Origin of the sequence: Amycolatopsis sp. 195334CR, from assembly GCF_017309385.1 — a bacterium.
Lineage (GTDB): Bacteria > Actinomycetota > Actinomycetes > Mycobacteriales > Pseudonocardiaceae > Amycolatopsis.
On record NZ_JAFJMJ010000001.1, the window covers coordinates 955,524 to 1,011,032 of the forward strand.

Sequence of the window (55,509 nt, forward strand, 5' to 3'; positions counted from 1 at the left end):
ACAAAACCAGAATGCTGTCGTAATGCTGACATCGACAGAATCCTTCCCGGAAGGTTGCCTTTTCAACTTCTTCGCCGCAGTGCGCCTTGGCGACAAGCAAGAAAACCAATGGATATATGATTTTGAACATCAACGTAAGGTTCTTTTCTCCAGCAACGAGGAAGCTCGTCCCGAGGAGTTCTTATTTCTCGGTGTGTCACATGGTCGACATTCACCCTTGCCTAGCGACCGGATTCATGAGCAAGAAGTGGTAGCGAATCCAGTTTCGACAGCTGAACCAGCTGCGCGACTAATAGGCTCGAAGTTTGAAGTCAGTCAGTCCCTGTGGCTCACCCCTTTGCCAAACCGTGAAGCGGTACAGGTGGTCACTGAGTGGCCGAAGGTAAATTTCGGCTTCCATGAGACGCTTGTTGACGGCGCCGAGTTGCATCGAGCAGCAAGCGAGGCGCGTCCATTCTGGACATGACTTCTTTAGCGGCTGCTACGACCAGATTCTCACGCTCAGCCCGGGATCGACCGTGCCCGTGCTGAAAACCATCCTGGCCGTCGGCGTCCTTGCAGAGTGTGATCGACGCCGTTGCGCTGACGCTGCGGTCAAGGTAGTCCTCGTGCTCGACCGGCAGTTGGTGCTCCAAGGCGACGCCGGCGTGGGGAAAGGCGAAGTCGAGAGACTTGCCATAGCCGATCGCCCTCCAGCGCGGCGTGCATCCAACGTCCGCCCGGACGTGCTGGTCAGGCTTGAATATGAGCTCAGTAGCGCACCCGCAGGGCGCGGTCGGCTCATTCCAGTGTGGTCCCGGGTTCTCGGCTCATATGAGGGTCAAGGGCAGGGCCTGGGCCACCGCCAGCAGCAGTCAGGCCTGCTCGTAGTGGCAATGTGACGGTGACCGGCGCTGCCGTGGCCCACGACTGCGCAGCCTCGGCCAGGACACGGTCCGGCGGGAGACTGGGCCGTGGATGTCATGCCCGGCGCGTCCCGGCTTCCTGGCCGCGATCGTGGTCGCCGCGCCTAGCCGAGCGCGCCGGGCTCAGAGGAACACATCTCCGGGTGCATCTCTCGCGGTTATCAGGCTTTCGGGTGGTCCGGACACTACTTCTACGTGCCGAAACGCCGCTGTGACACCTGCCGCCTGATCGTCAAGTTCGACCCGGCGCGCTCGCCTGCGGCGGTTTACTTGCTCGCGGCCACTCCGACCGCGCCGATCTACGAGAAGATCCCGCCTGGTGAACGTGTCAAGCCGGACAGCGCAGGCGAGGTGCAGGTGGCTTTCAAGCACCTCGGGATCGGCTACGGCTGCGGGATCCGGTGGACGGACTCCTAGGCCATTCCGGCGAGGTGGGACCGGATTCGGGCCGCTTGGGGTGTACCCAGTGCCTCGAAAACGGCCAGAGCCTTGAACCAATTGTCCCTTGCCTTACCGAGGTCTCCGCCGACGAAGGCGATCTTGGCCAAGCCGTCCAAAGCCCGCGCCGACTCGTAGCGGTTGTCCCCATCCGCGGCGATGGTCATCGCACGGCGGTAGTGTTCGGCAGCCTCGCCGTAGCGCTCGACGCTCGCCAACGTCGTGGCAAGGTCGTTGAGGATCTCCGCTTCGAGGCCACGGTCCTGGGATTGGACGCTTATGGTGAGCGCCTCTTCGTGATAGGCGAGCGCTTCTTCGCTTCGCCCAGTTTCGCGGTAGGCTGAAGCCAGGTTGTTGGTGATCGACGCCTTGCTAGCTACATCACCCACCTGGTCGGTCAATTCCTTGGCTCGCCGGAGTTCGATCAACGCCCCTTCGTCGCGCTCAAGGCTCATCAGCGTCGCACCGATGTTGGCCAGAGTATTGGCCTCGCCCAGTTTGTCTCCAATGGAGCGCTTGAGGTCCAAGCTGGCTCGATACCCCTCGAGCGCCTTCTCGAAGTGACCCAGTCGGTAGTTGACGTTCGCGATGTTGTTCAGCGTGCGTCCAAGGCCTGCCACGTTCTCGCTGGAGGCATACGCCTGCGTCGCTTCGGCGAAGTAGCCGAGCGCATCCTCGTACTTCCCCATCGACTCCAACACGTTGCCGAGGTTGGCGCACGAGTTCGCGATATCCTCGTCGTCCCCGTCCGTCCTGTGTAGACGAAGAGCCTCCACGTAGCTCTCGTAGGCCTCCGGGAATCTTCCTGCTCGCTCGAACACCAGCCCCTTATTGCCCAGCGCCCGTGCCTCGCCGTCAACGTTGCCCAATGTCCGATTTCCATCGAGGACACTCTCGTAGTGTTCGAGCGCCTGAGGGAGATCGCCCACTCGAAGCCAGGTGGTGCCGATACGCATCTCGGCGGCCAACCGCGACTCTTCGTCGCCGCTCCGCTCAGCCACGGCCAATGCACTCCGCTGCACTGTGAACTGGTCCTCGTAGTAACCGTTCGCATCGAAATAGCGGTGCATGGTGGCTGAGAACGCCGCTGTGAGATCGGCATCCTCGTTTTCGGCAAGCCATTCGCACACCAGGACTGTGTTCTCGCGCTCAAGGGCGAACCACTTGATCATCTCCGGCTTTCCGCGAAACGGCTCCGCACGGCCCTTCGCGGCCGTCACCCGACCCACGTGTTTCGTCGCGTACAAGACGTCGGAGGCCACGGCGCTGTGCCATATCAGGTGCTCGGCAAGCCGCTGCACACTGCGCACGCGATCACCGGGGGCGTCGATGGACTCCGCCAACTCTTTGCCGTACTCACGCAGGAGGTCATACAGCTCGAAACGGTTCGCCGACACCTCCTTGATCAGACTGGCGCGCAGCAGTGCGTTGATGCGATGGCCAGACTCGGGCACTTCGGCGTCCGTCACCGCCGCGAACCCGACCGCGTCGAAACTTCTACCTGGACTGAATCCAATCAGGCGGTACACCGCCTGTAACTCCCTGGGCAGGTGCCCGTAGGACCAGGAGAACACCGAGCGCACGGCGGTGCGCGGATCGTTTTCGACCTCGAACATGTCGAGCCGTTGCTGCTCCTCCATCAACTCATCGACCAGGTCCGTCAGATTCGCCTGCCGGCGTACCGCTACCAGTTCACCGGCAATCCTCAATGCGAGCGGCAGCCGAGCACAACGCTCGGCGAGCCTCACAACGGCTTCCGGGGCGTCGCCAGCGCGTGGGCCGATGAGCCGGCGGAGAAGCTCCTGGGCTTCCTCGGGGGAGAGCACGTCGAGAAAGATCCGCTTCACACCGTCCCGCTGCACCAGTCCACTCAGGGCGTCCCGGCTCGTGATGAGCACGAGCGAACGAGTCGTCCCTGGCAGAAGTGGCCTCACCTGCTCGGGGGCGTTCACGTTGTCGATCACAACAAGCATCTTCTTGTTCCGCATCGTCGATCGAAACAGCTTCGCGCGTTCGTCGCGCGCGTACGGGATTTTCTTGACGCCGAGTGCCCGCAAGAACTCGCCGAGCGCCTCGGCAGGCTCGACAGCGTGTTCCAGGTCATAGCCCCGCATGTTGACGTACAGAGTTCCGTCGGGAAATCGCGACTCGGCCTGACTGGACCAGTGCACGGCAAGCGCAGTCTTCCCAACTCCCGCAGTGCCGGAGACAGCCGAGATGAGGGCGATGTCCGCCTTCCTGGTGCCGAGGGTAAGCAGCTTGTCGAGGCTCTCGAGCTCGGCCGACCGACCGACAAACTCCTGGGGACCGAAGGGCAGCTGACGTGGAACATCCTTTTTGACCGTTTTCGCACCGTACGCGCGGTCGTACAGGTCCGTCAGCCTGCCAAGCTCCGTGCCTTCGGCGCCGAGCATCTGCAGGTATGCGTCGATCATGTTCGCCGATGGGCGCCTGCCTCGGTGCCAGTTCCGCACGGTCTGGTCGCTGACACCGAGCCTCTCAGCTCGCAAAGGCACTGAGAGCGCGTCACTCCTCCGGCTGTACCTGCTCGCCAGCTCGTTCAGCTCAGTTGTCCAAGTAACGACAGGGTCTGGGTCCGGCACGGGAGGCTCCAAGCTCTGGTAGCGGATGACGAAGCGTAATCCAAAGCGAAGCCAAACAGAGCAAAAGATCGGCCTTGGAACGAGCGCCACTCCGCCACGCTTCCCCTCGTCCGAAACGCAACGAGCCACCCAGAGGTGGCGGGCGAAGGAAGGAGGCACCCATGCAGCCCGACCTTGTCACCATCAGCGAATCGATGCTGCTGGGCGAACGTCACGCGGTCGGCCGACAGCAGGCCCGGGTTGTGTCAGCACTTCCGTCCTACTTGCCGTCCGCCCTGCTGCTTGATGCTCGGTGCAGCTCCTCGACCAGCAGGGGTGGAGACGGAGGCCGACACCATGAGCGCTCATAGCCACCACCCGCCGCACCCGGACAGCGCGGACCAGCCGCACTGCCTGTCGTCCGCGGCCACGGCTAGCAGGCGCACCGGTGTCATCTCCCCGACCAGAGAAGGGATGTGGCGGCGGTGATCGAGTTCCTCGAGTTCGAGCAGCAGATGACGTTCTGCACCAAGAGCGACGGCTAGCCGGAACCTACTCGAGATGATAGATGGAGGAGGGTGTCGTGTATCGCCCGCGAATCAAGTCGAAGCATCAGCCAGTGCGGCTCGGTAACGGCCAGATCCGAATCGGCGGGACTATCCCGGGGATTGAGTCGAGGATCGCGGATCCGGATGGCTGGGTGTGGGCGCTGCTGGGCACCCTTGATGGCACACGGACGGTGGATCAGGTCGTCACCGAGCTGGTCCACCGTTTCCCCGGCAAGGCCACGAACGAGGTCGTGCGCGAGGTCGGCCGTGACCTGGGGGCGCTGATCCGGGCTGGGTACGTCGAGAACGCCGCCGAGTCCGCGCCATCGGCGTTGTCCGCTCGGGAGCTGGAGCGCTACGGCCGTGGCCGGGAGCTGTGGCGGTGGATGGCGCGGATTGAACGCCGGTCGAGCTGGGACACCCAGCTGCTGCTGCGCCAGGCTCGGGTCGTGGTCATCGGTGTCGGTGGCACGGGCAGCACCGCCGCGCTGGATCTGGCGCTGTCCGGGGTAGGTGAGTTGCACTGCGTGGAACCGGACGTGGTGGAACTGTCCAACCTCGCCCGGCAGGTCCTGTTCACCGAACGGGACGTGGGCCGGTCGAAGGTGGCGGCCGCGGTGCGGGAGCTGCGGGCGCGCAACTCCGACATTCAGGTCACCGGGGAGGCGCTGACCATCACCGGCCCGGCGGCGCTGCTGGCGCTGGCGGCCCGGTTCGACCTCGTCGTCCTGGCCGCGGACCAGCCGGCGCAGATCCGGACCTGGACCAACCGCGCGTGCTACGCGACGGGCACCGCGTGGGTGCACGCCGGTTACCACGGCCCGCAGGTCAATTACGGCTTGTACCGTCCCGGCACGGGGCCCTGCTACGACTGCATCGACACAGCGGAACGGGAACAGCGGTCCGAGTTGACAGCCCTGACCCTGGGAGCCGCATTGGAGCGGATCCAGGCAAGCAATGCGATCACCGCCGGTGTGTCGGGGAATCTCGCCGCGCACGCGGCGATGAGCCTGATCACCGGCGTCCCCGCGCTGAAGGCCAACCGCGAGTACGCGTTCAATGTCGTCACCCTCGAAGGAGGCCCAGTGTCCAATCTCGCTACGCCGCGGCCGGACTGCCCGACCTGCGGGCCGCCCACCGCAACCGCCTCAGCCTGACAGCCTGGCTCTCGCCCCTGACCGCCCCGGTCAGGGGCGAGAGCCAGTGGTGATCCGGGTTTGCAGACTGGTCAGGCGCGCGTGTGTCTCCGCGGCGCGCGGGTCCTCCAATGCGGTCAGCACGGTGAACGCCTCGGAGAGAGCCTGCGCGGCCGCGGGGAGGTCACCGAGGTGCTCCAGTGACGTGGCCAGGGGCAGGAACGTGTCCGCCAGGTCGACGCCGGCGAATCCGAGTGTCTGGTAGCTGGCGATCGCCTGTCGGCACAGGCTGACCGTGTCGTCATGGCGGCCTAGGCCCTGCGAGGCCAGCGCTATATCGACCAAGGCGCCGACCTCGCCGATCGGGTCGTCGACCTGACGGCGCAACTGCAGCCCACGTTCGGCTTCCTCGAGCGCTCGCTCGAACTCGCCCAACTGAACACTGATCCAGCTGAGGTTGCACAACGCCATGGCTTCATACCGTGTCAGTCCCGTTTCGCGGGCAACCGACGAGGATTGCTCGTAGCGTTCCCGCGCTTCTTGTAACTGTCCCTGAATGAGGCGAACACGGCCCAGCCCTAAGAGACCGGCGACCAAGCATGCGGGATCGTTAGTCTCCTCAGCTAGGGTCAGAGTGCGCGAAATGATGACCTCGGCCTCCTCCAGACGCCCTATCTGGCGCAACGTGACTGCCTGCATATCCAGCAACAGCGCTTCGGCGGCCTGGTCTCCTACAGCGACTGCGGACGCCACACCCACTCCGCTGACGTCCAAGTGCAAGGAGGACCACGCGGCACCTCCGACTGTCAGGAATCTGCACGACACCGCCAGAGACATCGCCAGCACATCCAGCCCCGCTGCGGCCGCGCGGCGGACGGCGGAGATCAGGTTGGCGCGCTCGAGGTTTAGCCAGGTCATTGCTGCGGCCCGGTCGGTGAACACGACCTCAGGCCCGAGCGGGGCGACCTCGCCGAGAGTGACGCCGGGCAGCGCCGGCCAGGCGGTCCGGTCGGCTTGCTGTGCTGTGCGCGCATACCAGGCCAGCACCCGCCGTACCGCCTCCTGGTGGTCGTCGGAGGTGTCGTCGAGTTCGGTGCGAAAGGTGGCGTAAGTGTGCAGCAGGTCGTGCATCCGGTACCGCTTGCGCCCCGCGGGTTCGACCAGGTGCAGCTCAGCCAGAGATTCCAGGCACCGATAGACCGTGACCGGATCGAGCCTGGTGAGCGCGGCGGCCGCATCTACCCCGAACTCCGTGCCCGGATGCAACCCCAGGCCCCGGAACACCCAGGCCTGCTCGGGTGACAGCTGGGAGTAGGACCAGTCGAAAACCGAGCGCACCGCGCCACCGAGAACTCCCTCGCCGAACGCGGTACCAGGACCGGATGCCTGTTCCTCGCTGATGTCGGCGACCACGTCAGCGAGGCTGTACCGGGGACGGGCGGCGGCGCGGGTCGCGGCCACCCGTACAGCCAGCGGCAACCCACCACACAACCGCACCAGCTCGGCCACCGCGGCAGGTTCGGGATCGGCCCGAGCAGGCCCGACAACGCCACGCAGCAAGTCCCGGGACTCGGCTGTGGTGAACAACTCGAGGTCAACCCGGTGCGCGGCGACGGCAACGACCAAATCGGTGAGGCTGGCGCGGCTGGTCACCACCACCATGCACCCCGAGGCACCCGGCAGCAGCGGCCGCACCTGCGCGGCGTCGCCGGCGTTGTCCAGCACCACCAGAACCCGCCGCCCGGCCAGCAGCGACCGGTACAACCCGGCCTGCGCATCCAGCTCCGCCGGGATCTGTGCCTCCGGCACGCCGAGCGCAGCCAGAAACGACGCGAGAACGATCTCCGGTGTCAGCGGCGCGCTCGGCCCGTACCCGCGCAGATTGACGAACAACGTCCCGTCCGGGAACTCGGCCTGGACCCGATGAGCCCACTGCACAACCACGGTGGTCTTCCCGCCACCGCCGGTGCCCTCCACCACCGCCACCACCGCCGCGCCCCCAGCGGACTCCGACGTCTGCAGGAGCGCGTCCAGCGCGGCAAGCTGCTCCTCGCGGCCCACGAAATCCCGCAGACCTGCAGGCAACTGCCGCGGCACCGGCAGAGCCTCCTGCCGCGCTGGTGACAACACAACCTGCTGAATGCTGCCCGCCTGAACCACCGAACCGGCCACAGTGCCGCTGATCGCGTTCCCCACATTTTGGCTGTCGGTCACACCAGGCAGTCTGTCGCCCACGCGCCAGCCACACGACCCGATCGCGCGACCTCACCCTGATGGAGCACCGCGAACCGCGGCAGAACCCAAACCACGCCCCGCCGACCACGAGCACCCACGGCGGGCAGCCTGCCCGCGTCAGAACGTGATTCCGCCTTGAATATCCCGAGCTTGCACCACGTTGCCGCCCACCTGCCCGGAAACCTGGTTGCTCACGCCTCCGGACTCGGCGTGCTGCTCGACCGTGGCCCGTTCCCACTCCTGCCGCAATCGCTCACCGAACTCCTGATCAGCGGCCTGCTTCTCCTCCAGCGTGGCGGCGAGTTCGCGCACCTCCGCAGAGTCCTCCGCCGCACCTTCAGCCGCCTCGAGGACCGCAGACGCCTCGGGATCGTCAGCGAACTTGGCCTTGATCAACTGGTACAACCCAATCACCGCACGGCCTGCGGCGGCCGCGGCAATGGATACAAGCACAGGCTCAGACATAGCAAGCAACCCCTCCACGGCATGCTGACAGCACCTCGTTTCTCCGACGAGCATAGGTGGCGCAGAGGCCTGCGCAACGACGGCAGCTCCAGCACAGGCATCGGATGGCTGTGAGTGCACTGGCATGCCTGCGCCAAGACCATCCGCCCTCGCCAGGCCCGTAGCCACTGGCGAAGCGGCCCGTAGCGCTCCAGACCTCGCATGGGGGGAAGGCCGTCCTGGCTCTCGGCGAACACCTGTTAGCCATCGGTCGACCGGGCGCAAAGCGACAGTGTTTCGCGGTCACGCGGCCGAGGGAGCTTCCAAGCGTCCCTGCTACGGGGGTGGTTGTGGGCGCTCGTGGTGTCGGTCCCCGTCTCTGCTCCCGGCTGGCCGAGGAGCTGGTCAGAGCATGGGGCGGCCGGGCGGACAGCGGGTTAGGACGCCGATACGGGCAACACGAGATATCGCTGTAGACCGATTGGGGATATCGAGTCTGTTAGGCCGAAGGTGGATTCTCGTCACCCTATCGACCTAATACGGAATGCTGGGCAGCAGCATGCTTTTGTTTTATTCGCCGCAAACGAGTGCTGGAGCGACACAGCCGAGTGATGGCCTGGGAAAACGGTCTTGCCCGCCAAAGGATACTCGGCACACTAGCGGTCATGGCCGGGACCGCGAGCACGCAGATCCAGTTGCTGGGACCGGTCGGTATGCGCACCGGCAGCGGCGAGATGCTCATCCCATCCAGGAAAGCGGTGAGATGCCTGCTCGCCGTGCTCGCCATCGAAGCAGGCAAGCCGGTCAGCGAAAGCGTTCTCCTCGACCGCATCTGGAGAGAGGACAGCACCAAAGAACCAGCTCCGGGAACGCTGCGGCGCAACATCGACTGGCTACGCGACTCGCTCGTAGCGGCCGGGGGCAGCCGTGATTGGGTGACCTGGAGCCAGGGCTCTCGAAGCTGGACTCTCGCGGTGAAACCCAGCGCGGTGGACTACCACCGCTTCATCGACGAGATCACTATCGCCTGCGACGACGCCGACTGGGACCGGCTGCGGCACCTGCTGGCCACCCGACACCAGAAACCATTGTCCAATGTAGATAGTCGATGGGCTGACGGTGTCCGCCACACCCTCGCCCGGCGCCGCCAAGCAGCGCTGAAAGGGCTGTTCACCTATCTGCTCGACGCGCGCCGCTTCGACGACCTGATCGCCTTGCTCGGGCCGTACGAGGATGACCTTGTTCTCGACGAGGACCTGTTGAAGCTGGGTGCCAAGGCGCTCGCCGCGGTGGGACGTCACGCCGAAATCGGGGCGTGGGCGGCCCACATCGGCGACCGCGCCCACGACGAGCACGGTGTGGGCCGCTCCGCCGTCACGCACGCCGCCATCGAGGACCTGATCGCCGACCCGCCCGGACCGTCCCCGCGCCCCGCCGCCCCGCAGGCACTGGCCCTGCCCCGCGACATCGCCGACTTCACCGGCCGCGACCACGAACTCGCCACCCTGATCGCCGCGGTCGAAAACGCCGCCGACACCGGCGCCACCACCATCGCCATCCACGCCATCGACGGCATGCCCGGCATCGGCAAAACCGCCCTGGGCATCCACGCCGGCCACCGGCTCGCGCCCCGCTTCCCCGACGGCCAGTTACTGCTTCAACTGCACGGTCACGCCCCCGGCCAGAGGGCCGTGAGCCCGTTCGACGCGCTGCACTCCCTGCTCACCGCCCTGGGCGTGCACGCCAGCGTGCTCAACACCCACAAGGACGCGGAGCAGCGGGCGCGGCTGTGGCGCACCCTGGCCGCCGACCGCACCATGCTGCTGTTCCTCGACGACGCCGCCACCCACGACCAGGTCGCGCCCCTGCTACCCGGCGCACCACGCTGTCTGGTGATCATCACCAGCCGCAACCGGCTGCCCGAACTCGACGACGTCCACCCCATCTCCCTTGACATCGTTAGCCCCGAGGAAGGCGCGCTCATGCTGCTGCGCCGGGCCCGTCGCAGCCCGGACAACACTCACGCCGACCAGGTCGCCCGAGTAGTCGAACTGTGCGGCTACCTGCCGATCGCCATCGCGATCGCCGCCTCCCAGCTACGCACCCACCCCGGCTGGAGCGTGCGCTACCTCGCCGATCAACTCGCCGACGCCTACGACCGGCTCGACGAACTGCAAGCCGGTGAACGCTCCGTGCGCGCCGCATTCGACACCTCCGTCCAAGACCTGCCCGCCGAGCAACGCGACCTGTTCACCCTGCTCGGCGTCCACCACGGCCCCGACATCGACCCCCACGCCACCGCCGCCCTCACCGACACCACCCCCACCCGAGCACGCCACCTACTGCGCGCCCTGCACACCCGCAACCTCGTCCAGGAGACGAGCCCCGACCGCTACCGCCTCCACGACCTACTCCGCATCCACGCCCACACACACGCCAACGCTCTCCACCCCGACCACCGCCACCACGCCACCACCAGAGTCCTGGACTACTACCTGCACACCGCCCACACCGCCACCAGCCACCTCCCGGCCTATAGGACCCCCACCAACCCCATCACTCCGCCCTCACCCCAGCATCCGCGGACCATCACGGACACTAGCGACGCTAGGGCCTGGCTGGGCACCGAACTACCCGTGTTGGCCACCGCGATCGACCACACCCACCTCAGCCACCCCACCCACACTCTCCACCTGTCCACCACCCTGCACCGCTACTTCCGCGCGGCCGGACAGTTGAACCACGCCCACACCATCCACCACACCGCACTCGACGTCGCTACCCAAACCAGCGACCCCCGCGCGCAAGCCACCGCCCTCAACGACCTCGGCATCGTGCACCGGTTACGGGGTGACCTGGGCGCGGCCGTGGAGGCACAGACCCGCGCACTGCAACTCTGCACCGACACCGGCAACTTGCTGGGGCAGGGCCACGCCCTCAACGAACTCGGCTACGTGCACCGGTTACGGGGTGACCTGGGCGCGGCCGTGGAGGCACAGACCCGCGCACTCCAGCTCTACACCGACACCGGCAGCCTGCTGGGGCGGGGCTACGCCCTCAACGACCTCGGCCGCGTGTATCGGCTGCGGGGCGATCTAGGCGCGGCCGTGGACGCACAGACCCGCGCACTCCAGCTCTACACCGACACCGGCGACCTGCTGGGCCAGGGCAGTGCCCTCAACGACCTCGGCCGCGTGTATTGGCTGCGGGGCGATCTAGGCGCGGCCCTCGACGCACAGACCCGCGCACTCCAGCTCTACACCGACACCGGCAGCCTGCTGGGCCAGGGCACCGCCCTCAACGACCTCGGCGTCGTGCATCGGCTGCAGGGCGATCTAGGCGCGGCCCTCGACGCACTGACCCGCGCACTCCAGCTCTTCACCGACACTGGCAGCCTGCTGGGGCAGGCCAACGCACGCCTACATATCGGCATCGTTTACCACGTGAAGGGAGCGTATGGCCTAGCCGCCACGCATCTCACCCATGCACTGCGCCTGTTCACCCAAGTCGAAGACACCGACGGCCAAGCCGAAACCCACAACGCACTCGGCGACCTCACCCTCGACCACCCCAATGCAGGCGACCCGCACACCCACTTCACCACCGCACACACACTCGCACTCCAATGTGAAACAAAACTCCACGAGGCCAACGCCCTCGTCGGCCAAGCCAAATACCTCCACCGCACCGGAGACACCCCCCAAGCGGTCACCCTCCTACGCCAAGCCCTCACCATCCACCGCGCCATCCACGCCCCCGAAGCAACCCACACCGCCGACCTACTCCGCGCACTCGACCCCACTCAGCGCTGACAACGACAGCAAACGCGCTCGCCCAGCGGCACGCCCATTTGTTTCCGCCCACTAACCTCCACCCGCCCGCCTTCGTCCCATTGGCCAGCCGGTACTGCCAGCTGTCGAATCCCGTACCGCGCAGGAGGAAGCCCCTCCAGCTCACCCTCGTATTCCAGCCGTCTTGAGCACAGCAGGAAGAACGGAGACACAACGGAGCCCAGAACAACCGTTAGCGACCGCAAACATGATCTTGAAGTCCAAGAAACGCAGGTAGGAGCCCTGAACCCGGAGCCCGTTACAAGATCATCGCGATCGATCACGCGGGCTTTTAATCCGCAGGGCCGAGATCACCACCACATTGAGCGCGCAGTGCGACTTACCGCAGGCTCCTGGTCCCCAGATCACTGGCCCGGTCCTCACCAGACAACCATGGACTCCTCCCGGCGGGCAGCCGCCCCAAGCCCGACGGAATCCACCCAGTTGGGCGACACAACTGGAGCAACTTCTGCGACCCCATTTCGACCGGCGCCGACGTCTGCTCCAGTTCTGCTCCACCTACTGAACGGTAACTGAAGGACGCCACGCCGAAATCTCGACTTCGGTTGCCCACAAAAAACGCCTGGCCTGCATCAACAAGCAGGCCAGGCGATCTTGAAAACTGTGGAGCTAAGGGGACTCGAACCCCTGACCCCCTCACTGCCAGTGAGGTGCGCTACCAGCTGCGCCATAGCCCCGGAGCGGAGGTGAACTCCGCATCTCGTGTGTCTATAAGGTACATGACCCCCGGATGGCCGTGCGCAGGGGGGTCCTCACCGGTCCGACCTCAACGAAGAGGGGCCAGGTCATCCACCCGACGCGAGCGGGCGCCGGCAGGCCCGAGATCTGCTCGATCAGCGAGCCCAGCCGCTCAGCGCCCCAGTTCGCCGCGGTCGGGGTCGGCAGCTTCCCCCGCGCGTCGACCGTCACCTCCATCGTCTGGGCCACGTCGTGCGCGGTGCCCGTCGACTGCACCATCAGGGCTTCTACCTGCGACAACGCTTCCGAACGGGCGCGCGTCCGCTCGATCGGCCACCGCGTGTCCCCCGCCCGCCGCGCACGGCGTCAGCTTGCCGCCCGGCTGATGTCGAACTCCGCCACCCGCAGCCTCCCTGAACTCGAAAATCAGCCGGTCGGACGGGAGAAACCGACGAACGACTGCCCGTGCTCAGCCCGCAGAGACCAGCTTCGTCAGCCATTCCGCGTCGGCGGTGTTCACCGGTTTGCCGCCCGCCATCACCGTCGGTGTGCCGAAGCCCTTGCTCCCGTTCGGGAACTCCTGGTGCAGCGCCGGGTCCTCGGTGACGCGCTTCAGCTCGGCGTCCAACTGCTGGTTGTAGGTGCCGCCCTCGACGCAGGCGGGGAACGCCGGGTCGGCGACGCCGACGGCCTGCCCCAGCGCGGTGAGCTGCCCCTTGTCCCACCCGCGCTTGCCCTCTTCCGGCTGGGCCGCGAACAGGCTGTCGTGGAACGGGGTGAACACGCCGGCGTCGGCGGCGCACAGGCCCGCGTTCGCCGAATCGAGCGAGTAGCCCTCCGGGTCGCTCTGCGCGCTCAGCATCGGCACCATGTGCGTGCGCAGCACCAGGTTGCCCGCCGCGACCTGCTCCTCGATCTGCTTGCCGAAGCGCTTCTGGAACTCACCGCAGGCCGGGCAGAGGAAGTCCGCGTAGACGTCGAGCGTGGCCTTGGCCGACGGCGAGCCGGAGACGACCACCAGGCCGTCGCGCTGCTCGGCCCAGGCCGGGGCGCCCTTGGCCACGGCCGCAATCGTTTGCCCCTCGGTCTGGTTCTTGTCGGCCTGGTACCAGACGATGCCGCCGACCACGGCCGCGGTGACCACGACCACCGCCACGACCACGCCGACCATCCGCTTGTCGACGCCCCGCGCCGGAGCCGGCGTCGGCTTCGCGGCCTGCTGCCGCTGCTGCTCCTGCCGCTTCTTCCGCGCGGTGCGCTCCGCTCCACCCACTTGCCTCAGTTCCTTCCCACCCGGCTCACGTCGGGCCTTAGGCTATTCAGACGACCTGAGAAAACCGTGAGGCCAGGAGGACGCCGATGCGCGGCAGGCGGGCGCTCGCCACCCTGGCCGCGATCGGCTTCACCATGATCAACTCCGTTGCCTGCACCACCGCCACCGACGCCGACTCGCTGGTCAAACGGGCCGACGTGCGCGGGCACCTGACCGTCGGCACCCGCTTCGACCAGCCTGGCATCTCCCAGCGCACGCTCGACGGGCGGCTGGTCGGTTTCGACGTGGAGGTGGCCGCCTACGTGGCGAAGGAGCTGGGTGTGGCCCGCGAGGACATCACCTGGCGGGAGACCGCGACCTCCAGCCGCGAGGCCGATCTCGCCTCGAACTCGGTGGACATGGTGGTGGCCACCTACTCGATCACCGAGAAGCGCCGCCAGCAGGTCACCTTCGCCGGGCCCTACTTCGAGACCGGGCAGGACCTGCTGGTCCGCACGCAGTCGACGGACATCACCGGGCCCGAGACGCTCAACGGCAAGCGGCTCTGCTCGACCACCAACACCACCTCCGCCGAGCAGGTGCGTGACCGGTTCGCCCAGCAGACCGAGCTGGTCGAGTACCCGCGCTACCCGGAGTGCATCAGCGCGCTGCTGTCCGGGCAGGTGGACGCGGTGACCACGGACGCGGTGATCCTGGCCGGGTACGCCGCCCAGCAGCCCGAGCTGCTCCGCGTGGTCGGCACGCAGTTCGCGCCCGAGCGCTACGGCATCGGCCTGCGCAAGGGCGACACCGAGGCGCAGCGCGCGGTCAACAACGCGATCCGCAAGATGATCAGCAGCGGCGAGTGGACCAAGGCCTTCGACGCGCACATCGGACCGTCCGGTTACCCGCCGCCCTCACCGCCCCAGGTCACCGAGCAGTGAGCGCCGAACTGCCGGTCACCGCGGTGCTCGGTGACCTCGGTGACGCGCTGGCCGAGCACGGCACCGCGGTGCTGGTCGCCCCACCCGGCACGGGCAAGACCACGCTGGTGCCGCCGTCGCTGGCCGAGCGGACCGACGGCCGGGTCGTGGTCGCCGAACCACGACGGCTCGCCGCCCGCGCGGCCGCCGCCAGGATGGCCTCGCTGCTCGGCGAGCCCGTCGGCGAGACGGTCGGGTACTCGGTGCGCGGCGATCGCCGGGTGTCGAAGCGCACCAGGATCGAGGTGGTCACCTCGGGCCTGCTGGTGCGCCGCCTGCAACACGACCCCGAACTGCCCGGGGTGTCCACCGTGCTGCTGGACGAGTGCCACGAACGCCACCTCGACGCCGACCTGCTGCTCGCGCTGCTGCTGGACGTCCGCGCCGGGTTGCGCGACGACCTGCGGTTGCTGGCCACCTCGGCCACCGTCGCCGCCGACCGGCTGGCCGCCCTGCTCGGCGGGCCCGTGCTGACCGCGCACGCCCGCACCTTCCCGATCGAGCACGTGTACTCGCCGCCCTCCCGCAACGAGCGCATCGAGGCCTGCGTGGCCAGGACGATCCACAAGGCACTGTCCGAAGCGGACGGCGATGTGCTCGCCTTCCTGCCCGGCGCGGCGGAGATCGGCCGGGTGTCGAAGCTCCTGTCCGGTGTCGACGTCTTCCCGCTGCACGGGCGGCTGACCGCAGCGCAGCAGGACGCCGCGTTGCGCCGGGGCGACCGGCGGCGGGTGGTGCTGGCGACGGCCGTCGCGGAGTCGAGCCTGACCGTGCCCGGGGTGCGGATCGTGGTGGATTCCGGACTGGCCAGGGTGCCGCGCGTGGACCACCGCCGGGGGTTGCCGGGGCTGGCCACCGTACGCGTGTCGGCCGCGGTGGCCGATCAGCGCGCCGGTCGTGCGGGCCGCGAGGGGCCGGGGCGGGTGTACCGCTGCTGGCCGCAGCACGAGCAGGCCTCCCTGCCCGCCTACCCGGAACCCGAGATCCGCACCGCCGAACTGGCCCGGCTCGCGCTCGAACTGGCCTGCTGGTCCACTCCGGACGGCAGTGGGCTCGCCTGGTGGGACCCGCCCGGCGAGGGCGCGCTCGCCGCCGGGCAGGCCGTGCTGCGGGCGCTCGGCGCGACCGGCGAGTCCGGTGAGGTCACCGAACGCGGGCGCCGGATGGCCGCGCTCGGCCTGCACCCCCGGTTGGCCAGGGCACTGCTGGACGGCGCTCGCGAGGTCGGTGCCCGGTCGGCGGCCGAGGTGGTCGCCCTGCTGGACAACGGCGCGTCGCTGACCGATGTGGACGCCGAACTGCGCCGCCTCCGCGACACCGGCGACCAGCGCTGGCGCCGCGAGGCACAGCGACTGGCGAAGCTGGTGGAAGGCGGACCGGAGAAACCCGAATCCGCGCTGGTCGTGGCGCTCGCGCACCCCGAACGCCTGGCCCGCCGCCGCGCGGCCGGATCGCCGGTGTACCTGATGGCCGGTGGCACCGCGGCGGAACTCGGTCCGGGCAGCGGGCTCGCCGACGCGGAATGGCTGGCGATCGGGGAAGCGACCCGCGATCCGGGACGTACCAACGGGCTCATCCGGCTCGCCGCGCGTGCCGACGCCGAACTGGCCGAGAGCGCCGGCGCGCAGCTGCTGTCCGAATCGGACGAAGTGCGCTGGGCGGACGGCGATCTGGTCGCCCGCCGAGTGCGCTGCCTCGGCGCGATCGTGCTCAGCGAACGGCCCCTGCGCTCCCCCGATCCGGCGCTGGTGCACGAAGCGGTGGTGGCCGGGCTGCGGACCGAAGGCCTCGGCCTGCTGAAGTGGACCGAGGACGCCACCCGGTTGCGGCAGCGGCTGGACTTCCTGCACCGCGCCATCGGCGAACCGTGGCCGGACCCCACCGACGAGACCATTCTGTCCACTGTGGATCTCAGCCACGTGCGGAAGCGCGCCGACCTGGCCCGTGTCGACGCCGGAACCGCGGTACGCGCGTTGTTGCCGTGGCCGGAAGCGGCCAAACTGGACGAACTGGCCCCGGACCGGCTGGAAGTGCCGTCCGGCTCGAAGATCCGCGTCGACTACCGCGACGAGCCGGTGCTCGCGGTCAAACTGCAGGAGACCTTCGGCTGGCGCGAAACCCCGAAGCTGGCCGGTGGCCGCGTGCCGGTGGTGCTGCACCTGCTCTCGCCCGCCGGCCGCCCGGCCGCCGTGACCGCCGACCTGGAGTCGTTCTGGCGCAACGGGTACCACGCCGTGCGTGCCGATCTGCGTGGTCGCTACCCGCGGCACCCGTGGCCGGAGGACCCGATGACCGCCGAGCCGACCCGGCGGGTCAAACCGCGCGGTTGAGGCCCTGCGGCGGCACGGGCAGCTCCTTCGCCAACTCCTCGTCGTCGCCGCTTTCCTCGTGCAGCCCCAGTTGCACCGCCTCGCGGATCTGCTCGCGGTTCTCCCGCACCACGTGCGCGAAGAAGTCGTCGATGCGCGGGTCGGTGAGCACTTCGAGGGTGATGCGCATGACCGTGTCCACCACGCTGCGCACGATCTCGTCGTGGAACGGCAGTCTGGACAGGCGGCCGGCCTGCGGGTCCGCCTTCATCTTCTCGGTGACGATCTGCCGCAGCATTTCGCGGTTCTCCCCGAGCGAGCGAGCCAGGTTCTGCGGGTAGTTCCCGGTTTCCAGCACCTTGACCACCTCGTCCAGCACGGCCACCGTGATCGGCTTCTTGATCGCCAGCACGATCGGCCGGGACAACCGCTCCACCAGCCGCTGGGTGAACTTCTCGCCGAACGCGCGATCGGCGGTCCGCGCCAGGCGCACCAGCACCACGATGATCCGCAGCAGCCGGAACCCGCGCAGCGCCGGGTGCGCCACCGGGATCATGCCGAGCACCTCGTACCAGTTGCGCAGCGGGAACCAGCGTTCCCAGCCCGCCTGGCGCCACCGCCACAGGAACTCGAGGAAGAACACGCCGCAGATGCAGGTGTCGATCACGAAGATGAGGTGCGCCGTCTGCTCCGAGTGCGGCCAGAACATCACGTAGACCAGCAATCCGACCGAGACGATCGCCAGCACCAGCATGGCCAGGTCCACCGGGGCGACCCGGCGCCGCCGGATCGTGCCGCTCGCCGTCATGGCCCGCATTGTGCCTGCCCGCCCGTCGTGCCGCCGAACGAACCCTGCCGAAAGTAGGGGTCGATCCCTGCCCTGCGCCCACTGCCCCGGCCCCCGGCGGCGCGCGAACCTCGGTGCCGGACAAGGGAGGAAACATGATCACGCTTCGCGGCCTGACGAAGCGCTACGGCGAGAAGACCGTGGTGGACCACCTCAGCCTGGACGTGGCAACCGGCCGGGTGACCGGCTTCCTCGGCCCCAATGGCGCCGGGAAGTCCACCACCATGCGGATGGTGCTCGGGCTCGACCACCCGAGCGGGGGCCACGCGCTGGTCAACGGCAAGCCGTACCGCGAGCTGCGCCACCCGCTGCGCGAGATCGGCGCCCTGCTCGACGCGAAGGCACTGCACCCCGGCCGGACGGCGCGCTGGCACCTGCTGGCGATGGCCCGCAGCAACGCCATCCCGGACCGCCGGGTCGACGAGGTGCTGGCCACCGTCGGGCTGACCGACGTGGCGGGCAAGCGCGCGGGCGCCTTCTCGCTCGGCATGGGGCAGCGGCTCGGCATCGCGGGCGCGCTGCTCGGCGACCCCGGCGTGCTGATGTTCGACGAACCGGTGAACGGCCTCGATCCCGACGGGGTGCGCTGGGTGCGGCAGCTGATGCGCTCGCTGGCCGACGAAGGCCGCACGGTCTTCGTCTCCAGCCACCTGATGAGCGAGATGCAGCTGACCGCGCACGACCTGGTGGTGATCGGCAAGGGGAAGCTCCTGGCGAACGCCCCGGTCGCGGAGTTCATCGCGGGCAACTCCCGCACCGCGGTGGTGGTGCGGGTCCCGCGGGCCACCGACCGGCAGCAGCTTTCCGCGCGCCTGCGTGCCGACGGACTGTCCATTGAGGACCTTCCGGTCGAGCTGGTGGTGCACGGCGCCACGGTGCAGCGCGTCGGTGAGGTCGCCCACGAACTCGGCGTGCTGCTGCACGGGCTGGCCGAACGCACCGCCTCGCTGGAACAGGCGTACATGGAGCTGACCGCGAGTTCGGTCGAGTACGGGGTGCACGCGTGAGCCAGGAGCTCTACGACCTGATCACCGGCGTCGCCGCGGACAGCCCGTGGCTGGTCCAGGCGCTGTTCGAGGTCGGCACGAACGGTGCCATCCTCGCGCTGATGGCGCTCTCGGCCCTGCTCCTCTGGCGCGCCAGGAACGACCGCCTGGTACTGGTGTCGATCCTGCTCACCGCGGTGGCCACGGTGCTCGCCTACCTGCTCAGCGAACTGCTGAAGGTGCTCGTCACGCAGGACCGCCCGTGCCGGGGTTCGGCGGTCGCGCTGGAGCAGTGCCCGCCGGTCGGCGACTGGTCGTTCCCCAGCAACCACACGGTCATCGCCACCACCATCGCCGTCGGACTGCTGACGCTGTGGCGTCGGCACCCCGGCACCGCCGGACTCGCCCTGCTGCTCGGCGCCTTCGCCGGGTTCTCACGGGTGTTCGTCGGCGTCCACTACCCGCACGACGTGCTCGCCGGCATCGGGCTCGGCACGGTGGCCGCACTCGCCGTGGTGCTGCCGCTCCGCGAGCGCGTCCCCAGTTATTCGAGGAGCAGCCGATGAACCCCGCCATCCACGCCGAATGGACCAAGTTCCACTCCGTACGGTCGACCTGGTGGAGCGTGGCCGCCACGGTCTCGCTGATGATCGGGTACGCCGGGCTGGCCGCGCTTTCGGTCCGGCTCGGCGGCGACGAGGAACTGTCCGCGCAGGGCGCCATCGTCGGCGGCACCTTCTACCTCGGGCAGTTCGCCGTGGTCACGCTCGCCACGCTGGTCATCACCAGCGAGTACGCCACCGGTGCGATCCGCTCGACGCTGCAGTGGTTGCCCCGGCGCGGCGGCGTGCTGTTGGCCAAGGCGGCCGTGCTGGCGCCGGTGTCGTTCCTGCTGGGCTTGGTCTGCGCGGGCGTCGGGTTGGCGATCGCGGTGCCGCTGATCGACGGGTACGGAACCCCGACTTCACTGAGTGGCGTTCTGCAGACCACGCTGGCGACCGGTGGTTATTTCGCGCTGTTGAGCCTTTTCTGCCTCGGTGTCGGTACGGCGCTGCGCAGCACGGCAGGCACCATCACGGTGGTCACGCTGATCCTGCTGATGGTGCCGATCCTGATCGGCGGGCTCGGACTGGACGAGGTGGTGCACTTCTTCCCCGGCCTGGCGGGCACGAACGCGATGGTGTCCGGGGTGAGCCCGGTGCTCGGCATGCCCACGCCCTACCCGGCCTGGCTGGGGCTGCCGATCTGCGCGATCTGGTCGGCCGGGGCGCTCGCGCTCGGCCAGGCGTTATTCCGCAAGCGCGATGCCGCGTAGGACTTCCTCGCTGGACCGCTCCAGTTCGGCCAGGCTGGGCGGGTCGGCCGCGCCGGTGCCGGCGAGCGAGTCGAACATGACGCCCTCGCACCAGGCCATCATCAGGCGCGCGTGGCGTTCGGGATCGGAGGACCCGAGCGCCACCATGGTCGCCTTGAGCTGGGTCCGGTACCGCGCGCCGATCCGGTCGTAGATCTCGCGCAGCGCCGGGCGCCGGGTGGCTTCCAGCGCGAACTCGTACCGCGCGAGCGTGCGGGTGCGACCGGTGGTGATGGCGGCGTGCAGGAAGCCCGCGGTGAGCTTCGCCACCGAATCGGGAGCCTCCGGCAGGTCGCCCGTGTCCAGCTCCGCCATCCGGGTCAGCGCCAGCTCCAGCAGCGCCTCCCGGGTGCGCGCGTAGTACGAGGTGGAACCGGCGGGCACGGCGGCGGCGGTGTCGACCGCGCGATGGGTCAGCCCGCGCATGCCGTGCTCGGCCAGCACCTCGATCGCGGCGTCCCCGAGCAGTGCGACGCGTTCCATCGGACCTCCCTCTATAGGTGTAGAGTATTCGTCACTACAGACGTAGAGGAGTAGATCATGCGCGGCACGGCGGTGGTGGTCGGTGGCGGGATCGGCGGGCTGGCGGCCGCGATCGGGCTGCGCAAGGCGGGCTGGCGGGTGCGCGTGCTCGAACGCGCGCCGCGCTTCACCGCGGTCGGGGCCGGGATCAGCCTGTGGCCGAACGCACTGCGGGCGCTCACCGAACTCGGCCTCGGCCCGCGGCTCGGCCCGCTGCTCACGCCGCAGGCCTCGGGCGGCCTGCTCGACCAGGACGGGCGCTGGCTGACCCGGTGGGACGCCTCGGTGTTCGAACGCACGCTGGGCCGCCCGCTGGTCGGCATCCACCGCGCCCACCTGCTTGAACTGCTGCTCGCCGCACTCCCGGAGGACTGCCTGGAGCCGGGCACCACCGTCGAATCGGCCGCCGGGCTGGACGCGGATCTGGTGGTCGGCGCGGACGGCATCCACAGCCGCCTCCGCGGTGACCTCCACCCCGGCCACCCGGCCCCGGTCTACAGCGGGACGACCGCCTTCCGCGGTGTCACCGCCCGCACCGACGACGTCCAGCTCGGCGTCACCCTGGGGCCGGGCGTCGAGCTGGGCGTGGTCCCGCTCGCCGGCGGGGACGTGTACTGGTACGCCGCGGTGAGCGCCCGCGAAGGGACCACTGTGGACGATCCGAAGGCGTACCTGCTCGACCGCTTCACCGGCTGGCGGTCGCAAGTACCCGCGCTGGTCGAACGCACGGAAACCTTACTGCACCACGACATCCACTGGCTCGGTACGCCGTTGCCGTCCTACGTCGGCGGCAACGTCGCGCTGCTCGGGGACGCCGCCCACGCGATGCAGCCCTTCCTCGGCCAGGGCGGCTGTCAGTCCATTGAGGACGCTGTGGTCCTGGCCGCGGCCGCCGCGCGCCACGACGACGTGGCATCCGTGCTCGCGCACTACGACCGCGAACGCCGTCCGCGCAGCCAGCGCATCGCCCGCAACTCGGCGAAGATGGGCAAGTTCGGGCAGCAGTTGGAGAATCCGCTCGCCGTACGGGCACGCAACACGCTGATCCGGTTGCTACCGGCGAGCCTGAGCGTGCGGGGTTCGATCAAGATGTCCGACTGGACACCGCCGCACATCGGAGTTCAGTCGCCGACGAGCCCGGCCTCGTAGGCCACGATCGCGGCCTGCACCCGGTTCTTCGCGCCCAGCCTGCTCAGGATCGTGCTGACGTAGGCCTTCACCGTGCCCTCCACCACGAACAACTTGCCCGCGATGTCCGCATTGGACATTCCGGCTCCGACCAGTGCCAGCACCTCCCGCTCGCGGTCGGTCAGCGCGGTGATCTGCTCGCGGGCCGCGGCGGCGCGGCTGAGGCGCTCGCCGGAGAGCTGGGCGATCACCCGGTGGGCCACCTTCGGCGAGAGGAACGCGGCCCCGTCCGCGACCGCGCGCACCCCGGCGACCAGCTCCCGCGGATCACCCGACTTCAGCAGGAACCCACCGGCCCCGGCGGCCAGCGCGCGGCCGATGTACTCGTCCTCGGAGAAGGTGGTCAGCATGATCACCGCGGTTTCCGGCACCAGCCGCCGGACCTCCTCGGCGGCGGACAGGCCGTCGAGGTTCGGCATGCGGATGTCCAGCAGCGCGACGTCGGGCCGCACCGAGCGCACGCGCTCCACCGCCTCCCGGCCGTCGGCCGCCTCGGCCACCACCTCGATCTGTTCGTCCGACGCGAGGATCGCGGCCACCCCGGCCCTGATCATCGGCTCGTCGTCGGCCACCAGCACGCGGATCAACGCTGTTCCCCCTCATCGGCGATCAAGTCCCGGCCGACCAGCCTGCCACCGGCGAAGCAGAGCCGGTACGCGTGGTCGCTGAACTCCAGCAGACCCTCGTCGGTGCCGTAGTACTCGCAGACCGCGCCCTCGGGCACCGGCGGCTCCGGCAGCCGCGCGCGGTACTGCTTCTGCCGCGACGGCAGCACGGCGACCAGGTCGGCGCGCTGCTGCCCCAGTTCCATGCCGAAGAACGCCGGCGCATCGAGCTTCGAGGTGACCCAGTCGTGGGTGTAGAAGACCGCGCTGATCCCGCTGAACACGGCCAGCAACGAGACCGGCACGCCGAGCCCGACCAGCAGCGTGCGGTTCGCCTTGCGCCGCCCCAGGTCCAGCGCGCGGGCTGCCTCGGAGCGTTCGGCCTCGGTCGCCGTGCTGTCGGCCGTGGGCGCGGCGTCGTGCGGCAGCCGCGCGCGCACCTCGAACCCGCGCGGGCCCGGACCGGCTTCGAGCGACCCGCCCACCAACCGGACACGCTCGCGCAGGCCGGTGAGCCCGCGACGGCCGCCAGGACGGCCCGGCAGTGGCCCGGCGGGCGGCGGATCATTGCGCACCGACACGACGGTCTCGCCGTCGGTGTACTGGACGCGGACCTCGGCGGCGGCACCCGGCGCGTGCTTCGCGACGTTGGTCAGCGCCTCCTGCACCACGCGGTAGGCGGCGCGGTCGACCATCGGCGGCACGTCCTCGGCGGGGGCCAGTTCGGCGTCGATCCGCAGGCCGGACGCCCTCGCCCGCTCGACCAGCGCGGCGATGTCCTCGCCGACCGGTTCCATCGGCGCGGTCGCGTCCTCGCGCAGCATGCCGATGATCTCGTGCAGCCGTTCGGTGGCCACGCCCGCGCTCTGGCGCAGTTCCCCCGCCTCCGCGCGCCGTCGTTCGGACAGCTCGGGCGCCATTTCCAGGGCACCAGCCCGCAGCGCGAGCAGGCTCAGCTCGTGCCCGAGGGAGTCGTGCATGTCCGCGGCGATCCGCGCGCGCTCGCGCAACCGGGCCTCGTCGGCGACGATCCGCTGTTCGGTCTCCAGCTGCTCGGCCCGCTCCCAGCCGTTGCGGACCAGGTCCTCGCGCAGCTTGAAGTACCGGCCCATCTGCCAGGTGAAGCCGGCCGCGCACGCCATCGTGGCCACCATCGCGCCCCAGCCGGCCAGCACGTCCTCGCTGACCACCACCGCGACCGGCAACCCGGCCAGCGCGGCCCCGCCGAAGACGAGCAGCGCGGGCTTCAGCTCCCCGGCCCGGCGCCCGGCGAAGAACCCGGCCACGATCATCAGCAGGATCGGCCACAGCGGCACCCGGCCACCGAAGTTGAACAGCACGCCGACCCCCGACACGCAGGCCACCGCCAGCGCGACCAGCGGCCACCGCCACGCCGTCGCCATCGTGACGGTGATCGCGAGCAGCCCGCAGACCAGCTCGACCGGCACCTCCGCGGTCCGGCTCTCGTAGGTCACCAGCGCGCACAGCAGCACCCAGACGACCACGGCGAGCAGCCGCTCCCACCTGCCGCGTTTCTCGTCCCGCACGCCGCGAACGCTACTGGCCGCCGCGCGGCCCGCAACACTGCCGAAAGTCAACCGATCCGGCGTTCGAGCACCGCGACCGCGTCGGCCGCACCGCCCTCGGCCTTGATCAGTTCACCCAGTTCGGCGGCCCGCCTCGCGTACGCGGGTTCGCCGGTCACCGCGCGCAGGGCCGCCGCGAGCGGGGCCTGCGCCAGCTCGCCGTACGGGATGGGCGCCGGCCCGACGCCGAGACCGTGCAGGCGGGCGGCCCACATCGGCTGCTCGACGTCCATCGGGATCCCGACCTGCGGGCGTCCGGCCGCGGCCGCCGCCGAGCTGGTGCCCGCCCCGCTGTGGCTGACCACCGCGGCGACGCGCGGGAACAGCCAGTCGTAGGGCACCTGGTCGACCACCAGCACGTCGTCCGACACCTCGTCGACCCGCAGCCCGCCCCAGCCGGCGACCAGCACCGCGCGCACCCCGGCCTCGCGGACGGCGGCGAGCACCGTGCGCGCGGTCTTCGCCGGATCGGCACCGACCAGGCTGCCGAAGGTGACGCACACCGGCGGCTCACCCGCGTCGAGGAACGCGGTCAGCTCGGCGGGCGGGGTCCACCCGGGATCGGCCGGGAGGAACCAGTAACCGGTGGTGTGCACCGACTCGGGCCAGTCGGCGGGCGGCGGCACGACATGCCTGCTGAACGCGTTCAGCACGGTGACGTGCTCGCCGCGCGGGTCGCGGAGGAAGTCGTGGCGGCCACGGCGTTTCGGTAGCTCGAGCGAGCCACGCCAGTCGTCGATGGTGCCGCGCAAGGCGAGTCCGGCGAGGCCGTCGAGGCGGTAGGTCAGGCGGTTGAGCGCCTTCGGCAGGCGGACGGGCGCGGTCGCGCACGGGAACTCGCCGGTCGGCACGTTGGTCGGGAACAACGACGCCAGCACCGACGGCACAGCCAGCTTTTCGGCGACGTGGTGCCCGGCGGTGATCGGGTGGTGCACCACCACGTCCGCGCCGTCGGCCGCCGCCGACCAGCTGTCGTCCAGTGCTTCCCGGGCCGCCGCCTTGACCGCCTGCAGGGACTTGGCGACCGCGCCCGCGCCCTTGCCGCTGTCCCTGGCCCGGCGGACCTCGTCGGTGTCGACGACCTCGATCAGCGCGTCGGTGATCGGGTGGTAGTCGAGGTCACCGGCCAGTTTCGCCGAGCGCGCGGGCCCGGCGAGCCGGACGCCGTGCCCGGCCGCGCGCAGGGCCCCGGCCAGCGCGAGGAACGGCTGCACATCCCCCTGGGACCCGTAGGTCAGCAGCAGCGCGTCCATCTCACGCGGTGGTCACGCCGACGAAGTCGCGCACCTGCGGCCAGGAGAGCTGGTAGGCGCGCACGTTGACCTCGTTGCCGTGGCGGGTGCGGTTGCTGAACCCGTGTTCGGCGCCCGGGTAGTGGTGGATGATGCTCGCTCCGCTCTCGCGCCCCTGGAGCGCGGACTGCAGTTGGGTGAAGCGCTCGGGCGGGACGAGGGAGTCGGCGCCCGGGTACAGCATCATCACCGGTGCCTTGATCCGCGCGCAATGGGCGATCGCGTCCACGGTGTGGTTCGGCGGGGTCTCGCCGGGCACGGTCGGGTGGTAGGCGACCGCGTTGACCAGGCGTTCGTCGCGCCCGGCCAGGATCAGCGCGAACCGGCCGCCGAGGCACCAGCCGATCACCCCGGCCTTCGCGCAGCCGAGTTCGCCGAGCAGGTGGTCGAGCAGTCGCGTCTGCTCGGCGAGCGCGGTCTCGTCGTCGAGTTCGGCGAGCAGTTCCTGGAGGCGTTCGATCGGGGTGTCGTCGCTGCTGGGGCCGTGCCAGACGTCCCAGGTCAGCGCGGTGACACCGCGTTCGGCGAGTTGGTGGGCGTATTCGCGGACCTGCTCCCCGATGCCGGTGATCATCGGGAGGAGCAGCATGCCGCTCTCGCTGCCGCCCGCCGGGCGGGCGAGGTAGGCGGACAGGGGGCCGACGGTGATGGTCGAAGTCTCGATCTCCGGTGCCATGAGTTCGACGGTAAACCCGGTCGCGATCCGGCATGATGCGGGGATGGCAACGAAGCGCAGCCTCGCCGAGCACCTGGGCGGCTCCCTCCCCGCGGGCATCGACTCCCTGTCCGAGGCCGAGCAGGCCGAACTAGCCGATGCCTTCGGCGAGGCACGCCGGCGTCAGTCGGCGGCGCTGGCCAGAGCGGCCGAGGAGGGGCTGAAGTACGTGCCCGCCCTGCTGCGCGGCGCGGTGCGGCGGGTGGTGGGCCTGTGACCACCTTGGACAGCCGGGCGGAAGTGCTGAAACTGGCCCGCTTGCTGGACGCCAACGACGAGCGCCTGTCCTTTTTGGCCAGGCTGGACGCCAGGGAACTCCGGCGCCTGCGCGAGCGGATGACCGACGTGCTGTTCGACGCCAACCTGCCGATGCTCCGCCGGATGGCGGCGGCGAGCAAACTGCTGCCGAGCGCCGTGACCGCGAAGATCGCCGAACGCGTCTACGGCCCGATGTTGTGCGCGCGGATCGCCGGCGTGATGGAGGCGGAACGCGCCGTCGACGTGGCGAAACGGCTGAGCACGGCCTTCCTGGCCGACGTGGCGGTGGAACTGGACCCGCGCCGCGTCAGCGAGATCATCGCGCGGATGCCCAGGCAGCGGATCCTGGAGATCGCCTCGGAACTGGTGGACCGCGAGGACTGGATCACCATCGGCCGGTTCGTCGGCCACCTCCCGGACGAGACGGTCGAAGCGGCCTTGGTGGTGCTGCACGATGCCGCCCTGCTGCACACCGCCTTTGTCCTGGACGACAAGGCCCGCGTGGGTCAGGTGGTCGAACTACTGCCGGAAACGCGCTTCGACGGCCTGGCCGCCGCGGCCGCCAAACTGGACCTGTGGGTGCCGACCTTCGACCTCCTGACCCACATCGGCAACGGTGACCGGGAGTTACTGGCGGGTGCCCTGCGCCGCCTGGACAAGGCCTCCGTCGCCCGAGCCCGCGAAAAGGCGGCAGAAATGGGCGTCCTGCACTACCTGGAGGCTTGACTTCGGACTCCGCGTCGCCACACTGCCCACGTCAGCGGCACCCCAGGCCGATAAGCCAAGTGCGTCACCGAAGGCGCGTCCAGCACGTGCAGATCCGCCCGCGCCCCCTCCCGCACATACCCCACATCGTCCCGGAGCAAGGCGCGTGCCCCACCAGCCGTCGCGGCCCAGACGGCTTCGTCGATCGAGAGGCCCATCTGCAGCACAGCCGTAGCCACGCAGAAAGCCATCGAAGTCGTGTACGAGCTTCCCGGGTTCGCATTGCTCGCCAACGCGATCACCGCACCGGCATCAAGCAACCGCCGAGCCGGGGCCAGCGGCTGCCGCGTGGACAAATCGCAGGCGGGCAACAACGTCGCCACCGTCGACGACCCCGCCAAAGCGTCCACATCAGACGCCGACAAATACGTGCAGTGATCCACGCTCGCCGCCCCGTGCGACACCGCCAGCTGAACCCCGGGCCCCTCCCCCAGCTGGTTCCCGTGGACTCGCAGCCCCAGCCCCTTCGCAGCAGCCGCCATCAACACCCGGCCCGTCTGCTCCTCGTCAAAAGCGCCGGTCTCGCAGAACACGTCCGCCCACCGCACGTGCGGCGCCACCGCGTCCAGCATCGGCCCGCACACCAAGTCCACATAGGACTCCGCATCCGCGCCCGGCGGCACCAGGTGCGCCCCCAGGAAGGTCACCTCGTCCGCCACGGCACCGGCCAGCCGAGCCGAGCGCTCCTCGTCCTCGACGCTCAGCCCGTACCCCGTCTTCGTCTCCAAACAGGTCGTGCCCTGCCGAGCCGCCTCGTCGGCGTGCCGCGCCAGGTTCGCCGCCAGGTCAGCATCCGAAGCCGCCCGCGTCGCCTCCACCGTGACCGCGATTCCGCCCGCGCTGTAAGCCTTCCCGGCCATCCGCGCCTCGAACTCGGCGGTCCGGTCACCGGCGAAGACCAGGTGCGTGTGGCTGTCCACCCACCCCGGCAGCACCGCGCGGCCACCGACGTCGACCCGTGAATCGGCCTCGGGCGCACCCCGCCCGATCCACGCGATCCGGTCGTCCTCGATCACCACCGAGACGTCCCGCTGCTTCTCACCGGTGTTGGTGGTCAGCTCGGAAATGCCGGTGATCAGTGTGCTCGCCACAGGTTTCCCATCTCCTCAGCCAGTTCCGCCTCGGGCCGCTCGATCAACTGGTGCGCCCGCGCGCGCACCACAAACCGACCGCCCACCACCACCTCCGTGACGTCCGGCGCCGACGCGGCGAACCACACGCCCGACGGCTCGCACCCCGCGGTCCGCACCGAACCCAGGTCCACCGTGACGAAGTCCGCCGCCGCACCCGGTACCAGCCGACCACATTCGTCCCAGCCGATGGCGGCGTGATCGGTGGCCGCGTCCAGCAGTTCGTCCACAGTGAACCGACCGCGGGCTTCCGCGCGCAACCGGTCGTTCAGTTCCAGCGCCCGGGTTTCCTCGAACGCGTCCACCACGGCGTGGCTGTCCGTGCCCAGGCTCAGCCGAACCCCGGCGTCGGCGAGTTCCCGCGCCGGCCCGATCCCGTCGCCGAGATCCCGTTCCGTGGTCGGGCAGAAGCACGCCCGCGTCCGCGTCCGGCCGAGCTGCCCGATGTCGGTGTCGGTCAGGTGCGTGGCGTGCACGGCGACCGTCGACTCCCCCAGCACCCCGGCGTCTCCGAGCAGGGCCGTCGGGGTTTTCCCGTGGTACGCCAGGCAGTCCTGGTTCTCCGCGCGTTGCTCGGACAGATGGACGTGCAGCGGCCGCTCCCCCGCCCACTCGGCCACCACCGGAAGCTGCGAAGCGGGTACCGCACGCACCGAATGCACCGCGGCCCCCACCCGGACGAACTCGCTCGGAGGCTGGAACGCCCCCGCTCGCACCGCCCAGCCATCGGCGTCACCGTCGCTGAACCGCACTTGGTGCGCACCCGGTTCGACCCCGAAACCCCCGGCGAGGTAGCAGGTGTCGAGCAGGGTCAGCCGGATTCCGGCGTCCACCGCGGCCCGTGCGAGCGCGTGGCTCATCGCGTTCGGGTCGGCGTAAGGCTTCCCGCCCGGCGCGTGATGCAGGTAGTGGAACTCACCGACACTGGTGAACCCGGCCAGCACCATCTCCGCGTAGACCCCGCGCGCCAGCCGGTAGTAGCTGTCCGGGTCCAACCGCTCGGCGAGCGCGTACATCCGCTCACGCCAGGTCCAGAACGTCCCGCGGTCGTGGTGCGTGCGGCCGCGCAGAGCCCGGTGGAAAGCGTGCGAATGCCCATTCGCCATACCCGGCACAGTAAGTCCGTTGAGGACCGTTCCGGCACGCGAAGAACCCGGGGTGACCGACTCGATCCGCCCGTCGGACACCTCCACCAGCACGTTCTCGGCCACCCCGTCCGGCAACCACGCCCGCTCGCACCAGAACGCCGTCATCGCGAAAGGTCCTCCAGCACGTCGGCCAGCGCCCGCGCGCCGTGGTCGACGTCCGCCGCCTCGGCGAACTCCTCCGGCGAATGGCTGATCCCGGTCGGGTTCCGCACGTAGAGCATGCCGGACGGCACGTGCGGCGCCAGGATCGCCGCGTCGTGCCCGGCCCCGGTCGGCAACTCCGGAACCCCGCCCAGCACACCGGAAAGCCGGTCGCGCAGACCACCGTCGAAGGCGACCGTGTCCGAATAGGACTCCTTCGACACGGTCACCGAGCAACCTTCCTCAGCAGCCGCTTCCCGTGCCGCACCGGCGATCTCCTCGACCAGCGACTCGGTCAACCCGGCGCCCGGCACCCGCGCGTCCAGCCACAGGTCCACAGTGGAGGCGATGACGTTCGTACCACCCGGCGTCGGCACCAATCGGCCGACCGTGGCCCGCGCGTCCGGCACCCCGGAAGCGATCCGGCGCACCGCGGCGACGGCGGCCGCGGCCGGGAGCATCGGGTCACGGCGGTCGGTCAGCAACGTCGCGCCCGCGTGGTTTCCCTGACCACGGAAGGAGAACCGCCATCGGCCGTGCGCGATCACCGTGCTGCCGACGGCCACCGGCGAGTCCAGGTCGATCAGCCCGCGCCCCTGCTCGACGTGCAGTTCGAGGAACCGCCCGATCCGCGACAGCGCCTCCTGATCCGGCCCGAACCGCGACGGGTCATACCCCGCCCGCAACGCCGCGTCGGCCAGAGTCGTGCCGTCAGGGTCCCGCAGCGCCCGCGCCTTGTCCGGGTCGATCGATCCGGTGAGCAGCCGCGAGCCCAGGCACGGCACGCCGAACCGGCCGCCCTCCTCCTCGGCGAACACCACCACGGCGAACGGCTTCCCCGGCGTGAACCCCTTGCGCTGCAAGATCCCGACGGCATCGAGTGCGCTGACCACCCCCAGGGGGCCATCGAACGCGCCGCCGCCGGGAACCGAGTCGAGATGGCTGCCGGTTACCGTCGCGTCCGGCCCCGGGGTGCCCCACCAGGCCCAGATGTTGCCGTTGCGGTCGGTCTCCACGTCGAGCCCGAGCCAGCCCGCCTCCGCGGTGAACCACTCGCGCAGCTCGGCCTCGGCCGGGTCGAACGCGTGCCGCGAATACCCGCCACGCGCCCGGTCCCGGCCGACGTCCATGATCCGGTCGAGCAGCCCGGACGCGGTCATTCGGCCTCCTTCATCGGCACCCGCACGCCGCGCTCGCCCGCGACTTCGGCCGCGCGCTCGTAGCCCGCGTCGACGTGCCGGATCACGCCCATGCCGGGGTCGTTGGTCAGCACGCGCTCGATCTTCTGCCCGGCCAGCGCGGTTCCGTCGGCCACGCAGACCTGCCCGGCGTGGATGGACCGCCCCATGCCGACGCCACCGCCGTGGTGGATCGACACCCAGCTGGCGCCGGACGCGGTGTTGACCATGGCGTTCAGCAGCGGCCAGTCCGCGATCGCGTCGGAACCGTCGGCCATTGCCTCGGTCTCCCGGTACGGCGACGCGACGCTGCCCGAGTCGAGGTGGTCGCGGCCGATCACCACCGGCGCGCTCAGTTCGCCGCTGGCCACCATCTCGTTGAACCGCAGCCCGGCCAGGTGCCGCTCGCCGTAGCCGAGCCAGCAGATCCGCGCCGGAAGTCCTTGGAAGGCAACGCGTTCCCCGGCCAGCCGGATCCAGCGCGCGAGGGATTCGTTCTCCGGGAACAACTCCAGCATCGCGCGGTCGGTGGCGGCGATGTCCTCCGGGTTGCCGGAGAGCGCGGCCCAGCGGAACGGGCCCTGGCCCTCGCAGAACAGCGGCCGGATGTAGGCGGGCACAAAGCCGGGGAAGTCGAAGGCGCGGTCGCAGCCGCCGAGCTTCGCCTCACCGCGCAACGAGTTGCCGTAGTCGAAGACCTCCGCGCCCGCGTCCAGGAAGCCGAGCATGGCGTCCACGTGGTCGGCCATGGACTCGCGCGAGCGATCGGTGAACTCGTCGGGCTTCTTGGCCGCGTAGTCGGCCCAGTCGTCGACCGCGATGCCCTTGGGCAGGTACGCGAGCGGGTCGTGCGCGGAGGTCTGGTCGGTGACGATGTCCACCTCGACACCCCGGCGCAGCAGCTCCGGCAGCACCTCGGCGGCGTTGCCGATCACCCCGACCGACAGCGCGCGCTGGTCCTTCTTCGCCGTGGTGACCCGGCGGATCGCGTCGTCCAGATCGTCGGCGATCTCGTCCAGGTACCGGGTTTCCACGCGACGGCGGGCCCGCTCGGGATCGCATTCGACGACCAGCGCGACGCCGTCGTTCATGGTCACCGCGAGCGGCTGCGCGCCACCCATGCCGCCGAGACCGGCGGTGACGGTCAGCGTGCCCTTGAGCGAGCCGCCGAACTTCTTCTTCGCCACCGCGGCGAAGGTTTCGTAGGTGCCCTGGAGAATGCCCTGCGTGCCGATGTAGATCCACGAACCCGCGGTCATCTGGCCGTACATGGTCAGCCCGAGCTGCTCCAGCCGCCGGAACTCCGGCCAGGTGGCCCAGTCGCCGACCAGGTTGGAGTTGGCGATCAGCACCCGCGGCGCCCATTCGTGCGTGCGGAACACCCCGACCGGCTTGCCCGACTGCACCAGCAGCGTCTCGTCCTGGTCCAAAGTGGTCAGCCCGCGGGTGATCGCGTCGAAGCTGGCCCAGTCGCGGGCCGCCTTGCCGGTGCCGCCGTAGACCACCAGGTCCTCCGGCCGCTCGGCCACCTCGGGGTCGAGGTTGTTGTGGAACATCCGCAGCGCGGCTTCGCTCTGCCAGTTCTTCGCGGTCAGCGCGGTACCGCGGGCGGCGCGCACGGTCCTGCTCATCGGCTTCCCTCCAAGGTGGCGTTGATCGTCTCGGTGACAGCACCCGAGGCGATGAGTTCTTCGGTGGCGGCGATCTCCGGGGCCAGGTGGCGGTCCGGGCCGGGGCCGGGCACGCGGGTGCGCAGCAGATCGCGCACCGCGGCGGTGACCGGGGCCGGCTCCAGCGGAGACCGGAAGTCCAGCGCGCGGGCGGCGGTCAGCAGTTCGACGGCCAGGACCGTCCGCAGGCCGTCGACCGCCTTGCGCAGCTTGCGGGCCGCGCTCCAGCCCATCGAAACGTGGTCCTCCTGCATGGCGCTGCTCGGAATGGAGTCCACTGAGGACGGAACGGCCAGCCGCTTCAGCTCGCTGACCACGGCGGCCTGGGTGTACTGGGCGATCATGTGCCCGGAGTCCACGCCGGGGTCGTGGGCGAGGAACGCGGGCAGCCCGTGCGAACGGGCCACATCGAGCATCCGGTCGGTGCGGCGCTCGGCGATGCTGGCCAGGTCGGCGACCGGGATGGCCAGGAAGTCGAGCACGTAGGCGACCGGCGCGCCGTGGAAGTTGCCGTTCGACTCGACCCGGCCGTCCGGCAGCACCACCGGGTTGTCCACAGCGGACGCCAGCTCGCGCTCGGCGACCAGTTCGACGTGGGTCAGCGTGTCACGGGCGGCGCCGTGCACCTGGGGCGCGCACCGCAGCGAGTAGGCGTCCTGCACGCGCGTGCAGTCCGGCCCGCGGTGGCTGGCCACGATGCCGGACCCGGCGAGCGCGGCGTGGATGCGACTCGCCGAAACGGCCTGCCCGGGGTGCGGGCGCAACGCCTGCAGATCGGCGGCGAACGGGCGGTCGGTGCCCAGCAGGGCCTCGATGCTCATCGCCGCGGTGATGTCGGCGAGGTCGAACAGGCGGCGCAGGTCCGCGCAGGCCAGCAACAGCATGCCGAGCATGCCGTCGGTGCCGTTGGTCAGCGCGAGGCCTTCCTTCTCGGCCAGCACCACCGGCTCGATCCCGGCCGACGCAAGCGCTTGCGCCGCCGGAACGACCTGGCCGTCGTGCACCACTTCGCCCTCGCCCATCAGCGCCAGCGCGACCGCGGCCAGCGGCGCGAGGTCACCGGAGCAGCCGAGCGAGCCGTACTCCGGCACGACCGGGGTGATGCCCGCGTTGAGCAGGCGGGCGAGGGTGTCAGCGGTGGCCGGGCGGACGCCGGTGTACCCGCTGGCGAGGGTCCGCAGGCGCAACAGCATCAGCGCGCGCACGACCTCGGTCTCGACGGGCTGCCCGGCGCCGGCGGCGTGGGAGCGGATCAGCGAGCGTTGCAGCGCGACGCGGCTCTCGACCGGGATGTGCCGGACGGCGAGCGCGCCGAATCCGGTGGACACCCCGTAGGTGGGCTGGGTGGCTTCGGCCAGCGCGTCGATGTGCTGGCGGGCGGTGGCGAGGCTCTTCCGCGCGGACTCGGTCAGTTCGACCGCCGCGCGGCCGCGCGCGACCGCGACGACCTGCTCCGCCCGCAGCGGGTCCGCGCCCAGGTGCACAGTTTCCGGCATGCCTGCCATTGGACCCCGGCGCGCGGGCGGGCAAAATCGGTGATCGAGTGGTTCCGTCTGGAATCCCAGACAGCAGGGAGGGGTGCGCATGGGCACCAGTTCCGACGTCCCCGCGCTCCGGCGCGGCCTCGGCATCCTGCGTGCGCTGGCCGAACGCCCCGGCCCGGTCTCGGCCGGCGCCATCGCGCGCGACCTCGGGCTGCCCCGGTCCACCACCTACCACCTGCTCGCCGAACTGGTGGCCGCCGGTTTTGTCACACACCTGCCCGACGACCGGCGGTACGGGCTCGGCATCGCCGCCTTCGAACTCGGCTCCGCCTACCTGCGCCACGACCCGCTCGAACGCCTCGCCGCCCCGCTGCTGCGCAAGCTCGTCGACCGCGTCGAGCACAACGCGCACCTCGGCATCCTGCACGGCGGTGAGGCGCTGTACCTGATCAAGGAACGCCCGGCGCGGCCGGAAACCCTGGTCACCGACGTCGGCGTCCGGCTGCCGGCGCAGCTCACCGCCAGCGGGCGCGCGATGCTGGCGCACCTGCCGACCGCGCACGTCCGCGCGTTGTTCCCGACGGCGGCGGCCTTCGTCCGGCGCACCGACCGCGGCCCGCGCACCCTCGCCGAGCTGCGCACCACGCTGAACGCCGAGCGCCGCCGCGGCTGGGCGGTCGAAGACGGGCACGTCACACCGGGGTTCGCCTCGGTGGCGCACCCCGTGTTCGACCACGGTCACCGCCCGCTCGCCGCGATCAGCGTGACCTTCCGGCACCTGTGCGACGCCCCGGCCGGTGCCTGTGGTCAGGACTGGCCGGGGATCGCCGAAGAGGTCGGGCGCACCGCCGCGGAACTCACCTCACGCATCGGCGGCGCGTGAACCACCTAGTGTCGTCTGCCCGCCTCGGCCGGGATGCCGAGCATTTCGAGTAGTTCCGCGCATTCCCTCGCGTCGGAGGAGTGCTGCGCGACCGTGCGCGCGGCTCTGCCTTCCTGAACGTCGCGGTGGATCTTCTCCTCCGCCTTGACTCCGGCCAGGTAGCTCGTGTCGGCCGCCGGGTCGGTGACGCTGCCATGCCTTGCCCAGGTCATCTGGCACCTTCTTCCGGCCACGCTCGATCGCGTGTCCCCCATCAGCATGACATGAGCTTGATCACGGAGCGACAGCGGCTTCGACCGGCCGCGCCCGCAGCGCGAACCACGCGGGCACCAGCGTGGCCAGCAGCGCCAGCGCCGCCGCTCCGCCGACCACCGCCAGCAGCACCCCGATCGGCCCGTCCGGCACCGGCGTGTCGCTGATCACCAAGCTGAACGGGACCAGCGAAGTCAGCGAGACGAATCCGCCCAGCACGATCCCGGCGACCGCGACCAGGGTGGCCTCCACCGCGGTCATCCGGAGCACCTGCCCGCGCGTCGAGCCGACCAGCCGCTGCAGCGCGAACTCGCGCCGCCGCTCGGCCGTGGCCAGCACCAGGGTGTTGACCAGGGAAATCACCGTGTAGCCGACGATCATCGCGACCAGCAGGTAGTTGATCACCGCGCCGACGTCCTGCTGCTCGGCGTTCGCCGCGGTGACCGTCGCCCGGTCGGCGACCACCAGCCCCGGCTGGCCGAGCCCGGCCACCGCCGACGCGATGTCGGCACCCGGTTCGGCCTTCACCAGGATCTGCGGCACGGTGCCCGCGTCGGTGTGCGGGGCGAGCAGCGCGGCGGGCACCAGGCCCACTTCGTAGCCCGCTCGTCCGCCGACCAATCCGGCGATGCGTACCTCGGTCGTGGCACCGTCCCCGAAACGGAGAGTGATCGTTTCGCCGACGGACTTGCCGACCGATTCGGCCAACGCGGCAGGCAGCGCGATGGTGTTGCCGCGCAGATCGCCGACGCTGCCCGAGGTGAACGGCACCGCCATCGTCTGCGCCGCGCCCTCGGCGGTGACGCCCTGCAGCGGCAGGCCTTCCTCGTCCTGCCAGCCGTCGTCGAAGTCGGTGACAAAGCCGGAGCTGGTGACCAGTGCGGACGCCCCGGCCACCCCCGGCCGCCCGGCGACCTCGTCGACCAGCGCCGGGTCGAACCCGCCGGTGGTCGACGCGAGCACCGAGTCGGCCCGCAGGTGCTCGCTGAACGCGCGCTCGCCGGCCGCGCTCTGCGTGGTCTGGAGGTAGATCATCGACAGCGCCATGCCGCTGGCCAGCATGATCGGGGTGATCGCGGCGGCCATCCTGATCCGGCGGTTCTTCGCGTTGAGCAGGGCGAGCCGCCCGCTGAGCCCGGTCAGCGCACGCAGCGGCCAGCCGAGCAGGGCGATGGCCAGCCGCGCGATGCCCGGCCCGAGCAGCGCCAGCGCGATCGCCCACAGCATCACCGTCGGCCCGGCGGTGCTCGCCGCGATCGGCCCGGTCATCACGGTGAAGGTGATGATCACCAGCGCGGTCCCGCCGCCCAGGCAGAGCAGCGCGATGATCAGCCGGGGCGCGCTCAGCCAGCGCCGCGGCACCGCCGACTCGGCCAGCGCCTCGGTCGGCCGTGCCCGCGCGGCCCGGCCACCGGCGACGAACGCCGCGCCGAACGCGGTCAGCAAACCGGCCCCGGCCGCGCTCACCATCGGGATCCAGCCCTGGTGGAAGACCATCTGCTCGACCACCACCCCGCGCTGGGCGAGCTGGTCGAAGAGGAAGCGCCCGAGCAGCTGCCCGGGGAAGTAGGCCAGCGCGGTGGCGAGGACGCCGACCACCATCGTCTCGCCGAGCACCATCCGCCGCAGTTGCCCCGGCGTGGTGCCGATGGCCCGCAGCAGCGCGAGTTCCCGCGCCCGCTGCTGCACGGACAGCCCCAGCGTGGAGGCGACCACGAAGATCGCCACCGTGGTGGCCAGGCCGCCGAAGACCCCGGCGAGCGTGATCAGCCCGGTGCCGCCCTCTTCCGCCTTCGGGAACTCCGCGCGCCCGCGTTCGTCCCCGGTCAGCGCCACCGCGGACGCGCCGCTGATCGCTTTGTCGACCCGCTCGCGGAGCGCCTCCACGTCGGTACCCGGCGCGGCCAGCACGGCGATCGCGTCGACGGCCCCCGCCTTGCCCAGCAGGCGACCGGCTTCGGTGTCGGTGAAGAAGGCGGCGGGCGCACTGGTCGACCCGGTCACGGTGAACCGCTCGACCTTCCCGCGCACGGCCAGTTCGACCACGTCACCCGCCTGGCGACCGGCGTCGGCGGGCAGCACGACCTGCCCCGCCTTGGCCGGCGCACTGCCGGTGACCAGCGCGTTCCCGGCGATCACGGCGGAGCTCCAGCCGTGGCCGTCGAACTGGCGGCCGTGGTCGTGGACGGTGAAGGTGACGTCCGGCAGGGCGCGTTCGACGCCCTGGACCTGGTCGATCTTCGCGACCAGTCCGGCGTCGACGCGGACGCGTTCGGAGAGCACACCGGTGTCCGCGTCCCGGTCGCCGTCCTCGTCGGGCGTGGCTGACCTCGGCAGGTCGAACAGCTGGTCACCGGTGACCACGATCGGCGCGGCCGCCAGCCGCTCCGGTGGGACCGCGCTGCGGATCCCGGTCTCCATCAGGCCACCGCAGGCGAGCACGATGGCGGCGCCGAAGAACAACGCGATGAACGAGGCGGCGAACCCGCCCTTGCGGAAGCGCAGCATGCGCGTGGCGAGCCGGAACATCAGCCGTGCACCCCGGCCCCCGCCGCGGCGAACGCGCCGAGGTGCGTCATGCGCTCGGCGACCAGTTCGGCGGTCGGCTCGAACAGCTCGTCGGCGACCCGGCCGTCGGCCAGGAAGATCACCCGGTCCGCGTGCGAGGCGGCGACCGGGTCGTGGGTGACCATCACCACGGTCTGGCCGGCGAACCGCACGGACTCCCGCAGCAGGCCGAGCACCTCCAGCGAGGTCTGCGTGTCCAGCGCACCGGTCGGCTCGTCGCCGAAGAGCACCGCGGGCCTGCTGACCAGCGCCCTGGCGATCGCCACGCGCTGCTGCTGACCGCCGGACAGCTCACCCGGCAGGTGCTTGCGCCGGGACGCGAGCCCGACCCGCTCGATGATCGCGTCGACCGCCGCGCGGTTCGGCTTCTTGCCGGACAGGCGCAGCGGCAACGTCACGTTCTCCAGCACGTTCAGCGCGGGCAGCAGGTTGAAGGCCTGGAACACGAAGCCGACGCTCTCCCGGCGCAGGCGGGTCAGCGCCACCTCGTTCATCCCGCTGAGCTCGTGGCCGTCCAGCACCACCGAGCCGGAGGTCGGCCGGTCCAGCCCGGCCGCGCAGTGCAGGAACGTGCTCTTGCCCGACCCCGACGGCCCCATCACCGCGGTGAAGCTGCCCCGTGAAAATCCGATCGTTACCCCGTCCAGTGCGACGACGCGGTTACGCTCGCCGCCGTAGGTCTTGACCACCGAGGTCAGGCGGACCACTTCCTGGTTCATGTCCCCTCCGCTTCCTTGCTGCTCAAAGAGCATGTCGAGCGGGCGCGACCGGAACCATGGGGTGTACGGGCACAATCAGGGTGGGGTTTTCCCCACCCCGCCCGTTCGGTGGCCCCCACCCATACCCGGGTTGGGTACCATGGTCCGAGACGACACGATCGAGCCAAGGGGTGCGAAATGGCCAGCTACAGCGGCGACAAGGAGGCGTACCTCAAGCGGCTGCGCCGGGTGGAGGGCCAGATCCGCGGGTTGCAGCGGATGGTCGAGCAGGACAAGTACTGCATCGACATCCTCACCCAGGTCTCCGCCGCGACCAAGGCGCTGCAGGCGTTCTCCCTCGAACTGCTCGACGAGCACCTTTCCACCTGCGTGGTGGACGCGGCCGCGGCGGGCGGCAAGGAGGCCGAGGCGAAGGTCAAGGAGGCCTCCGAGGCGATCGCGCGGCTCGTGCGCTCCTGAAGTACGCCACCAGGGCCCCGCACCGGAGACGGTGACGGGGCCCTTCGCTTTTCCCGGTGAGCGGACCCCGTTGGACACGGTACCCCCCTTGGGTATAGATTCGGGAGCGAGCGCACACCCACCGGAAAGGACGCACGAAGATGACCGAGACGACCTACGCGGTGACCGGGATGACCTGTGAGCACTGCGCCCGGTCCGTGACCGAAGAGGTCGCCAAGATCAGCGGCGTGACCAAGGTCGACGTGGACCTCGCCGGCGGTGCGGTCACCGTCACCAGCGAGAACGCCATCGACGACGCCGACGTGCACGCGGCCGTCGACGAGGCCGGTTACGCGGTCGCGAGCTGATGAACACCGCCGCGAAGCTCTCCGCGTACGGCGCGGCGCTCGTCCTGGTCGCCGGGGGCGCCTGGGCGGTCGGCGGGGCCGCCGGGCCGATCAACGCCGCGGAGGCACCGGCGGCGGAGCATTCGGACGCGCACTCGCCCGAGGCGGCCGAGCCCGCCGGAGCAGCCGCCGAGCTGCCCGGCGGGCTGGCCAGCTCGCTCAACGGCTACACCCTGGTGCCGTCCACCACCACCCTGCCGACCGGCACCACCCAGCCGTTCACCTTCCGCGTGCTCGGCCCCGGCGGCACCCCGGTGACCGCCTTCGACGTGGAGCACGAGAAGCTCCTGCACCTGATCCTGGTGCGCCGCGACACCGCGGGCTTCCAGCACCTCCACCCCCAGCTCGCCGCGGACGGCACCTGGTGGATCCAGCTCGGGTTGCCGCAGGCGGGCAGCTACCGGATGTACGCCGACTTCAAGCCGACCGGCGGACCGGCCACCACCCTCGGTGCCGACCTGTCCGCGCCGGGTGACTACCAGCCCGCCTGGTACCCGCCGGCAACCGAGTCCGAAGTGGACGGTTACCGAGTGCGCCTGGACGGCGACCTGGTGGCCGGGCGGTCGTCGAAGGTGCGGCTGACCGTCACCAAGGACGGCCGCGAGGTCACCGATCTGGAGCCCTACCTCGGCGCCTACGGCCACCTGGTGGCGTTGCGCGGCGGCGATCTCGCCTACCTGCACGTCCACCCGGACGAGACCGCGGGCGCGGGGCCGTCCATCGACTTCCACACCGAGGTCCCCTCCCCCGGCACCTACCGCCTGTTCCTGGACTTCCAGCACGGCGGCAAGGTCCGCACGGCCGAGTTCACCGTCGAGGCACGCGGCGCCGCCCCGGCGGCACCGGCACCCTCCGGCGATGACGGCCACGGCCACTCCCACGGCTAAGGAAACGACATGAGTTCCGAAACGCGCGAACGCCTCACCAGCGAGGTCGAGCTGGCGATCACCGGCATGACCTGCGCTTCGTGCGCCGCCCGGATCGAGCGCAAGCTCAACAAGATGGACGGCGTCACCGCGACGGTCAACTACGCCACGGAGAAGGCGAAGGTCAGCTACCCGGCCGAACTCGCGCCCACCGCGTTGATCGAGCAGGTGGAGGCGGCCGGGTACGCGGCCACCGTGCCGCGGGCCGAGCCCGAGCCGGCCGAGTCCGAAGTGGACGATCCGACCCGGCCGCTGCGCGACCGGCTGATCGGCGCGGCCGTGCTGTCCGTCCCGGTGATCGCGATGGCGATGATCCCGGCGCTGCAGTTCGAGTACTGGCAGTGGATCTCGCTCACGCTCGCCGCGCCGGTGCTGGTGTGGGCGGCGTGGCCGTTCCACCGGGCGACGTGGGTCAACCTGCGCCACGGCGCGGCCACCATGGACACGCTGATCTCGATCGGCACGCTCGCCGCGTTCGCGTGGTCGTTGTACGCGCTGCTGTTCGGCACCGCGGGCACGCCGGGCATGACGCACCCGTTCGAATTCACCATCGAACGCACCAGCGGGGACGGCAACATCTACCTCGAAGTCGCCGCCGGGGTGACCACGTTCATCCTGGCCGGGCGGTACTTCGAAGCGCGGTCGAAGCGGCGGGCGGGCTCGGCCCTGCGCGCGCTGCTCGAACTCGGTGCGAAAGACGTCGCGGTGCTGCGCGGAGATGGCGAGCAGCGCATCCCGATCGGCGAACTCGCGGTCGGCGACCGGTTCGTGGTGCGGCCCGGCGAGAAGATCGCCACCGACGGCGTGGTCGTCGAAGGCAGTTCGGCGATCGACGCGAGCATGCTGACCGGTGAGTCCGTGCCGGTCGAGGTCGGCTCCGGCGACACGGTCACCGGCGGGTGCGTGAACGCCGGGGGTCGCCTGGTCGTCCGGGCCGCGCGGGTCGGTTCGGACACCCAGCTCGCGCAGATGGCGAAGCTGGTCGAGGACGCGCAGAACGGCAAGGCCGCCGCACAACGGCTGGCCGACCGGATCTCCGCCGTGTTTGTCCCGGTGGTCATCGCGCTGGCGGTGGGCACGTTGTTCTTCTGGCTCGGTGCCGGTGCTTCGGCCTCGGGCGCGTTCACCGCGGCGGTGGCCGTGCTGATCATCGCCTGCCCGTGCGCGCTGGGGCTGGCCACGCCGACCGCGCTCCTGGTCGGCACCGGCCGCGGCGCCCAGCTCGGCATCCTGATCAAGGGGCCGGAGGTGCTGGAGTCCACGCGTGAGGTGGACACCGTCGTGCTGGACAAGACCGGCACGGTGACCACCGGCCAGATGTCGCTGGTGGACGTCCACCTGGCCGACGGCACCACGGCGGAGGACGTGCTGCGCCTGGCCGGCGCGCTCGAAGACGCGTCGGAGCACCCGATCGCCAAGGCCATCGCGCGCGGCGCCAAGGAGCGTGTCGGCAAGCTGCCGAAGGTCGAGGACTTCACCTCGGTGGACGGCCTCGGCGTGCAGGGCACGGTCGACGGGCACGCGGTGGTGACCGGCCGGGTCGCGCTGCTGGAGCAGTGGAGCCTGCACCTGCCGTCGTCGCTCGCCGCGGCCAAGGCGGCGGCCGAAGAACTCGGGCAGACCGCGGTGGCGGTCGGCTGGGACGGGCAGGCGCGCGCGGTGCTGACCGTCGCCGACACGGTGAAGCCGACGTCGGCCGAGGCGATCCGGGGCCTGCGGGACCTCGGCCTGACCCCGGTGCTGCTGACCGGCGACAACGAAGCCGTGGCCAGGGCGGTGGCCGCCGAGGTGGGCATCGACCAGGTGATCGCCGAGGTGCTCCCCCGCGACAAGGCCGACGTGATCGCGCGGTTGCAGGGCGAGGGCAAGGTGGTCGCGATGGTCGGCGACGGGGTCAACGACGCGGCCGCGCTGGCGAAGGCGGATCTGGGCCTGGCCATGGGCACCGGCACCGACGTGGCGATCGAAGCGAGCGACCTGACCCTGGTGCGCGGCGACCTGCGAGCGGCGGTCGACGCCATCCGGTTGTCGCGGCGCACGCTCGGCACGATCAAGGGGAACCTGTTCTGGGCCTTCGCCTACAACGTGGCGGCGTTGCCGCTGGCCGCCGCGGGCCTGCTGAACCCGATGATCGCCGGCGCCGCGATGGCGCTCAGCTCGGTTTTCGTGGTGACGAACAGCCTGCGGCTGCGGGGTTTCCGCCCGGCGGCGTGAGTTCGTCGTCGAGGATCGCGTCGACCTGGCGACTCGCCCGGCGCAGCGCGGCTGCCGCGAGGAACACGAGCAGCAGCGCCGCGCCGGTGAGCCACATGGCGCGCCAGGAGACGAAGTAGCCGATCAGGCCGAGTGCCTCGACGAGCACCAGGCTCGCGACGACGGTGGCGGATCGGACGTGGTGGGCCAGCAACCGGCCGGTGAGTTCGAGCACGACTGGGAACTCGCCTCGATCAAGCTCGTTGTTACGGAGAGTCAGTTGAAATTTCTACTTCTTCACCCGATCGTGGGCCGCGAATAACGGTCCCGGCACGACCGTAACGATCCGACCGGCGCGAGCGGCTTTCAGCGCGTTATGACGGTCATCGGAATCACCGGCCACCAGGAGCTGCCCAGCGCGGCGAGGGTGCACGCGCTGGAACGGATCGACGCGGTGCTGGCGCAGGCGGCCGCGCCGGTGATCGGGCTGAGCAGCCTGGCCAAGGGCGCCGACCAGCTGTTCGCCGAACTGCTGCTGCGCTCGGGCGGCACGCTCTTCGCGGTCATCCCGTCGCACGACTACACCACCACGTTCAGCGGCGCGGCGCGCGACACCTACCTCCGGCTGCGCGCCGCGGCCAAGAGCGTGGTCACCCTGGAGCACCACCACGCCTCGGAGGCGGCCTACGACGAAGCCGGGCGGTTCGTGGTGGAGCACAGCGATCTGCTGGTCGCGGTCTGGGACGGCAGCCCGGCCACGGGCACCGGCGGTACGGCGGACGCCGTCGCGCACGCGCACCGCCTGAACCGCCCGGTCACCGTCGTCTGGCCGGACGGGTTAGCTCGGCCGTGAGATCTGCTGGACCGACCACTGGTTGCCGTCGGGGTCACTGAAGAAGACGAAGGGGCCGCCGGGGAGGTCCTGGACGTCGCTCACCTCGACGCCGCGGCCGGCCAGCTCGGCGCGCGCGGCGTGGATGTCGGAGACGACCAGCTGCAACCCGGGCTGCGACCCGACCGGCGCCTGGGTGATCCCGGTGCCGATGGCGATGGAGCACGCCGATCCCGGCGGGGTCAGCTGGACGAACCGAAGCTCATCGCTGATCCGGTGGTCATGATCCGCGACGAAGCCCACCTGGTCCACGTAGAACGCCTTGGCCCGATCCACGTCCGACACCGGAACCTGCGCCAACTCCAACTTGAACTCCATGACCTGCACCTTTCGTCGGACCGGAACGCTCTGTTCTGTTGCCTACTGTATCAGAACGGAACGATCCATTCCAATACCCGAGCCTGAAGTTTCTTCCGGGAGCGCGCTCGCCAGGGTCAGGAACGCGTCGCCTCGCGCATGCCCTCGCTCAACGCCCCCACCAGAAGCCGCCCTCGCAGGGCCCGGGTGTCGTGGGCGAGCTTGGCCAGCACTTCCTCGTCGTTCACGATGCGATGCAGCGCCGCGACGCCCGCCTCGTCGAGCAGCCCGGCCAGGTGCGAACCCAGCAGCCAGGCGCCGGCCAGCTCGTGATCGAAGTCGTGGCGAGGTCGATGGCGTCGCGCGTGTCGTAGCGGCGATCCCACCACGTCAGGAGCTTGAGCAGGGCCAGCGCCGGGACCGAAGGAACCCGGACGGCGAGCCCGCCGGGAAGGAGCACGGTCTCGGCCACCGCCGCGGCGATGTCGATGTCGCGCGTGCTCCGCTCCGGCGGGCGTCCCACCAGCCCGATCGAGAGGATCGTGCGCGCGGTCGCCCCGACCACGAGGTAGTCGAGGCCCGCTTCCCTGGCCGCGGCATCGACGCGCGCCAGCACGCGCGCCGCCTGGACGAGGTCAGGTTCGGTCGAGTCGCGTAAGTCGATCATCACTGGTCCGGATGCGGTCTCCGTGTTCACGCTGGCGCGGATCCCCCGATGCCAGCAGGTCGGCGTAAACCAGCGTCGAGGGCACGCTCCAGGCGGTCTCCTCGGGCACCTGCCAGAACCGCCGCCGGAGGTGGACGTTGCCGTCTTCCTCCGCGCGGACCAGGCGATGCCTGCCGATCAGCGAGAGCGGCGTCTCCTCGACGTAGAGCGTGAGGGACGAGGGGCGCAGATGCGGATCGATGAGGCTCGCCGCGGCCTCGCCGCCCACCAGCGCGCCGGCTGTCCGCAACTCGTGCTCCGAATCCGGCCACCACGAGAGGTCGCCGGCGGAGAACTCGCCGAGGGCGAGCGACGGCCCCAGCGCGATCGAATACGCCTCCGACCACCGGTTGAGCAGTTCCCCACCCCTGGCCAGTCGCCGGCCACCCGCCGATTCGTACAGGTAGCCGCCCGCGGTGAGCTCGTCGACGACCATCTGGGCCGTACCCAGCGAAACGCCGCTCGCTGCGGCCAGTTCCCGCAACGTCAGCGAAGCCATTTCGGGCCAGCTGAGCAGGACGAACGCGACCTTGAGCCCAGCCTTGCCGAAGGCCCTGCTGCCGCGCGGGGCGGTCCTGGCGAGAGGCACGGTGGGCTTGCGGCGGCCACGGATGTCGATGAGGACGTCATCCCAGGCGAGGCGGGCGTTGCCCGCCGTGTCCACGTAGTCGATGCCGCGGGCGCGCAGCCGATCGGCCGCCGGATCGCTGATCGACGGCGCGACCACGAGCGCGGGATAGGCAGGCGGGATGTGCACGGCCGTCGCCAGCTCCGCGGTCAGGCGCTGCTTGACCTGCACACCGTAGCTGCGAGACGCGCCCCCACCCGAGGTGAGGTGCAGCACGGCATCCACCCCGTCGGCGGCAGGCTCCAGCTCGTCACGAAACCCGAGCTCCCCCAGCCGACGACGAACCGCCGCGAGCACCGAGCCCCCGTTCAAAAAATCCACGTGTTCGCGATCGCTGAACATCCCCCAATTCTGAACACCCCACCCACCCAACGCAACCACCCCACCCACGCAACCACCACCGAGGATCCGGAGGCTCGCCCGGCGGGGGCCCGGGGCGGCACCCAAACGCAACCACCACCGGGGGTCCAGGGGGCTTGCCCCCTGGCAGGGGTCCGGGGGCGGAGCCCTCCGGGCGGGGTCTGGGGGTTGCACCCCCAGAAACACGACGAGGCGAGAAGGTCTGCGTGTTCCGCAGACACTCCTCGCCCCGAGTCGAGTGGAGGTGCCGGGAATTGAACCCGGGTCCTCTGGCGCCTCAACAAGGCTTCTCCGTGCGCAGTCCGCTCTGCCTCTACTCGGCCCCATCGGTCACGCGAACAAGCCGATGTGACGGGCCCAGCCACTGTTTGCTTCCCAACCGGACCCCGTAGCCGGATCCGGCGGTAAGCCTCCTAGCTGATGCCGGCGACCGGGACGGAGGCACTCCCGGGCCGACAGACTACGCGCTCGCTCAGGCGGCGAGGGCGTAGTCGCGCTGGCTATTGGCCTTGGCGCTTATTGGTTTGCGATGACGCTTACGGTGGTCTCTCGCCTGCACCGGCACGCTTCCCTCGAATCGACGTCCAAAGTCGAAACCGTTCACCCCCTGGTGGGTCGTTCTGACAACCTGTCCATCATAACGCGCCCCCGCAACCCGGTATTCCGCGTACTCCGAGAACCAGCACGGTGGGGCTGGCCCTACCCCCGGCATGCCCGCGAGCACCATGGCCGCGACCACCCCCTTCCGGCGAAGCTTGAGCTCAAGCAACACCGACCGCCAGAAGGGAACCCGCCATGACAACGCCACAGATCGAGCAGGACGGCAGCCGGTCACGTCCGCCGTTCGCGGGGTCGCTGGGCTTCCTGCTGATGAACCTGCCGCTCGGCATCTTCGCCTTCGTCCTGTTCCTCACCCTGTTCAGCGTCGGCCTGACCACCGCCCTCATCTGGGTGGGCCTGCCGATCACCGCGCTGGCGGTGCTGCTGTCCCGCGGCGCGGCCAGGGTGGAGCGGGCGCGCGTGTACGCCCTGCTCGACAGCTACATCCCGGTGCCGTACCGCGCCCTGCCCGAGAGCAGCCAGAAGGAACGCTGGAAGGCCCGCCTCAAGGACGGCGCCACCTGGCGCGACCTGGCCTACTTCGTCCTGCTCTTCCCGCTCGGCGTCATCCAGTTCTCGCTGGTCGTCACGTTCTGGGCGGTCAGCCTGGCCTTCGCCGGCCTGCCGATCTACTTCCGCTACCTGCCCGAGGGCGCCTACTACTTCCCCGCCTACGACGCCGACCTGCGGTGGATCACCGTGGACTCCACCGTCGAGGCGCTGCCGTGGGCCGCGCTGGGCGTGTTGTTCATCGCCGTCTCGGTGGCGCTGACCAGGTCCATGGCGGCCGGCCACGTCCGGTTCGCCGCCGCGCTGCTGGGCCCGACCCGGCGCATGGAGGAGGACGGTTCCCCTTTTCCCGCCACCCCGGCGATGACAACGGTGGCAGGATGACGATCGTCGCCACCACACCGGAAGGAACCGCGATGTCCCAGGAGGGGCCCGCGTTCGAGCAGCCGATGCCGTTCTGGCCCAAGGCCATCGGCTTCATGATCGGCAGCTTCCCCCTGCGCCTGTTCCAGTTCGTCCTGCTGGTGGTGCTGACCACGGTGGGCATCGGCACCCTGGTGATCTGGATCGGTATCCCGCTGCTGGTGCTGGCCACCGGGCTGACCCGCTGGTTCGGCGACGTGGAGCGGCGCTGGGTCCGGGCCACGCTGAACACCCCGCTGCCCGACGCCGAGCGCCTACCGCTGGAGGGCACCTGGCTGCAGCGCTGGCGCACCCGGCTGACCGACCAGACCACCTGGCGCGACTTCGGTTACCTGATGATCGCGCTGCCGCTGGGCGTCATCGAGTTCGCGCTCGGCCTGGCCGCCATCGTGCTGTTCCCGATCGCGATCTGGGTGCTGCCGTGGGTGGGCTGGCTGCACGGCAGCCTCGCGCTCTCCCTGCTCGGCCCGCCGCGCAACCAGCAGCTGGCCGCGAAGGCCCAGCACCTGCAGGCGTCCCGTGCCCGCGGCGTGGACGCCGCCGAGGCCGAGCGCCGCCGGATCGAACGCGACCTGCACGACGGCGCGCAGCAGCGGCTGGTGGCGGTGGCGATGAGCCTCGGCCGCGCGAAGTCCAAGCTGAACAACGACCCGGACGCGGTCCGCGACCTGATCGACGAAGCGCATTCGGACGCGAAGCTGGCCGTCTCCGAACTCCGGGACCTGGCGCGCGGCATCTACCCGGCCGTGCTCGGCGACCGCGGGCTCGACGCGGCGCTCTCCGCGCAGGCGGCGAAGTCGCCGGTGCCGGTGGAGGTCTCGGTGGAGGTCGAACCCCGGCCGCCCGCCGCGGTGGAGACCACGGCGTACTTCATCGTCGGCGAGACGCTGACGAACATCGCCAAGCACTCCGGTGCCACGGCGGCGGCGGTGAAGGTGTGGCGCACCGAGGACAAGGTGATCGTGGAGATCACCGACAACGGGCACGGCGGTGCCGAGGTGCGCAGCGGGGGTGGGCTCGCCGGGCTGGCCGACCGGGCTGCCACGATTGACGGTGTCATCACCGTCGTCAGCCCGCCGGGTGGGCCCACGGTGGTCCGCTCGGACCTGCCGTGCACTTGGTGAGCAGGCCGAACCTGGGGAGCCTGAAGAACTATGCGTGTCGTCATCGCCGAGGACGCGGTGCTGTTGCGAGCCGGGATCCAGCGGCTGCTGGCCGACGAGGGCATCGAAACGGTGGCCGCCGTGGACAACGGCGACGACCTGCTCGTCGCGGTCAAGGAGCACCGGCCGCAACTGGCGATCGTCGACGTGCGCATGCCGCCGACCTTCACCGACGAAGGACTGCGGGCCGCGCTCGGCGCGCGTGAGGTCATACCGGGGCTGCCGGTGCTGGTGCTTTCGCAGTACGTGGAGGAAAGCTATGCGGTGGAACTGCTGTCCGGCGGGGCGGGCGGAGTCGGTTACCTGCTCAAGGAGCGCGTCGCCGATGTCGCCGAATTCCTCGACGCCGTCCGGCGGGTCGCCGGTGGCGGCACGGCGATCGATCCCGACGTGATCGCCCAGCTGATGGCCCGCGGGCGGAAGAACCCCCTCGACGCGCTGACCGCGCGCGAGTCGGAGGTGCTCGGGCTGATGGCGCAGGGCCTGTCGAACACCGCGATCGCGAGCACCCTGGTCGTCTCGCACGGCGCGGTGGAGAAGCACATCGGCAACATCTTCGCGAAGCTCGGGCTGGAGGTCTCCGCGGAGGAGCACCGCCGGGTACGGGCGGTGCTTACCTACCTCGAACGCGGCTGAGGCGGCGGAGGGCGGGGGGCCACCCCGGTTTTTTAGTGTGACTACGGCGAAGGCCCCAAAGTCAAGGCGGGAAAGATGCCTTGACTTCGGGGCCTTCGCCGTGTTTTGGGCTGTGGACCGGGGTGAGGGAGGGGTCTGGGGTGGGGGGTCTGTTAGTTGCCCGGGTCACCGTGGGTGGGTGGTTACGGCGGGTGGGGCGCGCTATTGCGCCCAAGGTGGGGTGATCTTCTCGCCGGTGGCCAGTACGCCCTGGATGCCTCGCGACGTGCACACCGTCAGGTGCGCGGGTTCGCCGCCCGGGTTGCTCAGGCTGAACTCCCGGTCCGGCGGCAGGATGAACGCGTCCCCGGGGGCCAGGTGGTGCGTCTCCCCTTCAAGCGTGAACGCCACCTCCCCCGCGTTCAGCACGAAGACCTCCTCCTTGCTCACCCGGTGCGCCTCGCCCACCTCGCCGGGGGCGACCTCCAGCGCCCACACCGCCAACTCCGCCGAACCCCGGCTCGGCACGCCCAGCGGCCGGAACCGCACCCCACCACGCGAGAACTCGGGTGCCCCGGCCAGCGTCGCCACGGTCATGCGTCCACCTCCATGTAGTCAACCTGCTTGACGACCTTTAAGGTAAAGCCGGTTGACCAACTAGTCAAGCCGCTTGTCTATCTCGCCGGGAGGTGGCCCATGGCCGACGGAGAGCTGCCCGCCCTGCTCGCGCTCACCTTCCGCGCGATCATGGACGGCATCCACGAGCAACTCGCCGCCGAGGGCTTCGACGACGTCCGCCCGGCACACGGCTTCGCCTTCCAGTTCCTCTCCCACCGCCCCGACGGCGCCACCGCGGTGGAGCTCGGCGAACACCTCGGCGTCACCAAGCAAGCCGCCGTCCAGCTCACCGACGAACTCGAGAAGCGCGGCTACCTCCAGCGCCGCCCGCACCCGGTCGACCGCCGCAGCCGCCTGATCTCACTCGCCCCACGCGGATGGGCGTGCATCGAACGGGTGGTGGCCCTCTCCCGAGCCGCCGAGGCGCACTGGGCCCAACTGGTCGGCGAGGACCGGATCGACCAGCTCAGCGCGGATCTGCACGCGTTCGTGCGCGACGCGGCGACCCGGCGGCCGGTGACGTTGCGTCCGGTCTGGTAACCCAAGCTCACCCGTCTGAGGGCGGCACCGGGGGACCCGCTCCCCTACCATTAGCGGACGCTGTCGCCGGGTGAGGAGGAGATCGGCTTTGTCCGCAGGACCTGAGGAGTGCGTCCGCTTCTTCGGCGGCCCGCTCGACGGCCGGATCCAGGAATTCGGCGACACCGAGCCGGTGCGCGGCACCGTGATGCGCCACGTGCACCTGCACGACGGCCCGAAGATCGAGACCCACTACGAACTCGACTGGAACGCCGAGCACGGCTGGGAGTACCGCCTCCGCCCGGCCGGCGAGGTAGGGCCAACCCCACCCCCGAACTAGGAAAACCGGAACCCGGAAAGGGCAGTCCGCCCCGCTGTGCCCGAAGGCCTTTTTGACCAGGCTCTTCAGTCATGCAGACGAGCACAGCCCGTCCGAAACGGGACCTCTTCCTCGACGTCGTGCGCGCGGCCGCGATCGCCGGCGTGGTCGGCCAGCACTGGCTGATGCCGGTGCTCGGGTACGCGGACGGGCAGCTGGCCACCGGCAACGCGCTGGCCACCCCCGGCTGGTGGGTGTTCACCTGGCTGTCCCAGGTGATGCCGCTGGTCTTCTTCGCCGGTGGCGCGGCGAACCTGATGTCGCTCAACGCCGCCGCCAGCGATCGCACCTGGCTCGCCGCCCGCGTGCAGCGGCTGCTGCTGCCCGCGCTGCCGCTGTTCATGGTCTGGCTCGTTGTGCCCGAACTGCTGCGTGCCTTCGGCATCCCCGAACAACCGCTGGAGGTGGCCGGCGCGATCGCCGCCCAGCTGCTCTGGTTCCTCGCGGTGTACCTGGTGACCGTGCTGGCCACCCCGCTGATGGCCGCCGCGCACCGGCGCTGGGGGCTGTGGGTGCCGGTGGTGATGGCGGTGGCCGGGGTGCTGGTCGACGTCGCGCGGTTCAACGACCTCGGCCTGATCGGCTACGCCAACGCGGTGTTCGTCTGGCTCGCCGTGCACCAGATCGGGTTCCACTACGCCGACGGCCGCCTCGGCGCGCTCGGCAGGCGTGGCGCGCTGACCATGTCGGCCGCCGGGTTCGGGGTCACCGCGCTGATGGTCGCCTTCGGCCCGTACCCGGCGAGCATGATCGGCATGCCGGGCGCCCCGGTGTCGAACATGAGCCCGCCGAGCGTGCTGCTGGCCGCGCTGGCGGTCGGGCAGATCGGCCTGCTGCTCGCGCTGCGCCCGGCGATCAACGCCTGGGCGGTCCGCAAGCCGGTGGCGGCCGCGTTGCGCTGGCTCGGCCCGCGCTTCATGAGCGTGTACCTGTGGCACATGCCCGCGCTGGTGGTGGTCGCCGGGATCGCCGTGCTCGGTTTCGGTTACCGCACCCCGGAACCCGGCAGCCTCGCCTGGCTGGTGGCGGCGCCGCTCTGGCTGGCCGCGACCGGGCTGGTGCTGCTGGGCCTGCTCCGCGTGTTCGCCCGCTTCGAGGTCCGGAAGCTCGCCGACGGTCCGATCGCGCCGACCGCGCAGCTGGTGGTGGCCGGTCTGCTCGCCTCGGGCGGCCTGCTCGGCCTGGCCGCCACGGGGTTCACCACGCCGGCGGACAGCGGTCAGCTCGCCGGTCCGCTCCCCTGGGTCTTCGGCGTCACCGCGGCCTTCCTGCTGGCGGGCAAGCCGCTACGGCTCAAGACCCAGCAGGCGCGCCGGGGTGTCGTGCAGCACCTGCCGCAGGAACTGCTCCCCCAGCCGGTCGTCGGCAGCCGCCCATGAGGCGACGGCCCGCAACTGGGTCGCGTAGGAGTACGGGATGTTCGGGAAGTCGGTGCCCAGCACCACCCGATCACCGAGACCGGCGAGGCTGGCCACCCAGTCCGCCGGTTTCGGCATCATCGCCTCGGTGAACGGCACGCCGACCATGGTGGTGTCGAGGTACACGCGGGGGTACCGGCGCACCAGCTCGACGGCTTCCCCGTACTCCGGCATACCGGCGTGCGCGAGCACCGCGGTCAGCCTCGGGTGCCGCTTCAGCACCGCGCCGAACACGTCCAGCCCGGTGTGCGCGCCCCTCAGCGGACCATGTCCACAGTGGACCACCACCGGCACACCGGCGTCCGCCAGCGTGCCCCACGCCTTGTCCAGCAGGTCGTCCCTCGGGTCGTACGCGCCCACCTGGACGTGCGCCTTGAAGCACCGGGCACCGGCCCGCACTGCGGAGTCCACATAGGACGCGGCGGCCGGTTCCGGGTACAGCGTGCCGGTCGGCACCGCCTCGGGCACCCGCTCGCCGAACTCCAGCGCCCACTCCGAGAGCCATTCGGCCATCCCCGGCTTGTGCGGGTACACCAGCGGCGCGAACCTCAGCACCCCGAGCGAGCGCAACACCGCCAGCCGCTCGTCCTCCGGCAGCCGGTAGTGGATCGGCCACGGGGTGCCGTAGTGCTTCTCCGCCTGGTCGAAGTACGACCAGACCTTCGCCATCACCCGCTCGGGCAGGAAGTGCACGTGGAGGTCGACCAGCCCGGGCAGGCCGAGCGAGCGCACCCAGCCCGGGACGTCCGCATCGGACTCCGGGCCGGCCGCGCTCAGTACCGGCCCTTCAGCGCGCGGCCCATCGCCTTGCGCACCTCGCGATCGGCGTCGCGCTTGGCCAGGTCCTGGCGCTTGTCCCAGGCCTTCTTGCCCTTCGCCAGCGCCAGTTCGACCTTGACCTTGCCGTCCTTGAAGTACATCGACAGCGGGACCAGGGAGAGCCCGCTCTCCTTGGTCTTGCCGATCAGCTTCTCGATCTCGCCCTTGTGCAGCAACAGCTTCCGGGTGCGGCGGGGCATGTGGTTGGTCCAGGTGCCCTGCACGTACTCGGGGATGTGGACGTTGCGCAGCCACACCTCGCCGTCATCCACCGTGGCGAACGCGTCGGCCAGCGAGGCCTTGCCGTCACGCAGGCTCTTCACCTCGGTACCGACGAGCACGAGACCGGCTTCGTAGGTGTCCAGGATGGAGTAGTCGTGCCGCGCCTTGCGGTTCGACACGATCACCTTGTGACCACGTTCTTTGGGCATGATGACAACTCTACGTGATTCTCAGCGGCACGACACCGGCATTTAATGCCGCACGTACAGACGCAGCGTGACGTAACCGGTGATGGCCGAGATCAGGATCGACACCCCGACCAGGATCGGCGCCACCGGGAACAACACGTCCAGTGTGGTCACCGGTGGAATGATCCCGCCCGCCGAGGTCAGCAGCGTGTCGAAGAACAACATCTTGCCCACGAGCAGGAAAACGATCGCGAGGATCGCCCCGACCACGCCGGCGACCACCGCCTCCAGCAGGAAGGGCAACTGCGTGTACCAGCGGGTGGCGCCGACCAGTCGCATGATGCCGACCTCGGTGCGCCTGGTGAACGCGGAGACCTGGATCGTGTTCGAGATCAGCAGCAGCGCGGCGAAGGCCTGCAACAGCGCGACCACGAAGGTGATGTTCCGGAACACGTTGAGCCCGTTGAAGAACCGCTCCAGGAACACGTTCTGGTCGTCGACCTTGTCCACCCCGGGACGACCGGTGTACTCCTTCACGATCACGTCACTGCGGCTCGGGTCCTCGAGCTTGATGTGCAGCGAGGCGGGCAGCGACTCGGGCCGCGCCAGCTCCACCAGCTCCGGCTGGCCCTCGAAGATCCGCTTGAACCGCTCGAAGGCGTCCTGCCGGTTCTCGAACACCACGGAGTCCACGCCGGGCCTGCTGTCCAGCTCGGTGCGCAGGCCGGAGCACAGCTGCTGCGAGCAGTTGGCGTCGCTGGCGCTGACGTCGTCGGTGAAGTAGACGGTGACCTCGACGTCGTCCTGGTAGTTCGTCTGCATCTTGTCGATGGTCGTGACGATCAGCAGACCGCCGCCCAGCATGGCGAGCGAAACCGCCGTGGTGATGACCATCGCGATGGTCATCGTGATGTTCCGGCGCAAGCCGGTGACGACCTCGCTGAACACAAAACTGGCACGCATCGGGGTGGCTGTCCCTTGGGGGTCGGGGGCGGAAAGGGTGCGGCGGTACGGCGGTCAGCGACCGACGCCGTAGACCCCGCGGGCATCGTCGCGCACGACCCGGCCGAGCTGCAGCTCGACCACGCGGCGGCGCATCGAGTCGACGATCGAGTGGTCGTGGGTGGCCATCAGCACGGTGGTGCCGGTGCGGTTGATCCGCTCCAGCAGCAGCATGATGTCCTGGCTGGTGTCCGGGTCCAGGTTCCCGGTCGGCTCGTCGGCCAGCAGCACCAGCGGCCGGTTGACGAAGGCGCGGGCGATCGCCACGCGCTGCTGCTCGCCACCGGAGAGCTCGTTGGGCAGGCGGTCCGCCTTGCCCTCCAGGCCGACCAGCTCGAGCACCTCGGGGACCACCTTGCGAATGGTCAGCTTCGGCTTGCCGATCACCTCGAGCGCGAACGCCACGTTCTCCGCGACGGTCTTGTTGGTGAGCAGCCGGAAGTCCTGGAACACGCAGCCGATGGTCTGGCGCAGGCGGGGGACCCGGCGCCGGGCCATCTTGGCCACGTCGAAGTTGGACACCATCACCCGGCCCTGCGACGGCACCTCCTCGCGGAGGAGCAGGCGCAGGAACGTCGACTTGCCGGACCCCGACGGGCCGATCAGGAAGACGAACTCACCCTTGTCCACCTCGACGGACACCCGTTCGAGGGCGGGGCGGGTCGACGTCTTGTAGACCTTGGATACCTCTTCGAGCCGGATCACGGTGCGTCATCCTACTCAGTCACCCGTTAAGCCTAGGTTGCCACCTCCCGGGCGGCGCCCGGGCGCTCAGGCGTTCTCGGTCTGCTTCCGCCAGCGGATGCCCGCTTCGAGGAAACCGTCGATGTCGCCGTCGAGCACCGAGCTGGGGTTGCCCACCTCGAACTCGGTGCGCAGGTCCTTGACCATCTGGTACGGGTGCAGCACGTAGGAGCGCATCTGGTTGCCCCAGCTGGAGCCACCGTCCTTGAGCGCGTTCAGCTCGGCGCGCTCCTCCTCCTTCTTCCGCTGCAGCAGCTTGGCCTGGAGCACCTTCATCGCGGCCGCCTTGTTCTGCAGCTGCGACTTCTCGTTCTGGCAGGAGACCACGATGCCGGTCGGGCCGTGCGTGATGCGCACCGCCGAGTCGGTGGTGTTCACGCTCTGCCCCCCGGGACCCGAGGAGCGGAAGACGTCGACCCGGATGTCCTTCTCCGGGATGTCGACGTGGTCGACCTCCTCGACCTCGGGCAGCACCTCGACGTGGGCGAAGGAGGTCTGGCGGCGGCCCTGGTTGTCGAACGGGGAGATGCGCACCAGCCGGTGCGTGCCCTGTTCGACGGAGAGCGTGCCGTAGACGTAGGGGGCGCTCACCTTGAAGGTGGCGGACTTGATCCCGGCCTCTTCGGCGTAGGAGATGTCGTACACGTCGGTCGGGTAGTCGTGGCGTTCCGACCAGCGCATGTACATGCGCAGCAGCATCTCGGCCCAGTCGGCCGCGTCGACGCCGCCCGCCTCGGACCGGATGGTCACCACGGCGTTGCGCTCGTCGTACTCCCCGGAGAGCAGGGTG

53 protein-coding genes, 1 tRNA gene and 1 other RNA gene (2 of these 55 running past the window's edge) are annotated in these 55,509 nt (G+C 70.1%); 24 read left to right on the forward strand and 31 right to left on the reverse strand.

The window, feature by feature from the left end:
- Together JYK18_RS04795 and JYK18_RS04800 are read left to right on the forward strand one after the other, a co-directional pair.
- Positions 1-466, forward strand: the 3' portion of a protein-coding gene (locus JYK18_RS04795) for a hypothetical protein (RefSeq protein WP_206800948.1). The gene continues 119 nt to the left of window position 1, outside the view; the window shows 466 of its 585 coding nt (coding positions 120-585); the start codon falls outside the window, past its left edge; the stop codon is at positions 464-466.
- Positions 467-1,100: 634 nt separating this feature from the next.
- Positions 1,101-1,322 carry a hypothetical protein gene (locus JYK18_RS04800; protein ID WP_206800949.1) on the forward strand — a complete coding sequence of 74 codons (222 nt, stop codon included), beginning with the start codon at positions 1,101-1,103 and terminating at the stop codon, positions 1,320-1,322.
- On the opposite strand, the gene JYK18_RS04805 is transcribed toward JYK18_RS04800, so the two are convergent.
- Positions 1,319-3,778, reverse strand: coding sequence for a tetratricopeptide repeat protein (locus tag JYK18_RS04805; RefSeq protein ID WP_206800950.1), 2,460 nt, complete (start codon positions 3,776-3,778; stop codon positions 1,319-1,321). The two genes, JYK18_RS04800 and JYK18_RS04805, sit on opposite strands and share 4 nt — an antisense overlap.
- Before the next feature lie 730 nt (positions 3,779-4,508).
- Between JYK18_RS04805 and JYK18_RS04810 the strand changes: the two genes are divergently transcribed.
- Positions 4,509-5,630, forward strand: coding sequence for a ThiF family adenylyltransferase (locus JYK18_RS04810; RefSeq protein WP_206800951.1), 1,122 nt, complete (start codon positions 4,509-4,511; stop codon positions 5,628-5,630).
- A gap of 30 nt (positions 5,631-5,660) precedes the next feature.
- Here JYK18_RS04810 and JYK18_RS04815 read toward each other — a convergent pair whose 3' ends face one another.
- Together JYK18_RS04815 and JYK18_RS04820 are read right to left on the reverse strand one after the other, a co-directional pair.
- Positions 5,661-7,823, reverse strand: coding sequence for a tetratricopeptide repeat protein (locus JYK18_RS04815; protein WP_206800952.1), 2,163 nt, complete (start codon positions 7,821-7,823; stop codon positions 5,661-5,663).
- 138 nt (positions 7,824-7,961) lie between these two features.
- A complete protein-coding gene (locus JYK18_RS04820) occupies positions 7,962-8,309 on the reverse strand; it encodes a hypothetical protein (RefSeq protein WP_206800953.1) in 348 nt (115 codons plus the stop codon).
- A gap of 644 nt (positions 8,310-8,953) precedes the next feature.
- Here JYK18_RS04820 and JYK18_RS04825 point away from each other — a divergent pair.
- Positions 8,954-12,100 carry a tetratricopeptide repeat protein gene (locus tag JYK18_RS04825; protein ID WP_206800954.1) on the forward strand — a complete coding sequence of 1,049 codons (3,147 nt, stop codon included), beginning with the start codon at positions 8,954-8,956 and terminating at the stop codon, positions 12,098-12,100.
- 643 nt (positions 12,101-12,743) lie between these two features.
- Here JYK18_RS04825 and JYK18_RS04830 read toward each other — a convergent pair.
- From JYK18_RS04830 to JYK18_RS04840, 3 genes are all read right to left on the reverse strand, one after another.
- Positions 12,744-12,816, reverse strand: a tRNA-Ala gene (locus JYK18_RS04830).
- Between the two features lie 31 nt (positions 12,817-12,847).
- A complete protein-coding gene (locus tag JYK18_RS04835) occupies positions 12,848-13,096 on the reverse strand; it encodes a hypothetical protein (RefSeq protein ID WP_206800955.1) in 249 nt (82 codons plus the stop codon).
- A gap of 190 nt (positions 13,097-13,286) precedes the next feature.
- Positions 13,287-14,090, reverse strand: coding sequence for a thioredoxin domain-containing protein (locus JYK18_RS04840; RefSeq protein ID WP_206800956.1), 804 nt, complete (start codon positions 14,088-14,090; stop codon positions 13,287-13,289).
- Positions 14,091-14,176: 86 nt separating this feature from the next.
- Between JYK18_RS04840 and JYK18_RS04845 the strand changes: the two genes are divergently transcribed.
- Both JYK18_RS04845 and hrpB read left to right on the forward strand, forming a co-directional pair.
- Positions 14,177-15,013 (forward strand): glutamate ABC transporter substrate-binding protein, encoded by an 837-nt coding sequence (locus tag JYK18_RS04845; protein WP_206800957.1) that lies wholly within the window; start codon positions 14,177-14,179, stop codon positions 15,011-15,013.
- Positions 15,010-17,382, forward strand: a complete 2,373-nt coding sequence (gene hrpB, locus JYK18_RS04850) for an ATP-dependent helicase HrpB (protein ID WP_206800958.1) — start codon at positions 15,010-15,012, stop codon at positions 17,380-17,382. The genes JYK18_RS04845 and hrpB overlap by 4 nt, the downstream gene beginning before the upstream one ends.
- Here the strand turns inward: hrpB and JYK18_RS04855 are convergent.
- A complete protein-coding gene (locus tag JYK18_RS04855) occupies positions 17,366-18,169 on the reverse strand; it encodes an ion transporter (RefSeq protein ID WP_206800959.1) in 804 nt (267 codons plus the stop codon). The two genes, hrpB and JYK18_RS04855, sit on opposite strands and share 17 nt — an antisense overlap.
- Before the next feature lie 134 nt (positions 18,170-18,303).
- Between JYK18_RS04855 and JYK18_RS04860 the strand changes: the two genes are divergently transcribed.
- The 3 genes from JYK18_RS04860 to JYK18_RS04870 are packed head-to-tail and all read left to right on the forward strand — an operon-like array spanning position 18,304 to position 20,509.
- Positions 18,304-19,215, forward strand: a complete 912-nt coding sequence (locus JYK18_RS04860; protein ID WP_206800960.1) for an ABC transporter ATP-binding protein — start codon at positions 18,304-18,306, stop codon at positions 19,213-19,215.
- Entirely contained in the window at positions 19,212-19,760 is a 549-nt protein-coding gene (locus tag JYK18_RS04865; protein WP_206800961.1) for a phosphatase PAP2 family protein, read from the forward strand. The genes JYK18_RS04860 and JYK18_RS04865 overlap by 4 nt, the downstream gene beginning before the upstream one ends.
- Positions 19,757-20,509 (forward strand): ABC transporter permease, encoded by a 753-nt coding sequence (locus JYK18_RS04870; protein WP_206800962.1) that lies wholly within the window; start codon positions 19,757-19,759, stop codon positions 20,507-20,509. The genes JYK18_RS04865 and JYK18_RS04870 overlap by 4 nt, the downstream gene beginning before the upstream one ends.
- Here the strand turns inward: JYK18_RS04870 and JYK18_RS04875 are convergent.
- Positions 20,483-21,031 (reverse strand): TetR/AcrR family transcriptional regulator, encoded by a 549-nt coding sequence (locus JYK18_RS04875; protein ID WP_206800963.1) that lies wholly within the window; start codon positions 21,029-21,031, stop codon positions 20,483-20,485. The two genes, JYK18_RS04870 and JYK18_RS04875, sit on opposite strands and share 27 nt — an antisense overlap.
- Before the next feature lie 57 nt (positions 21,032-21,088).
- On the opposite strand from JYK18_RS04875, the gene JYK18_RS04880 reads away from it, so the two are divergent.
- Complete coding sequence (locus JYK18_RS04880; protein WP_206800964.1) at positions 21,089-22,219, forward strand: FAD-dependent monooxygenase; 1,131 nt, start codon at positions 21,089-21,091, stop codon at positions 22,217-22,219.
- Here JYK18_RS04880 and JYK18_RS04885 read toward each other — a convergent pair.
- The 4 genes from JYK18_RS04885 to JYK18_RS04900 are packed head-to-tail and all read right to left on the reverse strand — an operon-like array spanning position 22,192 to position 26,417.
- The gene (locus JYK18_RS04885) at positions 22,192-22,845 is read right to left on the reverse strand and encodes a response regulator transcription factor (protein ID WP_206800965.1); all 654 of its coding nucleotides are present in this window, start codon (positions 22,843-22,845) and stop codon (positions 22,192-22,194) included. The genes JYK18_RS04880 and JYK18_RS04885 overlap by 28 nt on opposite strands.
- A complete protein-coding gene (locus tag JYK18_RS04890; protein WP_206800966.1) occupies positions 22,842-24,410 on the reverse strand; it encodes a sensor histidine kinase in 1,569 nt (522 codons plus the stop codon). The genes JYK18_RS04885 and JYK18_RS04890 overlap by 4 nt, the downstream gene beginning before the upstream one ends.
- A gap of 47 nt (positions 24,411-24,457) precedes the next feature.
- Complete coding sequence (locus JYK18_RS04895; protein ID WP_206800967.1) at positions 24,458-25,702, reverse strand: glycosyltransferase; 1,245 nt, start codon at positions 25,700-25,702, stop codon at positions 24,458-24,460.
- Position 25,703: 1 nt separating this feature from the next.
- Positions 25,704-26,417, reverse strand: coding sequence for a dienelactone hydrolase family protein (locus JYK18_RS04900; RefSeq protein ID WP_206800968.1), 714 nt, complete (start codon positions 26,415-26,417; stop codon positions 25,704-25,706).
- 43 nt (positions 26,418-26,460) lie between these two features.
- Between JYK18_RS04900 and JYK18_RS04905 the strand changes: the two genes are divergently transcribed.
- Together JYK18_RS04905 and JYK18_RS04910 are read left to right on the forward strand one after the other, a co-directional pair.
- Positions 26,461-26,673: a hypothetical protein gene (locus JYK18_RS04905; protein WP_206800969.1), complete on the forward strand. Its 213-nt coding sequence runs from the start codon at positions 26,461-26,463 to the stop codon at positions 26,671-26,673.
- Entirely contained in the window at positions 26,670-27,440 is a 771-nt protein-coding gene (locus JYK18_RS04910; protein WP_206800970.1) for a hypothetical protein, read from the forward strand. Before JYK18_RS04905 ends, JYK18_RS04910 begins: the two co-directional genes overlap by 4 nt.
- Here the strand turns inward: JYK18_RS04910 and hutI are convergent.
- Genes hutI through hutH form a run of 5 tightly spaced genes read right to left on the reverse strand, consistent with a single transcriptional unit; the run spans position 27,425 to position 34,242 of the window.
- Positions 27,425-28,570 (reverse strand): imidazolonepropionase, encoded by a 1,146-nt coding sequence (gene hutI / locus JYK18_RS04915; protein ID WP_206800971.1) that lies wholly within the window; start codon positions 28,568-28,570, stop codon positions 27,425-27,427. The two genes, JYK18_RS04910 and hutI, sit on opposite strands and share 16 nt — an antisense overlap.
- The gene (locus tag JYK18_RS04920; RefSeq protein WP_206800972.1) at positions 28,555-29,862 is read right to left on the reverse strand and encodes a formimidoylglutamate deiminase; all 1,308 of its coding nucleotides are present in this window, start codon (positions 29,860-29,862) and stop codon (positions 28,555-28,557) included. Before JYK18_RS04920 ends, hutI begins: the two co-directional genes overlap by 16 nt.
- Positions 29,859-31,058 (reverse strand): allantoate amidohydrolase, encoded by a 1,200-nt coding sequence (locus JYK18_RS04925; RefSeq protein WP_206800973.1) that lies wholly within the window; start codon positions 31,056-31,058, stop codon positions 29,859-29,861. The genes JYK18_RS04920 and JYK18_RS04925 overlap by 4 nt, the downstream gene beginning before the upstream one ends.
- Complete coding sequence (gene hutU, locus JYK18_RS04930) at positions 31,055-32,707, reverse strand: urocanate hydratase (protein WP_206800974.1); 1,653 nt, start codon at positions 32,705-32,707, stop codon at positions 31,055-31,057. The genes JYK18_RS04925 and hutU overlap by 4 nt, the downstream gene beginning before the upstream one ends.
- Positions 32,704-34,242, reverse strand: a complete 1,539-nt coding sequence (gene hutH, locus JYK18_RS04935; protein ID WP_206800975.1) for a histidine ammonia-lyase — start codon at positions 34,240-34,242, stop codon at positions 32,704-32,706. The genes hutU and hutH overlap by 4 nt, the downstream gene beginning before the upstream one ends.
- Before the next feature lie 88 nt (positions 34,243-34,330).
- Here hutH and JYK18_RS04940 point away from each other — a divergent pair, with 88 nt between their 5' ends.
- Positions 34,331-35,113: an IclR family transcriptional regulator gene (locus JYK18_RS04940; protein WP_206800976.1), complete on the forward strand. Its 783-nt coding sequence runs from the start codon at positions 34,331-34,333 to the stop codon at positions 35,111-35,113.
- A gap of 5 nt (positions 35,114-35,118) precedes the next feature.
- Here JYK18_RS04940 and JYK18_RS04945 read toward each other — a convergent pair whose 3' ends face one another.
- The 3 genes from JYK18_RS04945 to JYK18_RS04955 form a co-directional block, all read right to left on the reverse strand.
- The gene (locus JYK18_RS04945; protein WP_206804432.1) at positions 35,119-35,325 is read right to left on the reverse strand and encodes a hypothetical protein; all 207 of its coding nucleotides are present in this window, start codon (positions 35,323-35,325) and stop codon (positions 35,119-35,121) included.
- 61 nt (positions 35,326-35,386) lie between these two features.
- The gene (locus JYK18_RS04950; RefSeq protein WP_206800977.1) at positions 35,387-37,894 is read right to left on the reverse strand and encodes an ABC transporter permease; all 2,508 of its coding nucleotides are present in this window, start codon (positions 37,892-37,894) and stop codon (positions 35,387-35,389) included.
- Positions 37,894-38,652: an ABC transporter ATP-binding protein gene (locus JYK18_RS04955; protein ID WP_206800978.1), complete on the reverse strand. Its 759-nt coding sequence runs from the start codon at positions 38,650-38,652 to the stop codon at positions 37,894-37,896. The genes JYK18_RS04950 and JYK18_RS04955 overlap by 1 nt, the downstream gene beginning before the upstream one ends.
- A 177-nt stretch (positions 38,653-38,829) precedes the next feature.
- Here JYK18_RS04955 and JYK18_RS04960 point away from each other — a divergent pair, with 177 nt between their 5' ends.
- The 4 genes from JYK18_RS04960 (at position 38,830) to JYK18_RS04975 (ending at position 42,637) form a co-directional block, all read left to right on the forward strand.
- Positions 38,830-39,111 carry a metal-sensitive transcriptional regulator gene (locus tag JYK18_RS04960; protein WP_153029523.1) on the forward strand — a complete coding sequence of 94 codons (282 nt, stop codon included), beginning with the start codon at positions 38,830-38,832 and terminating at the stop codon, positions 39,109-39,111.
- A gap of 140 nt (positions 39,112-39,251) precedes the next feature.
- On the forward strand, positions 39,252-39,458 hold the full coding sequence (locus JYK18_RS04965) for a heavy-metal-associated domain-containing protein (RefSeq protein WP_206800979.1): 207 nt from the start codon (positions 39,252-39,254) through the stop codon (positions 39,456-39,458).
- Positions 39,458-40,384 (forward strand): hypothetical protein, encoded by a 927-nt coding sequence (locus JYK18_RS04970; RefSeq protein ID WP_206800980.1) that lies wholly within the window; start codon positions 39,458-39,460, stop codon positions 40,382-40,384. Before JYK18_RS04965 ends, JYK18_RS04970 begins: the two co-directional genes overlap by 1 nt.
- Before the next feature lie 9 nt (positions 40,385-40,393).
- Positions 40,394-42,637, forward strand: coding sequence for a cation-translocating P-type ATPase (locus tag JYK18_RS04975; RefSeq protein ID WP_206800981.1), 2,244 nt, complete (start codon positions 40,394-40,396; stop codon positions 42,635-42,637).
- Here JYK18_RS04975 and JYK18_RS04980 read toward each other — a convergent pair.
- Positions 42,576-42,851 carry a hypothetical protein gene (locus tag JYK18_RS04980; RefSeq protein WP_206800982.1) on the reverse strand — a complete coding sequence of 92 codons (276 nt, stop codon included), beginning with the start codon at positions 42,849-42,851 and terminating at the stop codon, positions 42,576-42,578. The genes JYK18_RS04975 and JYK18_RS04980 overlap by 62 nt on opposite strands.
- Positions 42,852-42,992: 141 nt before the next feature.
- Between JYK18_RS04980 and JYK18_RS04985 the strand changes: the two genes are divergently transcribed.
- On the forward strand, positions 42,993-43,469 hold the full coding sequence (locus JYK18_RS04985) for a hypothetical protein (protein WP_206800983.1): 477 nt from the start codon (positions 42,993-42,995) through the stop codon (positions 43,467-43,469).
- Here JYK18_RS04985 and JYK18_RS04990 read toward each other — a convergent pair.
- From JYK18_RS04990 to ssrA, 4 genes are all read right to left on the reverse strand, one after another.
- On the reverse strand, positions 43,455-43,826 hold the full coding sequence (locus JYK18_RS04990) for a glyoxalase superfamily protein (RefSeq protein ID WP_206800984.1): 372 nt from the start codon (positions 43,824-43,826) through the stop codon (positions 43,455-43,457). The two genes, JYK18_RS04985 and JYK18_RS04990, sit on opposite strands and share 15 nt — an antisense overlap.
- Positions 43,827-44,049: 223 nt before the next feature.
- Positions 44,050-44,472 carry a hypothetical protein gene (locus JYK18_RS04995; RefSeq protein WP_206800985.1) on the reverse strand — a complete coding sequence of 141 codons (423 nt, stop codon included), beginning with the start codon at positions 44,470-44,472 and terminating at the stop codon, positions 44,050-44,052.
- Positions 44,441-45,481 (reverse strand): type IV toxin-antitoxin system AbiEi family antitoxin, encoded by a 1,041-nt coding sequence (locus JYK18_RS05000; RefSeq protein WP_206800986.1) that lies wholly within the window; start codon positions 45,479-45,481, stop codon positions 44,441-44,443. The genes JYK18_RS04995 and JYK18_RS05000 overlap by 32 nt, the downstream gene beginning before the upstream one ends.
- 254 nt (positions 45,482-45,735) lie before the next feature.
- Positions 45,736-46,107: a transfer-messenger RNA gene (gene ssrA / locus JYK18_RS05005) on the reverse strand.
- Between the two features lie 187 nt (positions 46,108-46,294).
- Between ssrA and JYK18_RS05010 the strand changes: the two genes are divergently transcribed.
- From JYK18_RS05010 to JYK18_RS05020, 3 genes are all read left to right on the forward strand, one after another.
- Positions 46,295-46,993, forward strand: a complete 699-nt coding sequence (locus JYK18_RS05010) for a sensor domain-containing protein (RefSeq protein WP_206800987.1) — start codon at positions 46,295-46,297, stop codon at positions 46,991-46,993.
- A 65-nt stretch (positions 46,994-47,058) separates the two neighbouring features.
- Positions 47,059-48,156: a sensor histidine kinase gene (locus JYK18_RS05015; RefSeq protein ID WP_374195044.1), complete on the forward strand. Its 1,098-nt coding sequence runs from the start codon at positions 47,059-47,061 to the stop codon at positions 48,154-48,156.
- 30 nt (positions 48,157-48,186) lie between these two features.
- Positions 48,187-48,831: a response regulator transcription factor gene (locus tag JYK18_RS05020; RefSeq protein ID WP_206800988.1), complete on the forward strand. Its 645-nt coding sequence runs from the start codon at positions 48,187-48,189 to the stop codon at positions 48,829-48,831.
- Positions 48,832-49,032: 201 nt separating this feature from the next.
- Here JYK18_RS05020 and JYK18_RS05025 read toward each other — a convergent pair whose 3' ends face one another.
- Positions 49,033-49,407 carry a cupin domain-containing protein gene (locus JYK18_RS05025; RefSeq protein ID WP_206800989.1) on the reverse strand — a complete coding sequence of 125 codons (375 nt, stop codon included), beginning with the start codon at positions 49,405-49,407 and terminating at the stop codon, positions 49,033-49,035.
- 99 nt (positions 49,408-49,506) lie between these two features.
- On the opposite strand from JYK18_RS05025, the gene JYK18_RS05030 reads away from it, so the two are divergent.
- The 3 genes from JYK18_RS05030 to JYK18_RS05040 all read left to right on the forward strand — a co-directional run bounded on the left by JYK18_RS05030 (position 49,507) and on the right by JYK18_RS05040 (position 51,705).
- On the forward strand, positions 49,507-49,968 hold the full coding sequence (locus JYK18_RS05030) for a MarR family winged helix-turn-helix transcriptional regulator (RefSeq protein ID WP_206800990.1): 462 nt from the start codon (positions 49,507-49,509) through the stop codon (positions 49,966-49,968).
- 88 nt (positions 49,969-50,056) lie between these two features.
- Positions 50,057-50,287: a hypothetical protein gene (locus JYK18_RS05035; protein WP_206800991.1), complete on the forward strand. Its 231-nt coding sequence runs from the start codon at positions 50,057-50,059 to the stop codon at positions 50,285-50,287.
- 71 nt (positions 50,288-50,358) lie between these two features.
- On the forward strand, positions 50,359-51,705 hold the full coding sequence (locus JYK18_RS05040; RefSeq protein WP_206800992.1) for an acyltransferase: 1,347 nt from the start codon (positions 50,359-50,361) through the stop codon (positions 51,703-51,705).
- Here JYK18_RS05040 and JYK18_RS05045 read toward each other — a convergent pair.
- The 5 genes from JYK18_RS05045 to prfB all read right to left on the reverse strand — a co-directional run.
- Complete coding sequence (locus JYK18_RS05045) at positions 51,613-52,521, reverse strand: amidohydrolase family protein (RefSeq protein ID WP_242579778.1); 909 nt, start codon at positions 52,519-52,521, stop codon at positions 51,613-51,615. The genes JYK18_RS05040 and JYK18_RS05045 overlap by 93 nt on opposite strands.
- Positions 52,518-52,994 carry an SsrA-binding protein SmpB gene (gene smpB, locus JYK18_RS05050; RefSeq protein WP_153029508.1) on the reverse strand — a complete coding sequence of 159 codons (477 nt, stop codon included), beginning with the start codon at positions 52,992-52,994 and terminating at the stop codon, positions 52,518-52,520. The genes JYK18_RS05045 and smpB overlap by 4 nt, the downstream gene beginning before the upstream one ends.
- A gap of 42 nt (positions 52,995-53,036) precedes the next feature.
- Positions 53,037-53,936, reverse strand: coding sequence for a permease-like cell division protein FtsX (ftsX, locus tag JYK18_RS05055; protein ID WP_206800993.1), 900 nt, complete (start codon positions 53,934-53,936; stop codon positions 53,037-53,039).
- Between the two features lie 54 nt (positions 53,937-53,990).
- On the reverse strand, positions 53,991-54,680 hold the full coding sequence (ftsE, locus tag JYK18_RS05060) for a cell division ATP-binding protein FtsE (protein WP_206800994.1): 690 nt from the start codon (positions 54,678-54,680) through the stop codon (positions 53,991-53,993).
- Positions 54,681-54,746: 66 nt separating this feature from the next.
- A protein-coding gene (gene prfB, locus JYK18_RS05065; protein ID WP_206800995.1) for a peptide chain release factor 2 crosses the window boundary here: on the reverse strand, positions 54,747-55,509 show its 3' portion. The gene runs 341 nt beyond the window's last position; only the last 763 of its 1,104 coding nucleotides appear in the window; its start codon lies beyond the right edge, outside the window — the gene reads right to left on this strand; its stop codon occupies positions 54,747-54,749.

Excerpts from the sequence above, each read along its gene's own strand:
- JYK18_RS04805 (WP_206800950.1), bottom strand. The coding sequence starts at position 3,778 with ATGATCGACGCATACCTGCAGATGCTCGGCGCCGAAGGCACGGAGCTT.
- JYK18_RS04820 (WP_206800953.1), bottom strand. The coding sequence starts at position 8,309 with ATGTCTGAGCCTGTGCTTGTATCCATTGCCGCGGCCGCCGCAGGCCGT.
- JYK18_RS04825 (WP_206800954.1), top strand. The coding sequence starts at position 8,954 with ATGGCCGGGACCGCGAGCACGCAGATCCAGTTGCTGGGACCGGTCGGT.
- JYK18_RS04835 (WP_206800955.1), bottom strand. The coding sequence starts at position 13,096 with ATGGTGCAGTCGACGGGCACCGCGCACGACGTGGCCCAGACGATGGAG.
- JYK18_RS04845 (WP_206800957.1), top strand. The coding sequence starts at position 14,177 with ATGCGCGGCAGGCGGGCGCTCGCCACCCTGGCCGCGATCGGCTTCACC.
- JYK18_RS04855 (WP_206800959.1), bottom strand. The coding sequence starts at position 18,169 with ATGACGGCGAGCGGCACGATCCGGCGGCGCCGGGTCGCCCCGGTGGAC.
- JYK18_RS04860 (WP_206800960.1), top strand. The coding sequence starts at position 18,304 with ATGATCACGCTTCGCGGCCTGACGAAGCGCTACGGCGAGAAGACCGTG.
- JYK18_RS04870 (WP_206800962.1), top strand. The coding sequence starts at position 19,757 with ATGAACCCCGCCATCCACGCCGAATGGACCAAGTTCCACTCCGTACGG.
- JYK18_RS04875 (WP_206800963.1), bottom strand. The coding sequence starts at position 21,031 with ATGGAACGCGTCGCACTGCTCGGGGACGCCGCGATCGAGGTGCTGGCC.
- JYK18_RS04880 (WP_206800964.1), top strand. The coding sequence starts at position 21,089 with ATGCGCGGCACGGCGGTGGTGGTCGGTGGCGGGATCGGCGGGCTGGCG.
- JYK18_RS04895 (WP_206800967.1), bottom strand. The coding sequence starts at position 25,702 with ATGGACGCGCTGCTGCTGACCTACGGGTCCCAGGGGGATGTGCAGCCG.
- JYK18_RS04900 (WP_206800968.1), bottom strand. The coding sequence starts at position 26,417 with ATGGCACCGGAGATCGAGACTTCGACCATCACCGTCGGCCCCCTGTCC.
- JYK18_RS04905 (WP_206800969.1), top strand. The coding sequence starts at position 26,461 with ATGGCAACGAAGCGCAGCCTCGCCGAGCACCTGGGCGGCTCCCTCCCC.
- JYK18_RS04920 (WP_206800972.1), bottom strand. The coding sequence starts at position 29,862 with ATGACGGCGTTCTGGTGCGAGCGGGCGTGGTTGCCGGACGGGGTGGCC.
- JYK18_RS04925 (WP_206800973.1), bottom strand. The coding sequence starts at position 31,058 with ATGACCGCGTCCGGGCTGCTCGACCGGATCATGGACGTCGGCCGGGAC.
- hutU (WP_206800974.1), bottom strand. The coding sequence starts at position 32,707 with ATGAGCAGGACCGTGCGCGCCGCCCGCGGTACCGCGCTGACCGCGAAG.
- hutH (WP_206800975.1), bottom strand. The coding sequence starts at position 34,242 with ATGCCGGAAACTGTGCACCTGGGCGCGGACCCGCTGCGGGCGGAGCAG.
- JYK18_RS04940 (WP_206800976.1), top strand. The coding sequence starts at position 34,331 with ATGGGCACCAGTTCCGACGTCCCCGCGCTCCGGCGCGGCCTCGGCATC.
- JYK18_RS04945 (WP_206804432.1), bottom strand. The coding sequence starts at position 35,325 with ATGACCTGGGCAAGGCATGGCAGCGTCACCGACCCGGCGGCCGACACG.
- JYK18_RS04950 (WP_206800977.1), bottom strand. The coding sequence starts at position 37,894 with ATGTTCCGGCTCGCCACGCGCATGCTGCGCTTCCGCAAGGGCGGGTTC.
- JYK18_RS04955 (WP_206800978.1), bottom strand. The coding sequence starts at position 38,652 with ATGAACCAGGAAGTGGTCCGCCTGACCTCGGTGGTCAAGACCTACGGC.
- JYK18_RS04960 (WP_153029523.1), top strand. The coding sequence starts at position 38,830 with ATGGCCAGCTACAGCGGCGACAAGGAGGCGTACCTCAAGCGGCTGCGC.
- JYK18_RS04965 (WP_206800979.1), top strand. The coding sequence starts at position 39,252 with ATGACCGAGACGACCTACGCGGTGACCGGGATGACCTGTGAGCACTGC.
- JYK18_RS04970 (WP_206800980.1), top strand. The coding sequence starts at position 39,458 with ATGAACACCGCCGCGAAGCTCTCCGCGTACGGCGCGGCGCTCGTCCTG.
- JYK18_RS04975 (WP_206800981.1), top strand. The coding sequence starts at position 40,394 with ATGAGTTCCGAAACGCGCGAACGCCTCACCAGCGAGGTCGAGCTGGCG.
- JYK18_RS04985 (WP_206800983.1), top strand. The coding sequence starts at position 42,993 with ATGACGGTCATCGGAATCACCGGCCACCAGGAGCTGCCCAGCGCGGCG.
- JYK18_RS04990 (WP_206800984.1), bottom strand. The coding sequence starts at position 43,826 with ATGGAGTTCAAGTTGGAGTTGGCGCAGGTTCCGGTGTCGGACGTGGAT.
- JYK18_RS04995 (WP_206800985.1), bottom strand. The coding sequence starts at position 44,472 with ATGATCGACTTACGCGACTCGACCGAACCTGACCTCGTCCAGGCGGCG.
- JYK18_RS05000 (WP_206800986.1), bottom strand. The coding sequence starts at position 45,481 with ATGTTCAGCGATCGCGAACACGTGGATTTTTTGAACGGGGGCTCGGTG.
- JYK18_RS05010 (WP_206800987.1), top strand. The coding sequence starts at position 46,295 with ATGACAACGCCACAGATCGAGCAGGACGGCAGCCGGTCACGTCCGCCG.
- JYK18_RS05015 (WP_374195044.1), top strand. The coding sequence starts at position 47,059 with ATGCCGTTCTGGCCCAAGGCCATCGGCTTCATGATCGGCAGCTTCCCC.
- JYK18_RS05020 (WP_206800988.1), top strand. The coding sequence starts at position 48,187 with ATGCGTGTCGTCATCGCCGAGGACGCGGTGCTGTTGCGAGCCGGGATC.
- JYK18_RS05025 (WP_206800989.1), bottom strand. The coding sequence starts at position 49,407 with ATGACCGTGGCGACGCTGGCCGGGGCACCCGAGTTCTCGCGTGGTGGG.
- JYK18_RS05030 (WP_206800990.1), top strand. The coding sequence starts at position 49,507 with ATGGCCGACGGAGAGCTGCCCGCCCTGCTCGCGCTCACCTTCCGCGCG.
- JYK18_RS05040 (WP_206800992.1), top strand. The coding sequence starts at position 50,359 with ATGCAGACGAGCACAGCCCGTCCGAAACGGGACCTCTTCCTCGACGTC.
- smpB (WP_153029508.1), bottom strand. The coding sequence starts at position 52,994 with ATGCCCAAAGAACGTGGTCACAAGGTGATCGTGTCGAACCGCAAGGCG.
- ftsX (WP_206800993.1), bottom strand. The coding sequence starts at position 53,936 with ATGCGTGCCAGTTTTGTGTTCAGCGAGGTCGTCACCGGCTTGCGCCGG.